Genomic DNA, 57,671 nt, shown 5'->3' on the forward strand with positions numbered 1-57,671 from the left:
AAGTCATACCGCTTGCCTTCACTTTGGCCCAATCGATCGTGCCCTGATACCGGGAGACGTCAATGCCCTGCGTGTTGCCCGAGCTTCTCTTTTGCATGTTTCTCACACCCTTTATGCGGCAAATTGCCGTTTGTATATAGTTAATGCTTGGGGGTCAGGGGTTGCTTGTGTGCGTGTCCTTGATTGTTGGTAAAAGCTGAGTTTGGATGGCTAGGAGACATGTCCCATTTTGCTGTCAAACGGCTTCGTATTCTATGTCGCCTGTCGGTAGACTACTAGGTATCCATTAACTCACTAAGGAAAAAATACCGAGACGGTACGTGACCGTTCCAGATACGGATCGTTCTTCCGATCGCTGTTGTCTCCAAATTTTCTTGATTCATTTTCTTAAAGGTTAGAAATTCGGAGACAAAGGCGACCGCTATCGCTTCTTCAGAATCGATTCCGTCTCCTTCACTACTTGTAGCCAATGGATCAATCAGATTATCGATTCAAATATTTTCTCTCTCTCTTATTACAGGACACATTTGAATGAATGAATGAAAAGTCTTTACTTCGTTTCATCTCTGGTCTGTTCAACATCCTTATCATCTGACTGTACAAAAGATTCTCTGGAATCAGGAGTATACTTGCCGGGAATCCCCCCGTTTCCTCCCTTACCCTTGAGCACTTCAATAGCCTGCCGGATCGCAGGCGGAATCGGGGCGCCCAGTTTGCCTCCATTTTCAATAATGGACAACAACTCATTTGCGATATAAAAAAAGGCAACCGCATCCCTGAACAAATGTCCGTCCCCCAGAACACCGTCCACCAGATGAGCCACCGATACCATTGCAAAAATAAATACCTTTCGCGCAATGCCGAACATCCCGACATTACTCTCCAACTTGCCAGTCATGCCTGCCGCCGCGATGCCTGTTAGGTAATCGAGGATGACGAACACGAGTAGTACGCCGAGCACGCCTGACCAACCTCCGAAGAAGTAGGTTGCTGAGCTGGTTATTAGGGCGAGGAGCCATTTCCATAGGGTGTCCCATCGTTCCATGGTTTCACCTCCTTTGGTTTTTAAATACCAGCTGCTCCAGAGAGCATAATAAAAGCGCACCACTTGGGTACGCTCGTTAAATTCCTTCAGTTTTTTCTAAAATGTAATCCTCAATAGCCTGGCGATAATCAGTATTGGTAATGTCATCAAGCAGGTATACTTGACTTGTCTTTGGGTTGAGTCCTTTATTCAATATTCTTGCTGCTGCAATACGTACCACGACTTCGTTCACCATCACAAAATCCCTCCTGTATTTTCATTGGCTAATAATAAAATTTGGTCTTCCAATTCCTTTATTTTTTGCTGTTCTGGTGTTTCGACAATGGGAAGCTCCTCTAAAACTGGTTGTTTCGTAGCAGGATCGATACTGACAATTCGATGAGTGTGATAATCGATTGTCCCATATTCCAAATCGATGTAATGTAGCCCAGTGATTTCTTTCCTTGGAAGTACATCACCCTGTATTTCACCAGCTCGATAGATAATTTCACCGTCTTGATCGTATATAATTCTAATCCCAATATTCATTATTCGTATGCCCTCCAATAAAACGGACTTGATGTCAATTCAAAATATGGCAACGGTAACTGAAATCCACCGTTTGTGATATAAGTTCTGCCAGCGCTCTTGTCCTCTACTCGGAAACTATCAAATTTAGTGCCTTCGTTTGTCCATCTTAGCCCTCTGAACATAGGGTAGCCGTTTTCTATTCTTTTGGAATTATAACCCAGTATATAATCCCCATCATCATAAAAAGTGATAATGATTTGCGATGGTAAAAAATCCAGAGTGGAAACACTTATATACCCGCAGGTAAATGCAGTTCCATCTGAATAAAGAAACCTTTTATCACCTAAGTTATATCCAAACCCTGAAGCAAACTTCCTCCCCTTATCTGGCCCATCCAACCCGTAATTATCCAATAAGAAATTATCGATTTTAGGCATTGGTCGCCTCCTGCATGACTAAATGGACCTGAGCATTACCGACGGTTGATGTCCAGCCTTCGATATATTCGCTTGGCGAAATAAACATATCAGCGAACGGAATCAAAACTGTATCATATCCAGCTATGGTGTACTTGTTTATCAAATTACAGTTATCACCACTCCAACCGAAACGAATAGTTACTGTTTGTGGTCCGCTGCTTACGTTACAAATAACGATAGACTTGACCAATCTACTAACACCGTTTCCGGCGGCTGGAACAATGGTCGTCGTTCCCGTTCCTAGCCCAACACGGTACTGCGCAAGCCCTAATGAACTGGGGATTCCATCTTTTTCAACACCTGTTATTCTAGCGTTAACAATTGAATTTGCGCACCACATGTGAAGGGTTTCCCCTGGACTGATAACAATATCACTGATCGGGATAACCAAGGTTTGATTTGCTTTAATAGACTTGTTGTTCAATAAAAAATACAAAGGCCCAGTGTTAAGCCTCATATTTACTGTCGTGTCTACTCCGCTAACATTACAAATAATAATGGATTTTATAATGCATGTCTTACCCGTTTTTCCAGTGTAAATAGTTGTCCCAGATGTTGTGGATAGTGCGTCCCCGTATATTTTAATAGGCGTTTCTGCCATCTATAACGCCCCCCATACTCTTCTTTGTGGTGTTTGCAATACCCAAGGTGTCCATGTCGTTGTTGCCCATCTTTGCCTTACGTACACTTTCGCAGTACTTGTGCTTGCAAGCGTAACTCGTTGAATTAAATTGTTCGCACTAATTTTAATTACTTCGACGTAAAAATCAGCTCCGTTTATAGTGGGTAAATTCGGAGATTGTGAACCGTCAGCGTAATACATTCCCGGATCAGTCAAAGTATTTAAATCCACTCTACTTAATTTTGAATACCCGTTATCTTGCGTTAGCGGGTACTTTTGCCACGCTTTATCATCCACGTATTGTTGAGCGGCCAGTCTTGCATCATTAACCGCCTTCTCCGTTGCCGCCAGCGTCTCGGACGTGCCTTCCGTTGCATTGGAAAGCTGCACTATCCCCGGTTCAGTCAATGATGCAGGTGGGATGTCTGCGTTTTGGAGATCCTCCTGCAGCTGTTGAATTTCGTCCCTTGTAGGTACTTTTTTCCACGAACCCCATCCGAAATAGTAGTTGCGTTGAAAAACTTGTAAGTCACTCGGCTCGAAAGTTGTTAGAGTTTGGACGACACCAGCATGTCTTTCTATCTTCAAATGAAAAGCTACACCTGTTGGAGAATTAGCTAAAGTTTCTACTGTGGCATTCTCCGGGCAATAATACTCCCCTTCTGTAATATAACTATTAAGATCAGAGCCAGCAGATATAAGGATTGCTTCACGTGTCGCCACACCAGCATCAATCTTTTCAAAAATCCTGTTAATACTCTCCCGGGTTACGGTCTCGTTCCCCAAGGGAAGAGGCAATTTCAGTCGATCCGTTTCTTTTGGCATTACGCCCACACCTCCAGTTCATTCCACGTCAGGGACCCGGCGTCCAGTTCATCCCAGGTCATCTGTTTGCTGTCCAGATCGTCCCAGATCAGATAGCGATACTCATATTCAACAGCCATGTGGGCCGGTTTTAGTTCATCAATTGCGCGTATGAGATCGTCAATATTGGGCGGGATGCCCATCGTATCCACAAAACTCACCGTAAAACTCCACGCTTTCGGCTGAAATGTTACATCCACTTTTCCCCCGGCATATGCCTCAGCCACATTTGCAACCTGTCTCCCCGAAAATTTCCCGGCACCCCGCAGCTTGGACTCGACCACGGCACGCCGCTGCTCCACAGGTTTGAGACGATCCGTCTCAATGCCGAGCTCCTGCTCCCAGAAATCCAGGCCCCACGTCGCGGTGCGGACAAAGAACTGATCCAATGTTTCATCCAGCGCCTGATACAGCAAATCTATCTCGGTTCCTTTGGACTGCATATCGACCTGCATCACGCGGGAAGTCTCATAGTAGCTCGGCAAATATGAGAACAGCTCCCGCCCTTTCTCACTCGTCAGTCCAACATGTACAGCAGAAGGTGCACTCATGACCCGCATCCTCCTTTCCTTTCACATTGATGCAAACCGCTTCGCTCAAATGCTCAGTTCCCGAGCCGCTTACCTCACGACCCAAGCACTCTTCTGGCCCACCACTTACTTCATTTCCAGCTGAACCGGATACCGTATAGTCAGAACATTCCCGATGTCCCACCTTACCGCTGCCTCCACATCCGCACTTCGCTTTCACCATCTTCACTGCGCTACTCATGCACATCCACCGTCCCCAGCACCGCAACCTGACTCGCGGTCATCTCGATATTCTGGTCGCTAACACCGTTCACGGTAAGCTCCGAATAATCGATAATCGGTGGAATGTCAAGCAGGATCGCTGCAATACGGGTATAGCGCACAAGCGGATCGGCAAAAGCCAACTGTTTCAAATACGCGGTCACCCCGCGTTCGATCAACGCCCGCACATCCGTCAACGTTGCATCACTCGCCAGTGTCAGCTTCACCTGAATGTTCACTGGCACTTCCTCGGCTGGCATCACGGTCACTACCGGGCCAGCCGGGGCAACGCCTTCACCCTGCCCATCCTGCGTTGGGTCTACGTACTTCTGCACCGCCGCTACCAGATCACTACCCGCGGCACGTTTATCAGTATCCAGCAAATACAATCCCACCGTGCCCGGCCCTTGCCATAACGGAATAACACGCGTTGCACCAACACCTGGTACTTCACTGGCCCATTGCACATATTGCGACTTGTTGCCGCTGGTCCCCTGATTGCGGACTTTGGCATAAAAGCGCTCCAGCAGCGCGGTATCCGACTCCACGTCCGCACCGCCCTTGATCACGTCAACGTTCGTGACAGAGGTAACGCCACTCATGGGTGTGGACAGCACGGTCACGGTGCCCGCAGGAACATTGCTTTCTTTTCCGGCAACGAGCGCCCGCACACCAACACTGCCCAGACCATCTTCCCCCAGCTCCACACGACCAACGGTTTCATATTCGAGGGAAGCCTCGCCGGAGATTTCATCGGCCAACGTAGCCACAACCGTACCTGCAGGCACCACTTTCCCCGGCGTACCAGCAAACTTCACTGTACCTTGCGCCGCTACCGCAGCCCGTCTCGTAATGCCATGCTCTCCCGCTCGCAGATCCAACTCTTCCGAACGAAAATTCGGATCTCTGCTCGCCGCTGTACTCGCAAACCCGCGTCGCAGCAGTTCCTGCGCCCACAAAGCCGCCTCAGACAGCATAAATGCAACCGGAGCCTCCGCATCCCACAGAAAAGACCCTTCCGACTTGTCCAGATCCGCGGGCAGACGATCCAGCAACCGCTGCATAATCTGTTCCTCCGTCTGGTCTTCCAAATAACGCGGAATCTCAGCCATCCCGTCAGATCACCTCACTTTCCAAAATAAACATCTCTTCCTGCACACTCGCCACCCGGCACGAGAACATGCACTGCTCCCGATTCCAATCAAACGTAAACTGGTCTACCGAATCCGTGCGAGGATCGGCCAGCAACGTCTCCGTCACCATCCGGGTAATCTCACTTTCCATCACACCCCGGCTGTCACCTTGGCCAACCAACTCATCCAGCTCCGATCCATAGTTTCGGGAGTAAATCACATGTCTGTACCGCGGCGTCTTCACCGCCTTAATGCACCACTGTACCCAGGCTTCATGCGCACCTGCCGCAGCGACTTTGCCACTTGGGGTCAGCACAAAATCCCCTGCATCGTAATCGAATCGCCAGCTCCGTCCAAACCGCACCTCTTCCGAAGCCGCCCCCGACAGATCTTCCTCGTCTCCCCATACCAAACCTGTTTCAGGGAACAAACTAGGCATTCCCACTCACCACCTTACACAGCACCACAATGTCGTTACCGCCATTCACCCGCATCGCCAGTACACGGTCCCCGGCTTTCAATCCTTTACCAAGAGACCACACCGCTTCTTCCACTTCCTCTTCTTGCAAAAGAAACCGTCCCGTGCCCGTCGTTCCGCCGTTTGCCACGTCAGGTATACCGGAGATCGCGCCAGCAGTCTCACGCTCCGGCAGTCCAAGCGTGCCCGGTAACTCGGCCACGAGATAGTCCTGCACTTCGTGCTTAAAATCATCCAGCTTTACACCGGACGAGGTCATCGTACCCAGAACTGCTCCCAGCCCGCTCACGGCCTGACGAGAATGGGTACTCATCGCACCCCGCATGACGTCGGCAAAATGCCCATACGGATCATCTTTATTCAAGGTAATACCTCCTTTTCACCAGCTCAGCCGTCCCCAGCTCTAACGTCATCGTTCCAGGTCCGGCGGACAGATCACGGCTAACCGACATGACGATCAGCTTCAGCCCTTTGAGCAGCACCGCATCTCCGGCACGGATCGTATTCACATCTGGTGCGGATACGGTAAAGGTCTCCTGAATACCCGTCAGACGGCTTTTCGCCAACTTCTTGGCGACCGTCGCTGTTTTCACCTGATCGTCCTCAATCAGCTTTTGCAGCGTGCCCAGTTCGGCTACACCATCCTGCTCAATCGCGAGCACTTTGGAAGGAACCTCTTTGCCATAGCTGGACTCCGAGGCAGCCATCACTTTAACTTTGGTGACCGCACCTTCGAGCGTACGCATCTGAGTCAGATCGATCAGTCGATCCAGCTCGTGCACTTTCGCATTGCTGCCCACCTTAAAAAGTTGCAACCCGCCCGGCGTCATCCGTGGATGATACATATCCCCACCCGACTTCACCGTTTCCTTCAGATCGGCAAACATCATCGAAAAAATCGTCTGCGACCGATAAACCGCTTTGCTCAGCTTTGTTTTGGTATCCGACAGCGTGGCATATGGAATTTTCCATTCCTTGGCGTACGTTTTGAGACGCTGTGTGGCAGTCTGGTCTTTCGGCAGCAGGAACTCGTCCTCTGATTTTTCCAGATAAATCATCCGGTCGTAGACGATCAGGGATAGTCGCTTGGTACCGCTGTTTGAGCTTTCCACTTCCCAGATGACGGCAGGGTGCAGCAAGTGGACCATTGATTTTTCGCCAAAAGGAATCCCGCTGATCCGCACAGCCATACCCGGTGATATCGCAGGCAGACCTGAAGATGCAGACACCGCGAGCCGGATGTTGGCCTGATAGGCAATCTGGTCGAGCGAGTCCTTCAGCGTAATCGTCTCCACCAGCTTGGTGATGTCATATTTGTCGTCGACAATGACCTTGTAGGTCATGGCATCACCAGCTTTTGTCCGGGCTTGATCCGGTTCGGATCACTGCCGATGGTCTTCACATTGAGCTTATAAATCTCGTTCCATTTGGAACTGCTGCCCAGCTCAAGCTTTGCTATTTTGGACAGGGAATCGCCAGATTTGACGGTGTAGGTCTTGCTGCTCGTTTTCAGATCTGTACGGGAACCCGACTTGCTCGCAGATGTTGCGCCGCCAACCTTCTCCACTTTGGAATCCCGCCACGTTCGCAGCGTAATGTCAAAGTAAATATCCCCGCTCTCACCGCCTCGAAAGGTCGTATTGTGGGAGATCAGATACACGGGCACGTTCACCCCCGTGTTGGTAATGATGAAGCGCAGCGGCTTTTTTGAGACCAGAAACGTATTCAGCATATTCATCGCTACACGCGGATCAGGCAAAGGCTCGTACATGCAATAGGACGCATCATATTCTTTGGGAAAAAAAGAAGAGAAGGTGATCTCCTTCACCTTCTCCCCCTGAGCAAAATCAAACTCGCCATATTCCAGCATATTAATCGTTTCGTATCCCTTGGATCGGGAGATCGTCAGTTCTTCCGGTTTCACCGGAAATTGAAACTTCGTTTTCCCGTCGATCAGGGTAAACTCCATTTTGATACCTTCCACGTTATCTTTAAATACAGTCATGACAGGCCTCCTTTCTGCTTAGGCCATAATCGTTTTTCGATTTTCCATCGCACGGCGCACTTCGCCTGCAAATCTCATTCCAACCTGATGTGAGATGGCATCGTAGTCGATAGCATTCTCCCGGACAGTCACCTGCACAGCTCCTTGTGGTACGTTTACGGAGATCTGATTGGTCGTCTCGGTTTTAAAATCCTTCAGGTAACCGGACAGACTGCTCATCTGGTCTTCGGATATTTGTACCGTCATCGTGGATGATTTGCCATTGGCATTCGTTTGAGCTCCGTTACCGAGCGCCATCGCTTGGGACTGCATCACGCTTGTTCCCATTAAACCAGCAGATGTAGACTGGCCGACCTTATTGTTCATATATGCTGCTGGACCCGTCATTGTCAGTGCCGGTGGAATATAGGTAGGTGGCATCTGCGAACCTGTTGCTATTTGCGACGTTGAAGCCACCGTTGCCGCGGATGCGGTCTTCTCCTCCTTCTTCGAGCCAAAACCGAAGAAACTGGATATGCCATCGGTGATGTTTTTCGTTTTCTCAGAGACGTAATCCGCTGCACCCGACAATGCATTACCCACACCCTCGGTAGCGTTGGACATAAACTTCCCAATATCCTTAGCATTATCGCCGATCCAGCCGCCTGCTGCACTGCCAGCCCAACCGCCTACTGCACCACCAACCCATGTTCCTATCCCAGGCAAAAGAACACTACCGATAGCGCTACCAATCGCTGTACCTGCTGTGCCGCCAATCATTGAGCCTACAGCTCGGCCCCGCTCCTCGGGAGGTGCAGTTGCAACATTCGCTACATCAGCGAGCATGCTGATTGGCCCAAGTAATTTCCCGGCCCCCTTAGCAAGCCCTCCGCTCAGTTTGCCGAACATGCCATTGCCTGAGAAGAGCTTGGACATTGATGAAGTAGAGGGTTGATTAGCGCTAAGGCCCAGTCGATTCGGATTCATTTTTTGATCAAAATCAATTCTGAGCTTTTTTGATTCTGCTGGAGAGATGTTGGTGATGATTTTTTTTGTGGGATCGGAAGCTGGTGATGCTACAGTTCCAGTTGCACGTTCTTGATAGGATCTGGAACCGCTCTTGTAAGAACCTTTTTTACTACTTTCAGAAGTTGCAACACTTTTAGCTCTGCCGCCACCTGATTTTTTTGCTTTGCTACCTTTCACTTCACCTCTTGAGAGTCTTCCCACCAAACTTCCACTAGAACAGCAGCAGCATTGGGAGCCAGAGCTTGCAGTTCCGTCTAATTTTGATTTTTCACCTTTAAATAGGTTTCCTACGAACTTTATTCCTTCACTAGTATTCTTAACTGCATCAGCTAAATGATTAAATTTTTCAGCTCCATCAACAATACTCTGAAACCAACCCTTGTCTTCTTCAGTTTTTGCTGTTCCCGCCCCAGAAATATTGGTTGTGATCCCCAGCTTAGCAGTATTCTCCTGCACTTTAATCGCCAAATCCTGATTAGACATAGTGAGCTTCGCCAGTTCTCCATTCGTTGTTGTCAGTGTACTAGGTAGTTCCCCTATGGATAATTCAACCTTCTGCTGAACCATCACAGAAAAATCCCCCGAAGCCCTAACCATCTGGTTCCTGAAGCTATTCAGTTTCACTAGTGCGCGATCCAGTGCCGGACTAAGTTGGTCATCCAATCCAATTTTGGGCGTAATCCTTAGCCTGCTGATTCGCACAGCCGTACTATAAATGCTTTCCAGTCTACGCCCGATTGTTCTAAGCTCATTATTCACTTTAATCAAACTCTGATAGCGAACTCTGCCCAGTCGTTCCGTAGAACGCTGTATCTGATCCAGATATCGGATGGTCGTTCGCATTTCCGCGTTTGATTTGGACAAGCCCACAATCATTTCTGCCATTTCTTTCACCTCCTGTCCAATCTAGTTATCGATTCATTTGCGAGGTGATCGCTGCCATTTCCTCTTCCGAGAAAGCAATCAACAGTGAGCGCTCCCCGCGTGGCAAAGACCAGAATTCTCCGGGCCGGAGATGATGACGAACCCACATGTGATATAAGAACGTAGTCATCCCGCCGGAGTGAATTAGTTTTTTAGGTCTTCAATCTCCACACCGAAACCTGACAGCTCAAGTACCTTGTCGCCAACGGCATCCAGCTCACCCGCGAGTAACATGCGGCGAACCGCTTGTTCCCCACCGGACAGCTTCATGCGTCCAGTAATACGGTTGTCTCCCCAGCCTGACAGTTCGAGTCCACGTACATTCATTTTCACAGTAGCTTCGGAAATCAGCAGCGCGTTAAATGTTTCTGTATCCACCTTTTCCTCAGTACGGCCTTTAACTGTTTTGCGAATGGTACAGCGTTCGCGAATCTGATCCACTTTGGAGGAAGTCAATCCACGCAGAGTCAGCAACAGATCCAAACGTTGAATGCGTACATTCTCTTCCGGCAAACGTTCTGCTGCTTCAAACAACTGATCCAAAATTTGTTCTTCAGACATATTCTCATTCATACTCATAGGGTGCGATCTCCTTCTTCTTTTCATAGTTCATAGTTTTAATTTAAAATAAAAGCAGCCCTTGCAAGGGCTGCTTAATAATAACTCTCCAAACACACATAACTATTCAACAATAATCTGGTTATTGGCATAAACAATGGTACCAAAAGTTCCAGGGGACGGAATCTTTTTAATAACTTCTTGTTCTCCCTTAACCGTATTTCCAATCATCAACTTCCTTGTCGGACCAGTAATCGTATTATTTTGAATAGTAATATTATTCATTACATCCGAAGATAACTTAGTTTGCATCGTGATCGCTGGCAAGAAAGACGATTTGGGAGCTGTTGTCATATCCCAATCAAGAATGGTATTGTTATCAATCCTAATATTATTGCGGCTGAAAAATAATTTGATAGCTTCTAAATAGGAGGAATGAATAGAGTTTCCTTCAATCACCGAGTTAGTTTGAGGAAACAATCCCTCTTTAGAAGGAGTTGTGAAATGAGGATAATAACCAGAATACCTCATGGTATTGTTGTATGCATAAAAGTTTCCTTCTATGAAATTCTCTCCACAATATTCAATGATGCAGTTAGAGATCTTAACGTCAGCGGCAGTCCCCTGTGGATTACGAACAAAAATCCCATTCGTAGCATCTCCTTTTGGGGTCTGGTTTAACTCTCCTGTTCTTCTGATTGAACATTCCGTAATCTCCATGTTACGCACAGAATCTGCAGCCGAACCCGAATCGGAACCATACGTTTGAATTCCACGATAAGCCGTATCCTCAATGATACAATTGGTAATCTTGATATCACTTGAACTTCGTACCGTAATGGCGGATTGCCCCCAAATTTTATACATTTCACAATTCTCGATAAATACCGTAGAAGCATTCTGAACATAAACGGCATTACCCTGAACAACAATATTGGTAATGTTTCTACCTATATTTTCGAAATTGCAGTCTGTGATACTAACATTTTGATGACTTTTGTTTTCAAAATAAATAGCTGTTTCCATGATATCTATAAAGTCACAGTGATGAACACTTACATTCATGGTATTATGCAGTTGAATGGCCCGAACTTGCTTTTCACTCCTGAACTTAAGGTCATTGAGAATGATATTGGAGCCTTCAATTTGCAAAGGAGCTTCAAGCATTAGAATCGCTCCATTCCCAAGAATATTCTTAGGCTTTGTGATTTTAAGTGTGTATTTAAGCAGATACGTGCCAGAAGGAATCATCACATCTACCTCATTACTTTCCATCAGCTTATCAAATGCTTTGGTCCAGTCCCAATGGGAAACAGGCAAACTTTTATCGGGTACCAAATTTTCAAAATCTTTAATGGATAACATATCAATCGTCTCCTTGGTAATAAAGATTTATATTCCCATGATGTAGTATGCACTGCTGAGAAAAGTAGTTTTGGAGCCTATATCATAACAACTAGATATCATATGAAAACAAAAGTTTCTACGGAGATACTTAGATACTTACAGAAGCAGAGTCTGAAAAATCTTAGTTCGCTACAATCGGGTTCAACAATTCAAATCCTTCAAATGTAAAACTTGTTTCCTCCGGTACTTCCTCACCCGCAGTCCAGTTGGCGAGTTGGATTTTGTCCACCATGCAACCTTTCAGCAAGACACTCTCATGACCGTATGATTCTGGATCGTCCACCTTCGAGATAATTTGGAACTTGGTGAAGCCGCGCTGGATCATGTCCGAAGTGACTTTGTAACCCGTCATGGTACCCGTTCCTTTTTTCGCACCATTCTTGTGTACTTTCCAATCGTTGCCGACCAGATTCAGTTCACGCTTCTCGATTTCAACGCTGGCCTCCAGCTTATTAATATTCGTCTGCCACACACCATCGATATGCAGCTGACCATGGGTACCGAGAATGACTCTTGACGCATCCAACATGACAATTCCTCCTTGAGATTAGAAAATATCGTATATACCATCCGTTCAACGAACAGTAATTTCTTTTAAAACACCATTTTCTCCTACACAAACCTTATTGCACGTAAAACGTTCCAAACAACTGCTCCATTACATCCGTCAGCTTCACATTCCATTGCAGGAATACCTGATCCGCCTCTGGCTTGAGAATCGGTGCAGCACCATAATACGCCGGATCGAGAACGACATCGTATCCCTCAGCTTCAATGACATTGCTCTGTGCGAGCAGCGCTAGATAGGCTTTCATCGCACCGATCAGCGCCTGACGTCCTTCTTCCGTATTGTTTACTTTACCGATATACGTATCTTCAGCAGAGCGCTGCAAATCCGTATTAATTGCATCCATCACACGAATGGAACGGATTTTTTTCCAGGCATTATTCTGTCCTGCGGCAGGGGTCACGAGTGTATTCACTCCGCGAAGCGCCTTCACCTGACGTCCATCATGGAAGAAAATAAATACGCCATTCTGTACCGCCTGCTCCTGTTCTGCACGAGTCCAGCGACGCGTCACGTCATCGAACGGAGAAGGAGCGTATGTTGTGGATTCATTCAGACGTTGTCCAGCAATCAGACCCGCGACATAAGCAGACGTTTCCGCCGAGCTGTAGAACGCATCTCCAAGGCGCACACCCGTACCAACATTGATTACACCCTCATGATTCAACGTGAGTGAACGTGCCGCCGCCTTCTGTGCTGCGGTAGCAGAGGTGTCATCCGCCGTTGAACCGCCGAATACAGCCATCACGGGTTTACCCTCATTGCGCACACGTTTCACCCATGCTGCAAAGCTCGCCAGCAAAGGCGCATCCGCCGCATGATCCAATGCCAATACGTCAAATTGCTCACCTTCCAGCGCGCCCTGCACGGCAATATACTCCGCATTGGTCAGTCCATCGTTGCCACTTGCACCACCTTTTAACGCCGCTCCCGCAACGGTTGCAACGGCACCTGTACCCTCGCCAATCGCCTGAGCGTTAATCCAAATGTTGCTTTCATCCGCATTGATCTCTTTTGCCAGCGACGCTGCCGAAATATCCGCAGTCAGCAGTGCATATAGCATCCGGTTGCCTTCAAACAAGCGCACTTCATGCTTCGTATTATCAATTACACCCGGCTGAATGGTGACGTAGAACCCGTTACCCCGGTCACCCGGATACTTGGCGTCCAGTTGCAGAACGGCTGCATCACTGCTGTCTTTCAGCGTAAGTGTGGCTGCTTTCGCCGTTTCTCCGGCTACCCGATAAGCGAGCAGCTTTTTCGGTCCACCTAGCAGGGCGAGCTTTAAGGATGTATAAGCTGTTCCATTATCCAGGGCATGCGCCGAGAAAATACGCTCAATTGCAGCTTCACTGCCGACTTCGACAAAAGTGCCCACCGGACCCCAGTTGGCCTTGATCGGCACAACCACCGTTCCGCGATTACCAACCTGAATGGCCGAAGACGCTGCCGCCTGAAAATTCATATATAAGCCCGGAAGTACCGGACGATTCGTTTGCTCCCAAGTTCCGCCTGCCATTATCCCTTCACCTTCGCTTTCATAAATTGGTTGATGCGTTCCTTCGCTTCCTCAATGGAAAACGTCTCTTGCGCTGCTTCGTACAGCGCACCATACAGCACCTCTGCCTTAACGGCAAAGAGGCCTTCGGCATGATTCATCAGTTCGGCCCGCGTATATTGCGGGGCAGTCTGTTTGCTTTTTTTTACTGTGCTTGCCATGGCCATCTCACCTCATTGTTTGACTACTGAATTCGTTGAACCTGATCTTTGCACTATAATTTTGACCTATGAATTTTTGTCCCTATGAACCTACGAACCTATGAACCTATGATTTTGAAGCTAAAGTATGATATTGAATTCCTCATCTGGAACCCCATCTAGAGTTCCTCTCGACTAGCACTTACTCTATCCCTTTGCTATGGTGAATCTCACGGATTAATGGCACATCCGTACCCGGACGGCGAATACGCTGCTGCAACGTCAGACGAATCTGCCCGTTCAAGTAAGCGTCTGCCTGCAAGTCGGCAGAAACTTCATCCACCGTCACATATCGCGTACCGTCTGTATCCGTCAAAGCAATACGGGGTTGCACAGCCAGTTGTTCAACCAGATGTGTGACCGTTTGACGGACATCTTCTAAATTCGCAGCCAGCACATGCCCAATCCATTGCTTACGAATCTCCAGCGCAGAAGTCCCTGCAGTGGTTGTACTGCATCCCGTCAATCGCCACAGTATAGACTTGGACCTATAACCCCCAGGCCAGGCATCCCCATATATGGACCATTCCTGTCCGAGCTGAGTTCGTGTCCAGCCCTGAAGTGCAGCCATCCACAAATCTGTGGTTTCAGCCTGAATGTATTCCAGCGTTTCTGGAACATACACCCCAAATCGCAGGCTACGCGTAACCAGTCCAGAACTGGCGTCCACACGATCACCATCCGAAGAACCCAGATAAATGCAGGTAAATGCCCCGCCTTCTTCATCCTCCAGCCTGACCTGGTGCAGTCCTTCCATCAGCGCTGCTGACCATACTTCTACTTGTTCAGCACCTCCATCTTCGGGGCGTGCATATGGAGAGATTTTGATGATCCGCCTATACCCCGCCCAAGCAGATTTCGGTACTTCTTCTGCAAAAGCAATCACGGCACAGGGTCCAGCTAACACTTCTCCCGGTGCAGGAATATCCTGTACTCGGCCATTCCATGCCGGAACAAGAGCCTCCAGCTTCTGCTTCAGCGTTCGTCTGATGACGTTACTGGCTTGCCCTGTGCTGTCCGTGTTGTTTAAGTCACTACTCATAGACACATTTATTTCGCCCCCTTCAGCTGCAAGTTTCGATCTGCCCGCATTGTGCAGCGACAATGTGGCAGCAACGAACTCCCCCTTTAACAAATCTGCTAATGGAAAAAGGAAATCATCGTCAGTACGTCTCTGTGCTAACGGTTCTCCACCGGCACCAAAGCTGGACACCATTCACCGCATCAAAAAGACCGGCCCCTTGTGGCCGGTCTGTACATTAGCGTATGTGCTTTCGGTGTGTGTCCTTTGCTATGGATCCGATAATACAATCTTACACCCTTTCATCCCTAGTGCGGATGGTGATTCGTACGACTTCGGTGCGATTAAGGGTGCATCTGGGGTGGAAAAAAGACGACTCCGCGCGTCTCTTAACGGACAACACCTTATATCAGCGTTATTTCAGCGTAACCTTCGGATTCAACGTGATTTCAAATGCACGTCCCCAGATGAAATCGGGATTCGCATATTCCAGTAGTGCACTGGAATACTCCGCATAAGCTGCTTCGCCATTACAAATTTGCTTTATCGCTACGTTCCCTTGGGCAAAAGCGGTTTTGTTCGCCAGTGCCGTGGAGTGGGTCTGCATCAGATCCCTGAGTAAAGTCTGCAAATGAGCATAATCTTCTTCTGAGTTAAACAACACCATATTCTGATCTGCAAGGGTTGCCACATTGGTATAGAGCGCATGCGCTCTGGAATACGTGCGGATATCAGCAATCGCTACTGCTTTGTAGTAGTAATCTTTCAGGAAACGTTTGAACAACAATGACCCCTGTGCATTCATGGCATCTCGTAGCGCATGGGCATGTGTTTCTGTTGTAATCAGAGCATAACGGGATTGTCCCATACCCACAGCCATACCGATTTTGTTCCCCGGCGTATTCCATGCGCTGTAACCCAGAACCCGCCCCGTATACGGACTGTTCAGGAGTGCTTCGGCTACATCGACGTTGGCCGGACCTTTTCCTACAAAATCAATCAACACCGAAGGCAGACCCTTCTCACTATTGCTCGTCAATTGCGCCACAGCCGCTTGCACCTGATCCAGCGCCGTGATGGCAATAATCTCAATGTGCACCGATTCTTTACCCGGTTTGCCTGGATGACGGTTCGTCATGCGATCCAACTCAGACGCCATATCAAACGAAGAACCTTCAAGGGCAGATGGAGCATTCGTTAATTCATTTCCATTTTCCACATCGGAAGTTGTATCCGTTACCACATCAGGCTGTGGATAAGCGGAATCCGCTACAACCACACCACCAACAATATCCACATGACGCACCACATTCTCGTGCACATTCATATATTCATAGGCATTGATAATCGTGGAACCATGCGGGCCAAAATATTTCACTGCATAACGCGTCTTCTTCCCACCACGAAGCAATTGGTTAGCCATGCGTGCCAACAGAGCGTGACCCAGGCCATCCGCATCTGGAAGGATAATCGCCCGATCGGGATTTTGTCCATCCGTCCCACCGAGCCATTCGTTGATCCGTGCTTCCACATAATTGATTTCGTTGATCTGAACGCCTTGCGTATTCGCATCGTCGACGCCTACGGCGAGGAAATCAATATATCCTTTGCGAGCAAGCTTATCCAGAATGTATAGATTCGTTTTGAATTTATGTTGTCTGGTGTTGTAGTACTGTTCTTTATTAAAATACGTCGTTTCCCCATATTCCGTAGACTCTGGAGAAAGGTTGTACCCGTTCACAATATCCTCGAATGCCGTAAAGGACTGGCGTGGCTGCTGCATCAGTGCACGTGACTCGTTGTAGGCATCCAATGCGAGACTATCTGCAAAAGAGGTGGTAGCGAGTCGCATAATGGTATCCATCACAAACACTGGTTTTCGTGGATATTTCCCTTTAATCGCTTTGATCACATCGAGCAAACGGGTAGTGTCCTGGTCGTAATCAGGATATGTTCCGCCTCCATCTTCACGAAGCTGACGACTGCCGATCAGACCACCATAAGCCAGCATATCCGAAGAGATGATGAAGCCATCCACTTTAGCGGCATTTTTCAAAATGAAATCATGAATGTTGGACGGTTTCCCATACGTAGGTGTAGACGTTCCAAGCAATGTGGTGCCTTCTACCGTTTTCTCGGAATCCAGACGATTTTGAATGTCACCCAGGTGCGGTGTAATGATATGGATACCGGCTGCTTTTCCTTGTACAACGACGTCATCCAGATTCGCTGGACGATCATCCAGTGGAACATACAATACTGTTTTCATATCCGAAAACCTCCTGTTAGATATATTCAGTCTTTCTTTAGTACCCGATCAGAGCAAGGGTGCAATCACCGCATCAAAAAACCGGCCCCTGGCCGGCATGTACATTAGCGTATGTGCTTATCGGGATATGTCACTTGCTACTGATCCGATAATACAATCTTACATGTTTAAATCGGTCGCGCTGACGGTTGTCCGTATGGATTACGTCTATTTGTTGTCGCCATCATGGCGGTTATACGTCGGTTTCTTGCAGAGACTTCTGCCAGATAACCCAACAAATCCATTCCTGATGCTGTTTATATGATAATAAGTAGTCTTTCAAACCTTATTTATGATAAAGGATGGATACGATCATGAAAAAAAAGCTATGGTTCTATCTGTGGATCGCTATTACCAGTTATATGGCTGGCCCCATTATGTATGCTTTGACAATGTACACCTTTTATCAGGAAACAGATGTTGTAACTTCCTCACTCATTGGATGGACCGCTGCAACATTCTCTTCCGTTGGTATCCTGTTTATCTTGGTAACAGTCATTCTGCTTCGAGTGCTGCACATCTATTATTTCTGGCTGCAAACCCTGCTATTTGAGTTACTTTTCCTTGTGCTCGTCTATATGACCACCGTTCTTCTTGGGGCTGGCAACACAGGGCTGCCCTCGCTGTCTTTTCCATTTACTCCTGAAGGCATTCCCTTATGGATGTTCTGGGGAAGTATTGCACTTATGAGTTCCTGGGGAATATGGTCAGCGCGTCAGCCCATACGAAAATCACCATACATGCTGGTATCCAGAGTCATTCTGATCCTGTTTATCCTTGAAATTTGGCTCCTTTAAAAAGATAAAAAAAGAGCACGGCCTTCTCAGGCTGTGCTCTCATAAAAGTATTTTGCTCACGCGATAATATAGCGGAAGTTTTCCCAGCTTTCCGGAACTGAATTTCCGTTTCTGGCATGATGGTAGAAGCTGAAAGGAAATTTGAACACATGACCTCCATGCCAATCGCGGGAACGTCTGTCCGTGAGCCAGTATTCCAGTTCATGTGGGAGTGCAACAGAGCGTTCTGCACGAATCAATGGCAGACGATCAACTGGAGATTGCAGCGTTGGAATCTCCAGTTCGGCATCCACATCCCGGCTCAGTCGCAGCGCCTTGACCATCCTGAGAAAAGGCGGAATGCCTTTATGGAACAAAGCAGGGTAATCGAGTTCAAATAATATATTAAGCGCGTGCCCGTAGGTTAGCATGTGGCCGATCAGATCATGATGTGCTTCTGCCTGATAGATGGTACGAAATGCGCCAAGCTCATCCAGAATCAGCCGGGACAATTGTTCCGGGCGTTCTATATCAGGGAATCCGTCTGCCTCACTTAACTTCAAGCTGCGAATTTCTTTCACAGTTGTGTTTACCCAGGATCTACCTGGAATGGTTCGTTCAAAAGAATCAATAAGTTCAACCATCTGATCCATGTCCTGCTCCGTGCCCCAACCATCCAGTTCACGAATGGCTTTCAGACTAAGGGCACCATAGATGGCCTGATGACCCACCCAGTGCAGCTCTCCGATGGTTCGATCCAGCGCTGCTGTAATACGCGCTTCGGCCTCTTCCCTTGGCAAAACATCTCCATTCCGGGAGTTCAAGCCATCATTCAACCCGTGCTGGCGAAGCATGGCTTTCGCTTCAGCCGTAACACTGCCCGCCGCAAGGGCAGTGAGACGATTTTCCCTCACCCAAAAGTAAGCCGCAATAGCTCCCGCCCCATAATGGGCGTGCCACAAATCTCCTGTACGCTCCCGACTGGACACAATAACAGCCAGCCCTTCTTCCAACAAACGTCGATCCAACATGCCACCACCCTTCATCGATGCGAACCCTGATACACACACGACCAGCAACAGTTTTTTTAGCAAAACACTCTTTTTAGAGCGTTTACTTCTATAAGATGATTCAAATGGTGCACATATGACCGTTTTGCCTGCTGTTCCGCGCATTTTAGCCGATTCGAAGTCTCCCAACATCACGAATGGAAACTTCCAGCCGATATATGTTTGCTTTTTGCTCCGAAAAGAACCAGGTTCGCTCCTTTCTCACCACAATAAACAAACCGTTCACATCCCCTATAGGGGCAAAGGTATCGCTAATCGCTCTCCATCGTTTCAATCCCATCTGCTCAAGTTCATCTACCGCAGAAAGCACATCTTCCGTGACAAGTCCCACCTCACACACCTGCAGCAGATCCTTCTCCGAAAAGGGGCGGTCACTCTCGTTATGAACGGAATGATGAGCAATCAGCTCCAGAATGTTACCGACAGGATCTTCGAAATAGAGCGAATTCGAGTTCCAATTCGTTGAATAGGTCTCATCCTCACCTTCATGCCTACTTAGACGGACACGTGCCGCTGCCCACGCTTTGGCCTCCTGAAAACGATTCGCTGGAATCATCCAGGCCAGGTGGTAAAACGGATTCTGGTCTGCTTCACTTCGCATGAATATCATTTTCGTTAAACCAATCTGTAGCGTGAAGGCATGCTCGGACTCTTCAGCCATGTTCAAACCCAGTGTGTTGATATAAAAGTGCTTAATGTCTTCCAATCGTGCTGTATATAATTTGACCTCTTCAAAAATCATGCTGTGTCCCCCTTCACCCGACCGTGCATCTTCTCCCACTCACTCCATGGCACCATGCCAAGTTCCGGCTTCGCTTCATCCGGGAGCATCGATATGAATTCCAGGGAATGACCATCCGGATCGGTAAAATATACGGACACAGCCGGCATCCATCCAAATACATATAACTCGCCAATATCATCATCCAAGAAGTTATGCGTCTTGATCCCTCTATCCTCAAGGTAAGTGACAGCTTGCTTCATGTCCTCCAACGATACCTGAAAAGCAAAATGCTGTCGCTGCACCTCGGAAGGATCCTTTTGCCATAGTCCAAGCATCGCGTTGCCTTCACCGCCAATCCAGTAAAAGGAGTTCCCACGTTCCTTCTGCCCATAAGCGTGCTGCAATCCAATGATCTGCTCATAAAAATGATGGGATCTCTCCAGATCCGTTACGTTCAGATGAGTCTCAAATATGCCTTTAATCATGATGAAAACCTCTTTTCACTCTCTTTATCTATGGTTAGCATCCCATTACATTACTTCACTTTACTTCCTGCCCTTAACTCTCGGATGGTTTCCGTACTGCAGTTAACGTCTCGGCAAGGTGCAAAAATGAACCAATCACGCGTTTGATCCGATCCTCAATGTCCTGACTGCCTTCAAATTCTTCGTATCCGTCAAATGTTGCTTCAAACCTTCTGCGCTGTGCACCACCAATGGAAATCCACTCCTGCGCGTTAATACCGTGCAAATTGCGAATAATTGCCTGCAGCTGCAAAAGCGAGCTTACTCCCACCGCGCCTCCTGCTGAGCTGATGGACAATACCGGTTTACCACTGAAATGAGCCTGACTCAGGTGATCCAATGCATTTTTGAGTACACCGCTGATGCTGCCGTGATACTCTGGCGTAGACAGAATAATGGCATCTGCTGCGAGCATACGTGTGTTCAGGTCAGACAGATTCTGATCTTCATTCTGTTTTTCATCCGGTGCATAGAAGGGGAGCGGTGTCTGATATAAATCGAACAAGCTGGCTTCATGCCCCTGACCGCTGATTACCTCCGCGGCATATTCCCCTAAACGTGTACTGGTTGCATTTTTCCGATTACTGCCTGCCAAAATGATAATATTCATCTATGTCACTCTCCTTTGATTTTATAAAAACATTCCATCTCTTCGATTCAACTTTCTCTACTCTCATCTTACCTTGCTTCTACCTCGGAATCGTCGGCAGATAGACTTAACTTGCAGCACAAAAAAACTCAACCTTTGGGTTGAGTTTCTACGACTTTAGTCTGAGAATATCGAAAGATGGATCAGACAACCCAACCATTTCTTACGGCATGAAGCGCTGCTTGTGTCCGGTCTGCCAGTCCCAATTTGTCCAAAAGATGACTGACATGGGTTTTCACCGTTTTCTCGGTAATGATTAGTTTGATGGCGATCTCTTTATTACTCAATCCTTGTGCGATCAGCCCCAGAACCTCTCGTTCCCGACGGGTGAGCATGTCCGGTCCATGAGAAGTTTCTTTTCCCAGCCCAACCCGTTCTTGCTCTGGAAGTCGAGTAGACGCATGGGGATTTGCACGCTCATGCGCTTCATTCATCGACAGTTCAGACGAAGCCATCACATGCATTAATTGTCCTGCTGCCGCTGGATGAAGTTCTACCTGACCCGCATGCACATTACGAATGGCAACGGCAAGATCCTCTGGCTCAATATCTTTCAGCAAATATCCCTTCACCCCAGCGCGTACGGCTGGTACGACATGATCCTGATCCGAGAAGGACGTAAGTACGATGATACGGATTCCAGGCAAGATCGCACGAAGCCTTCTCGCCGTCTCGATCCCGTCAAGCACGGGCATATGCAGATCCATTAACACCACATCCGGATGCAATTGTTCTGCTTGTTCCAGTGCTTCCTGTCCGTTCGACGCTTCTCCGACGACTTCCATATCTGGCTGTGTGGACAAAAAAACGTGCAACCCGCGCCTCACCATTGCATGATCGTCTGCGAGTAAAATCGTAATCGGCATGTCTTCTTCCCCCTGATTTTATACAGATTCGGACGGAAGTGGAATGACGACCGTTACCGATGTTCCCTTACGGGATGAACTCACAAGTTCAAGTCTGCCGCCCAATGACTGGGCCCGTTCCCTCATGATGGACAGACCAAGTGAACTGGCAGGCAAGGCCTCACGCCTTTTGGCTCCTCCTTTCCCACGATCCGTAACGATTAATACTGCTTCCTGATCGCTTAGCTGGAGGGATATCTCAGCGTAAGGGACTCCCGCATGTTTACGCACATTATTGAGTGCTTCCTGTCCAATACGCCATAAGCCTTCCTCAATACTTTGAGGCAAAGAGCGCATACCCGTCCGATGTACAACGACCTGCAATCCCTGTCCTGTACCATATTCCTGCAATGCACTGAGCAGACCAGACTCCAAACCCGCCGGACGAAGCTGCATAATCAAGGCACGCATTTCCTTCAATGCTTCCTGGGACAAGGAACGTATATCCATCATCGCTTCCGCAGCCGGATGCAGCTGTAGTGATCCGGCTAACATGCTCTCTGCCCCTTTGGCTGTGAGAGACAGGGAGAACAAAATTTGGTTCACCGAATCATGCAAATCCCGAGCCAAACGGTTTCGTTCCTCCAGTCGGGTCAATTCCCGCCGTTTGTATACCAGTCTCAGACTCTCCCACGAGGCTGTAATATGTTCAGCGAGTGCATCGAAAACCTCACGATCTGCCTGAAGGAAGCCATTGGCCGAGCCCAATCCAACCACCAGTACTGCCGTTTCGCCAGGAGAACTTAATGGGATGGGAGCAGCCAAGCCTGAAGCCAAAACAGACTTAGGGAGCCCGGTATTGCAGATAGCAGAAACATCTTGGATTTCCGTTGCCGACAATACCATAGCCCGATGAGAATCAATCACACGATGCATGCGAGTCTGCAACTCTGGAGAGAGTCCAGATATTGTCATCATTTCGGACCTGCCATGAGCATAAGCCGCCTGTACCATAAAACTTCCGTTTTTCTGGGATAACAGTGCGGCAAAAGGCCAATCGTAATGATGCCCAAGCAGCTTTACAACCATCTTGGCCATATCGTCTCCACTGCTGCAATCGTTGACCGTCACGCCCAGCGATCGGCTGAACTCCCCCAGCCTGACATACAGATCCGCTCGCCTTTGCTCTGCGCTATATAATCGCATCCGCTCCATTGCACTACCTATCTGATAAGCTACAGCCTGCAAAAGCGCCAGCTCACTATCACTGAAATGCTCTTTCCCGGGTGCAGCAACATTCAGCAGTCCCAGCATCTTTTCCCCCGAGCGGAGCGGAACCGTTGCATGATGGGTGATGTCATGGGTATCTCCCCATTGATGATCGACGGCATCCTCCAGGCGTTTGCAATTAATAATATTGACGGCATTATCCAATCTCCCGTCCCGGAAGCGATTCACGCACCAGCAAGACCCACAGCGCATCGGCTCCTTGTCATGATGCAGCAGAGCAGGAGGCAAACTGTAATCAGCAATACAGGAGTACTCTCCCTGATTATTAATCAGGAATACCCAGCCCGTAGTCAATCCCGTCAGTTCCAACAATTTACCGAGTACCGTATCCAGCATCAGATTCAGGTCGTTGGATGTGTTGAGCGTTTCCGCGATCGTCTTCAGTGTGTACATCTCCTGCATTCCGGCTTGTTCCGTCATGCGGATTCCTCTCCTTTGACTGATCCTTAGAGTTGTTTTCAATTATTGTATACAATCAGCGAAGGATATAAAAGGATGAACTTCTTGATTCACCTCTAGCCCAGCTTCTGTCGCTCTTTGCGAGATGCAGATAAAGGCTCCATATTAATCAGACCCCGATCCGACAGAGCCAGCGCCATTTTATAGAAAGCACGTGTCCGAATCTTCGTATACGTATCCTTGCTGACAGGCGGGTCAAACACATGGTTATACACTTTATAGTCAAATACATCGTCATCCTTCAGATAACGTTCTCTGACAAGTACGCGTTCCTTCTCGCTCAGTCGAGATACCACAAAATCAATCGTATCGCAGTATGCCTGACGTGCGCGCTGTACATCCACATTATAGATTGCCGTTCTGGCAGTGGAATCTCCGGTCACATTCGTTGCACCATGGAAACGCTCAGCGTAACTCGCCGTCACCATCACCTCTCGTTCCTCAAAAGCAATTGTTTTATAAATCCGGTATTTTTCCAGCGCGGCTTCAACAGCAGTCTGTGTTTTGCGTCGGTCCAATTCGGGCAGCATCAGTTCCATATTCATTCTCCTCCTTTAACATTCGTTATAGAATGAAAGTTTAGTAGCTTCGCATGTTCCACTCCGATGACAGAAAAATCTTACAATCGCTGTTATCCCCAGATTTTTTTGATTATATTTTCTAATGTAAACATCCGATGATAAATGCGAAGCATATGCTTCCGAAGTAGCTTTCTTTCAGAAAGCTTTTAGCTACGCTTCTCCAGCTTTTTTCTGTCCTCTTCGTTTGCGTAACTTAAAGTTCATTCTATACAAGTTAAACTTGCATACATCTCATCTTTGGTATTTTGTATTATTCGGTTCCAGTCGCTTACGGGTACAATAGATAGACGAATTGAAGCTTTTCGATCTACCTATTGCTGATTTGAATCGCTCTTGGGATTAATACAAAATACTCCTTTTATTAGAGTTATCCAGTTCTCTGAAATAGTAACGGCATTTTTCAAGTTTTTTCTGTTGCCTTTTGGAATCAGTTAAAGTCAGGTATGAAGCAGGAATAATCATTTTCCTCATCATCCAACTTGTCTCAACTTTACATTTTGTTCGTATTTTGTTCGTATTTCTATTTGAGGATACCACTTTCTGGGGATCGGCGTAAACCTTCATTTTGGGTCGTTTTAACTATAAAATAAAACCCGCGCTCTCATTTCCTTTACCTTTTGGCATAATTGTTTCATATCCCTTTACCTAATGGTATATATACGATATAGTACAGATAATTAAAGATCCTCGTATAAGTCCGACTTTTTATATTTTAAGATTGAATGCCAGATTTGCACGTTTAACGGAGAGGGTAGAAAAAACCTGGAGAAGCGTAGCGTTCACCTTTATCACCGGATTTTTCCCTTATGAGAAGGGAATCAAAGAAATCTGGGGATAACAGTGATCGAAAGGTTGTTCTGCCATCGGAGTGACTCGTGTGAGACAAGTTCTCTTAATATATAATTTAGGCACTTGTACGAATCAAAGGAGTGGCATGAATTGTGGAGCACGCTTTTGGTCCTTATCTGAAACAACTGCGCGAGCAACAGGGATACAGCATCAATCAGCTCGCCGAAGCAGCAGGAATCAGCAACTCGCAAATTTCACGCATTGAGAATGGAGTTCGCGGAGTTCCCAAGCCTGCTACCATCCGCAAAATCTCCGACGCACTCTCGGTTCCCTACGCGGATATGATGAAACAGGCCGGCTATCTGGAAACCGAAAATACAGCAAGTGAGCTCCATGACGCTCCAGAATGGGCAACTTATAAGGACCGTCGAGACTTCAAAAAGATGCTCGAGGACGAGGATGATCTGATGTTTGACGGCATCCCGCTGGATGATGAGGATAAGAAACGAATTAAGGATGTCCTAACAGGTCTGTTCTGGGAAGCCAAACAGATGAACAAACGCAAAAAAACGAACGATCCGGACAAGCGCCCATGAAGCATTTCAAGCTGAACAAACTAAAGCAGCAGGTGAGATGATATGGATGACATTGTAACAAAGCTGATTCGAAAACACCGGACAAACTGCCCTTTCAGCATTGCCAGAGCCATTGGAATACAGATCCGGTTCACCAATCTGGGCAAGTCTACCAAAGGACTGTATTTCCGAAAGCTCCGTCGCAGATTTATCGTCATTCACAATGATTTACCGCCGGAATGGCAGCGTTTCGTGTGTGCCCATGAACTTGGACATGACCGATTGCACAAAGGCATAAACCGGTTCTTTCTGGAGGAACACTCCTATTTTGCCCCAGGCAAGCTGGAAAGACAGGCCAATCGTTTTGCCATACAGCTTCTAACTTCAGGGGTGATGCCAGAGCCGGATGAATCACTGGAGAAATTTTGTTTGCGTACTGGACTGCCACGTGAAGTGCAGCATTTTTTTTAGCCTTTTTAAGAACATACGTTCCTCAAGAGTGAAGTTCTCTCTTAATCTTCCACTATGAAAATCAGATGTCACTTTCAGGTTACCTATTTTTACACAAATCACGAGATTTCCTAATAGTAGTCTGGTAAAATACAACATGAGTTGTGCAAACGCTCAGGTAGATTATTATTTTTGGGAGGTTACTGATTCATATGAAAATCTGGAAGACTTATGTTTCACTTGTGCTAACGCTCTGTCTGCTGTTTGGCAGTGTGGGCATTGCCGCTGCTGCAACGGATACCACTCCGGGCACTGGTAAGCACATTACTATTCTACATACGAATGACACACACGCACGCGCAGTTGAGTCCTCACCTGCGATGGGTTTCGCCAAAGTTGCTGGAATTGCGGACAAATACCGTAGCGAAAACCCAAATACCCTTCTGCTGGATGCCGGAGATGCAGTGCATGGTACAACCTTTGCTACACTCGTTAACGGTGAGAGCATTGTCAAAGTAATGAATGAAATCGGTTATCAGGCGATTGTACCGGGTAACCACGAATTCAACTACGGTTCCGAGCGCCTCATCGAACTTGCGGATATGATGAACTTCCCCATGCTCAGTGCCAATGTGAAAAAGAAAGACGGAACTCGTCTCTTCGATCCTTACCTCATTAAAGAAGTAGACGGCGTGAAGATCGGTATCATTGCGCTGACTACACCGGAAACGATGTACAAAACGAACCCGAAAAATGTGGAAGGTCTTGATATTACTGACCCAACTGCGGAAGCTAAAGTTCTCGTGAACGAAATTCGCAGCAAAGTAGATGTTGTTGTTGTATTGGGACACCTTGGACAAGACGCGTCCAGCACCGATACTAGCTTCAAAGTTGTAAAAGAAGTTCCTGGCATTGATGTATTCATCGATGGTCATAGCCATACGGTTCTGCAAGATGGACTTGTATCGGATAACGGAACACTCATCGCCAGCGCTGGAGAATATACAAACTTTGTAGGCGTGATCGACCTGTGGGTTGACGGCGGCAAAGTAACGAAAAAACAAGCAACACTGATTGATGAAACTGAAGCAAAAGACATCAAACCGAATGAGAAAGTTGCCGCATTGGTGAACTCCATTCTGAAAGAACAAGAACCCATTTTGAAAGAAGAAGTAGCCAATACAGCGATTCTGCTGGACGGCAAACGTGAACAAGTACGTGCAGGTGAAACGAACCTGGGTGATCTGCTGGCAGATGCCATCCGTGACATCAGCAAAGCCGATATCGCACTCACAAACGGTGGTGGTATTCGTTCTTCCATTGAAAAAGGTATCGTAACTAAGGGTGATATCATTACAGTACTTCCTTTTGGTAATCAGGTTGTAACGCTTGAAGTAAAAGGCTCCGATGTACTCGCAGCCCTTGAAAACGGTGTAGGATCTTATCCAGAACCAAGTGGCGGATTCCCACAAGTATCCGGCATGACATTCAGCATTGATTCTTCCGCTGCAAAAGGTAGCCGCGTACACTCCGTCATGATCGGAGATAAAGTCCTTGATCCAAAAGCAACGTACACATTGGCTACGAATGATTTCACTGCTGTTGGCGGTGACGAGTACACGATGTTTGCAAAATACTCAACGTCCGGCATGTACGGTGCTATGGATGAAGCGTTGATCGAATACATGCAAAAACTGGGCGCTGTAGAAATCAAAACAGACGGTCGAATCAAAGAGGCAAAGGCTCCTGCGGTTGAACCAGAAGCTCCAGTAACGGAAACACCAGCTCCAACTACACCGAAACCAGAGACACCAAAACCAGAAACACCGTCGAAACCGACGCCAAGTAAACCAGCTCCAGCCAAAGTGCATGTTGTAAAATCCGGAGATTCCCTGTATTCCATCTCCAAACAATACGGTACCACTTGGCAAGCTCTGCAAAAGCTGAATAAGATCAAAAATCCACACTGGATTTATCCAGGTCAACAATTGAAACTGCCTGCAGCCTCTTAAGTTCAGAGAAGAGCAGATATTTTTACCAATAAGATTCAAAGAAAGGGTGTCCTTCAAGCCATAACTGGCTGATGGACACCCTTTTTTCTTTTATAAATTACATCACTCAGTAGTTAACCTGCTGAGAAGTACACTCTACTTTTACATGAATATAGCTTTGCTGCAAAAATAAATCCCCAAAGCCACTTTAAGAAATCACTTCATCCCATGCCCACCACCATGGACTATAGAAGATATCTCCAAAATTGCCACTCTCATGCGGTTATTTCACATTCAAACGCTATATTTCTCGTTCCATGATTTGCGTATTTGCACATGCATAGATTCCTGACATGGTTCGCCAGAAGCTCTTATGGACAAACCGACTGTATACAGAATACAATTTTTCAAATTCTAGTTATTTGGTATGACAATACGCAAATAGTGTTGCATACTTATATGACTATAGCCCTCTTTTTAACGCTTTAATCCGTTAAATAACCACAAACATCTCTTACCGCATAATATCCGGACCTATTATACATCGCTCTATTATATAGAGACACGTAGCATGGTTTCATAAGGATTTTTTAAAAAAATTCTGGACTATAGTTGTTCCTTCACCTGACCTACAGCCTCTTGTGCTGTCATACTGATTCGTTTGGATTCACCTTGTGCTGCAAGAACATGCGATCCAAATTCCACCTGTCCCTCTGCCGCACCTCGGCCAATAACAATCTGGACAGGCAACCCGATTAATTCCGAATCCTTGAACTTCACCCCTGGACGTTCATCCCGATCATCGATCAGTACGCTGTATCCAGCATCTACTAGTTGTTGTTCCAGTTCCAGCGTGAGTTCGCGTTGCTGTTCATCCTTCCAGCTCATTGGGATCAGATGTACATGATAAGGTGCAATGGCTGCTGGCCAACGGATGCCATCTTCTCCGGCATATTGTTCAGCAATAGCAGCCATCAGACGAGACACACCGATACCGTAACAACCCATTACAGGTGCGCACTGTCGTCCATTGCGATCCAGGAAGGATGCTCCCATAGCGTCACTGTACTTGGTTCCCAATTTGAAGATATGTCCGACTTCTATTCCTTTTGTAAATACAAGCGATTCTCCACAGGTTGGGCAGCCGTCACCTTCAGCAGCGAAACGGATTCGATCTACTCTGTCCAAAGCAAAATCTTTACCCGGAACTACATTCGAATAGTGTACATCAACTTCATTCGCTCCTGTAATGGCACGTTCCATTGCAGCTACATCCGCATCTACTACAATCGGCAGATCCAGTCCAATAGGACCCAGGAAGCCTACAGTTAAATTCGGATGACTTGCAAGGGCATTTTCATCAGCTAGAATTAGCTCTTCTGCACCCAATACCTGCTTCAGCGCGATATCATTCACTTCATGATCTCCACGAACAAGCGCAGCGACCAGTTGACCATCAGCCTGATAAAGTAATGTTTTGATCATGTGCTTGGCATCCTCACCCACAAAGGCGCTTAACTCATTGATCGTACGTACTCCTGGCGTTTGGATACGAACCAAGGTATCCCCTTCGGCTTTACCATCAGCTTGATCAACCGCTTTTAGGTCAGCAGAAGCTTCCACTTCTCCTGGATTCTTAGCAGAAGATTTAGAAGTCTGATATCCTGCCTTCTCCAGATTTGCGGCATATCCACAATGTTTGCAGGTTACGATCGTATCTTCTCCCACATCGGCAAGTGCCATGAATTCGTGGGTCTCCCCCTGACCACCAATCGTGCCTGCATCGGCTTCCACTCGAATATATTCCAGTCCACAACGCTCCAGAATACGCGAATACGCCGTATTCATGGCCTGATAGGTGCGATCCAACTCTTCCCAATCAGAAGCAAAAGAGTATGCATCCTTCATGATGAACTCCCGTCCCCGCAGCAATCCAAATCTTGGACGACGTTCATCTCTGAATTTGGTTCCAATCTGATAAAGTGTAAACGGCAGCTTCCGATAAGAATTAACCTCGTCACGAGCTAGTGCAGTCACAACCTCTTCATGGGTAGGACCCAGGGCGAATTCTCGTGCATGGCGATCCTTCAGACGCATCAACTCAGGGCCATACTGTGTATATCTTCCGGATTCTTCCCATAGCTCAGCAGGTTGCATGATTGGCAGCAATACTTCCTGACATCCTGCACGGTCCATTTCTTCCCGAACGATTCGTTCGACATTCAGCAAGATACGACGTCCCAAGGGCAGATAACTGTATATCCCTGCTGCGAGTTGGCGAATCATACCCGAGCGCAATAACCAACGATGCCCTGCTGCATCTGCCTCTGCTGGTGCTTCACGTAATGTTGGAACAAGCATTTCACTTTGACGCATCTTGTCACACCCCTTGTTCTTCTAATCGATTTTGTAAATCTGGTTATAAACAGCAAAAAAACACATCCGTCAAGGGACGAATGTGTCGTGGTACCACCCTTATTTAACTGCACTTTGCCGGCTGACCTGACTTCAAATCATCAGGTCATTTGCCATAAACCGGTTCTACGTTTGCAACCGATGCAAAACGTGAACGCGCAGTCCTTCAGGGCATAACGGGCCCATCCGGCGAAGGTTACAGGCCGTTCGGGCCTTCTCCTCCGCAGCTCGCGAGGTAGGAATAACGAAACAGCAACAGAAACCTTGCACTAAGTGGTTTCCTCTCTGTAGAAGCTGGCTGACGTAATTATGTCCTCGTTGATCGCTGTTATCATTTTGATCACCATAGTGTATTTACAAGAAGTTGTCAACCACACTATTGCCAGCTTCACGTTAAAATGAATTGCTGGGCGATGGCTGACATGGCCGTGCGTTCCCTGTAATATAGAGAAATAGAAACCATGTATTAATTGATAAAGGAGTTTGTCCTATGCCATATATTATTTACGATCTTGAATTCACGGTAAGTCGCAATACACGTTACTCTTCTGAAATTATAGATATCGGTGCCGTGAAAGTAACGGAAGGTGAGAACGGCCTGTTCGTGTCGGATACGTTCCACACTTATGTTCGTCCATCCAATAAATCGGTGCTGTCCGCCGATACGATTCAGTTTACGGGTATTACGCAGAAAGACATTGACGCAGCCCCTCTTTTTCCGGAAGCACTGAATCAATTTACTGCCTGGATGGGAAGTGAATCCTATTACATGTGCTCCTGGGGACCGGATGACCGCACCAAACTGATCTCTCATTGTCGCACTCATCAGCTCGATGTAGCCTGGATCACCAACCACAATGATCTTCAGCAGCAATGGTCGCGTACAGTGCGCAAAGAAGGAAAATTCCGTCAGCTTGGCCTCGCTCAGGCTCTTGAACTGTGCGGTATTGAATTCGATGGTACCCAGCACCGCGCTTTGGATGATGCGATTAATACAGCCAAAGTATTCATGCATCAATTTGATCAATTCAAACTGGAAACCAATTGCGCCGCAGATGATGAGGGCATCACATCCAAAGTGGTCTATTCCAGCAGTGTAGAAGATGACGAGAAAGATTCCCCTTTTGGTAACCTTGCACACCTGTTCAAGACCAAAGAGTAATTGCATACAACGCATGTTGAACAAAGCCAGACCAGCCATGATCTGCATTTACGTTCAGTTGTAGATCTCTCTCCAACGTTCCAGACGTTCTTTCATCAAAAGACGGTATTTCTCAGGCTCCAGAATTTCGGCATCGGGTCCATATTGAGACAACCAGGTTAGAAACCCTTGTTCATCACTCAGTATGGCCTCAAATAACAGCGTACCCTCCGGTTCGATCGTCAAGATGGGGCGTGCAAAAAACTGCTCCTGCATCACACGCTCCACGGCGTGCGGCGAGAATCTGATCTTGAATGCAGTCCACTCCGTACTGCCGCTAAGTTCTTGTGGCGTGCGGAAGTGAGATTGTAAAAGGTAATCATCTTTGCGGAACGTGCGTGGCAAAATCCGAACACTGTGCAAACGATTCACTTGAAATATTCTAAGTCTTTCTGACAGGTGACAATATGCCAACAGATCAAATCGGTATTCACGAGGAATAAGACAGTAGGGATCCATTCGCGCAATCCCCTTTTTACCTTGAAACAGATATTCTCCTTCAATAGTGTTCTGGGAAATTCCGGCCTGAAGCAAGGTCACCAGGGAATGATTCAGAAGTTCGGTACTTTCATTTTGCCAAGCAGATGTACCCACTTTGAACAACCCGCTAATTTGCTCAGACCATTCCACTCGCTCTGTTTTGTTCTTCTGACTCGAAGCAACCACTTTCTCATACGCGCTCTCAAAAGCAGGCTTCAGCAACGGACGAATATTCTCCATGACTTCTGCCAGGTGCATAAAGGCTTGAGCTTCTTCATCAGACCAATTCAGCGGATACATGGCAAAATGGCTGATAAACATGTATCCTCTCCCGTGTCCCATATTGGCGATGGGGATATGCATTGCACTGAGGGCCTCCATGTCGCGGTATATCGTCCTTTCCGTTGTTTCGCACCGCTCGGCAAGCTCACGGGCCAGAATACCCGGTTTGGCCTGCACAAGAGTTATAATGCGCATTAATCGGATCAGTCGGTCTGTCATTTTGCCGGACCCTCCACGATGTTGTTTCAATAAATTCGATACAACTCCATCCATTTTTTTATTATTATGTTGTTTAGTACATTCGACTTATTCCTTGACTTCACCTTCAAAAAATTATGTAGAAACATTCCTTTCCGCCCCATCTTCCCTAGTTCTTTATCCCTATTCACCTAACATCGTTTTTCCGCGATTATGAACCATGGAATTAAAAGTAATCCCGTAATGGTGCCGAAGTTTCTCCAATATTTCGGCTTCCTCATAATAATCTAGATCCTGTTTGCGAGCCGCTTCAATTAACAAAGCATCTGCATGACGACGCAGCATATCACTGCCCTCTTGTGTACGGCCTCTTTCATAAGCACGCAAAGCTTGTTTAATCAGAGGAACTGTTTCGTTTAATTTGATTGTCTTCTCTACCTTGGGATCTTCCGGCTGACGCAGCATGCCCAGATGACTTGTATACTGAATATACAACTGTTCTCTGCGCAGCAGCACTCTCTGGCTTTGTTTCAACTTTCGCGTACTCCAATAAGCTGAACATACGGCACTTTTTCCCGATACACGAGGTCCCATGGCGAATTCGAGTAAGATTTGTTTACTCTCTCCCTTGTATACATCTCCAAGTCTTAAAACCCAACCGATATCCGTTTCTTTGGAACGACAGCCGTAGATGCCCTTGAGCTGAATTCCAAATTCCGGTTTGAGCAAAAGTTCCAAGTCTCGCGACACAATTTTGGGTGCTATTTTCCTGAGTCTTTTGGCAGGGGCTCCGTTACGCCACTCCACCATCATATATACGGGGTCGGCTCCCCCTGTCGGTATGGCCTCTCTATTCCACGAATAAGATACTTCAAAGACTGAGTTCACTGGTAGTCTCTCCCCCGATTTATATGTATTATCTTCTAAGTTATCAGGGTAAATGGACACTATATTGTCACGGAACATATGTTCGCAGGAAATTTTTCCATAATATTAGTTTCTCATCCCTAAATCCGCGTAATTACGACAATAAACGACGAAAAAGCTTGGCAGTATGCCAAGCTTTTAGACCACTTTTATATGACAAGTCCTAACTTAAATCGTAGATGGATTGATTCCCATTTTGTGTAAACTTTGTACAGAATCAGGTTCTGTGATTGGCGCATAAGTAATACTGTCGATAATCAATTCACGCCCGATCGGCTCACCATTTACAGTGATCATAATCGTTTTGGTTGTTGCAGCTTGTTTAGTTGTGTACATACGTTTCTACCCCTTCGTATTCACGATCTTCATAAAAATCGGATATATTGTTTTCTCTCATTAAATTACAAATTTCGTTATTATGAATAGCAGGCACCCGGAACTGAAGTAAAAGAATGAGATCAAGACCGTCCGAAGTGCTGCCCTGTCCTTCTATTACCCCGGCGCCCTAGAAATTAAACAGCTGTCCACATGTATTGATTTATTCTCATATAGGGTAATTAAAACTACATCATCTTGAACCCATTGTCCCGGTTTTGACGTATAATGTAAGAGCCGTATTTCAACAAATGACGACGAAATCGGCAAACGATTATGTAACCGAAAGAAGGTGTCATTCATGCCAAAACCCATTCAGGGTTATTTCATTCGGGTGTTATTCACCACATGTGTATTGTTTACTGTTTCTTTGACTTCAACAGTCAGTGCAGCAAATGCCAATATATTCTCCGATATCTATAGTGGATGGGAACGAGTCTCCGAGCTTCCTGGAGAAGTGAACGCCTTGCAGGAAAGCTATAAACAGACGCTGGAGCAGTTAAATCAGACCTCTGCCCAATTGGGACAAGCCCAGGCAAATGTCGAAGCATTCAAGGCCCAGAACGAGTTGCTGCTGGCACAAAACGAAAAACTGACCGACATGGTGAGCAAGCTGCAAAATGATCAGGATGCCAAAACGGCAACTGCCAAACGCATTCAAACGATGATTATCACTGCCGTTTCACTCATATTGGGATACTTTATTCTGATTCGGGTGATGCGCTGGGGAATGCGTCGCCGTTCAGGCCGAGTATAAAAGAACAGGAGCAACCGCATGCACATACACCTGAATAATGCCGAAGCTGGCGGAGCCGGACAAGTGGTCACGTTTTCGTTGATCCAGGACGACCGCCTGCATATTCTCCACCCCCAGCAAATTGTCGCTTTTCGCGGCCCAAGCAGCAGTCGCAATGATAAATTTATGAATATTTCGGGTATCTATCGCAAAAAAAAGCTCATCAAATCCGAAATTACCGGTCCTTGTCAATTTGTGGCCGCCCTGCCTCCTGGATTCACCATGAAAGAAGTTGAACTGAGCGAGAACAGTGATCTGCTGTATGACTTTCGCCACCTTTTTTTCTACTCTGACGGTGTCACGATGCATACCAAAATTCAGAAAATCAAAAACATGCTCATCACTCGGGATGCCGTAAAAATGAAGTTTTCGGGCAAAGGCAAAATTGGATTGCTGACACAAGGTCAGGTCTGCCAGCAGGAACTGCACCCTACTGCGCCACTATACGTGGATGCAGGCAGTATTATCGCCTATCCTGAGAACGCGCAGCTGGAACTTACCGTATACGGGAACAACCTTGCCAGCCAGCATATGAACTACCATTGGAAGATGACAGGACATGGCTCTGTACTCTTTCAGGCTGGCCGTGAAAATCATCGACTGGAACAGGATATGAACGATGAAGGCTTATTTAAGCGAATTCTGAAGGAAGTCATCCCTTTTGGAAATGTGTTAATCAAATAAATTCAGGTGACGTTAGGCTCGGGTATAACTGGGTTCTTATGTAAAGCATGCTCACCGTATCGGAAATGTGATATACTGTACCGGACAATTGAAGAAGAAAATCCATGCCTATGGCATGGGAGAGGTTCGCGAACTCCCTCTATAAGACTCGACCTTCATTAAGGTCAATAAGTCTTGCGTACATTTTAGGTAACAACGTACGTAAAAAACTAAGGACACTAGATCGTGCTTGCTTTTTTGAAGCAGCCTATGAGAAGGTGTGTTTTTTGATGGATGCCAGTTCATGAACTTCTCTGTTCTTCCGACACTCTGTGCCTATGTGCATGGATTGATCTTAAGAAGATGGAGAGGTTTTTTTATGTTGAACGAAGAAAAAGCAGTCGTTGTATTTAGCGGCGGTCAGGACAGTACAACTTGTTTGTTCTGGGCCAAACAGCAATTTGCTGAGGTTGAGGTAGTTACCTTCGATTACGGCCAGCGCCACAAGCTGGAGATTGAATGCGCCGCAGAGATCGCTCGCGATCTGGGTGTACAGCAAACGGTACTGGACATGAGTTTGTTAAACCAACTCGCGCCCAATGCACTCACCCGTACGGATGTGGAGATTACGCATGAAGAAGGCGAACTGCCGAGTACATTCGTCGATGGACGGAATCTGTTATTCCTCAGTTTTGCGGCCATTATGGCGAAGCAAAAAGGGGCTCGTCACCTTGTCACAGGTGTATGCGAAACGGATTTCAGCGGTTACCCGGATTGTCGGGATTCGTTTGTGAAATCGATGAATGTTACGTTGAATCTGTCCATGGACTACCCGTTTGTCATTCACACCCCACTGATGTGGCTGGACAAAGCCCAGACGTGGAAAATGGCGGATGAGCTCGGTGCATTTGATTATGTGCGGGAGCGCACACTGACCTGTTATAACGGGATTATCGGCGATGGCTGCGGAGAATGTCCTGCCTGCAAACTGCGCAAAGCCGGACTGGATCGCTATCTGGAGCAACGCAGTGATTCTGCTACTGTTGGAACTGCGGGAGCGGACGTACGATGAGAGAACCGGGAACATTTCGTATTGTGGAACGGTTGCAGCGGATTGGAGAAGATATCCTCCCTGCACAGCTTCGCTATCATCGCAAACGTGTGCTTGTCAGCAAGGAGTTTACGTTTGACGCTGCGCATCATCTGCATTGTTATGAAGGCAAGTGCAAGAATTTGCACGGGCATACGTATAAAGTTGTTTTTGGCATTAGCGGTTATCCGGGTGAGACCGGGTTGACGGTTGATTTTGGACATATCAAGGATATATGGAAAACACAAATTGAAGGGTATCTGGATCATCAGTATTTGAACGAAACCCTTCCCCTCATGAACACAACAGCTGAAAATATGGTCGTCTGGTTGTTCGAGCAGATGGAACACGCCTTGCAAACCGAACCGTATGCCGCACTGACCGAAGGTGGGCGAACAGAGTTTGTCCGCTTATACGAGACACCGACCAGTTACGCCGAGGCCAGACGGGAGTGGATGATCGATGAGTAGTGTGGAACTTAGCAAAGAGACTCGTATTCCTGTGATGGAGATCTTTGGCCCTACAGTTCAAGGTGAAGGCATGGTTATTGGGCAGAAAACGATGTTCGTCCGCACCGCGGGCTGCGATTATCGCTGTTCCTGGTGTGACTCGGCCTTTACTTGGGACGGCAGTGGCAAGGATCTTATCCGGATGATTACGCCGGAGGACGTGTGGGAGGAATTGCGCCGCGTTGGCGGCTCACGCTTCTCCCATGTGACCATCTCAGGCGGCAACCCCGCCCTGCTCGCTTCGTTGGGCGGATTGGTTAAGCTGCTTCGGGAGAACGGCATCCGCACCGCGGTAGAAACGCAGGGCTCCCGTTGGCAGCCTTGGCTAGCGGACATTGACGAAGTCACCGTCTCGCCCAAGCCTCCCAGCTCAGGCATGAACACCGACTGGGCTGTGCTCGATGATCTGATCCACCAACTGGCTGCTCGTCCGGTGGAACGAAGCCACAGTCTGAAAATCGTAATTTTCGATGAAACAGACTTGGACTTTGCCCGCCATGTGCATGCACGGTATCCGGGCACGGATTTATTTTTGCAGACCGGGAACCCGGATGTCACTTCTGCTGATACCCCAGATCTGGCGTCTTCGCTGCTTGCTTGCTATGAGTGGCTGATTGATCAAGTTAGTGCTTCCGATGATCTGAACGACGTTCGTGTGCTGCCACAGCTGCATACCCTTGTGTGGGGCAACAAACGCGGCGTCTGATGGGCTATTTGGATGGAATAATGGGCGGCATGATGTAATTTTGGGAACAACCAGAGGCTAAGATGGCCTATCATATATACCGGTAAGCTTCGTGCATCGCCGGAAATAAGGAGCGTTTACGAATCCATGAGACAACCTGATGAAATGCAAGATTTAACGTTGCTGGGTAACCAGGGCGTAAAATATACGTTTGAATATGATCCGGGAATTCTGGAGAATTTCGATAACAAACACCCGTACCGGGATTATTTTGTCAAATTCAACTGCCCGGAGTTCACCAGCCTGTGCCCCATCACGGGTCAGCCGGACTTTGCAACGATCTATATCAGCTACATTCCCGATGTGAAAATGGTGGAGAGCAAGTCACTTAAGCTGTACCTGTTCAGCTTCCGCAACCATGGTGATTTCCACGAGGATTGTGTGAACATCATCATGAACGACCTGATTAAACTGCTGGATCCACGTTTCATTGAAGTGTGGGGTAAATTCACGCCGCGCGGCGGCATTTCCATCGATCCGTACACCAACTACGGTAAACCGGGGACGAAGTATGAGCAAATGGCCGAGCACCGCATGATGAACCATGATATGTATCCAGAGACGATAGATAATCGTTAATTTTGGCAGATACATTTTATAAAATAAAATCATAGAGCAAACAAAAGCCGAACTCTTCTATCTGAAGAAGTTCGGCTTTTGTTCGTTTTGTATGCTATGGAACGTGAGCGTTTGCAATATTCGTATGGATAGGACTAGCATTCAAGGGTTATGATCTTCCTTCAGTTCTTTCACTTTTTTGATGTAATGTTTCAGCATAAGTACACCAATAGACTGAACAACCACAAAAAATCCGATAGCAAAGTACAGAGACGTCGATGCAACATATATAGTCAAAAAAGTCATGACTGCCATAAATAGAATGGTCATAGCCAAATTACGTTTGGCAAGAACATATGGTGATAGCGATTTCATATTGATCAGTCCTTTATAATTTCTGAAGTACCACATTATATACACCAATATCGATCAACTCGTCGTACGTTCTTTCATCCCCAGTATCAATAATCTGTGCTGTCCTACCGTTAATATTTGCAGTGACGATATACCTTTCTGATCTAAGACCAAGCAAGCCTTGCGAATATACTTCAACTTGCGTCAAATGTTTTTTAGCATCCATTTGGCCAACAATTGAATCTACTATTACACCAGACGCGGAATATAACAATGTTCTAAATAAAGCTGTCACCTTACCTTTGGTTGCAAAAATATCTATAATCGATGCAATGGTAGATACAACTGTCCCTGCTGAAATATTCAATCGATAAACTTTCGTATCAACAAGTGACTGCTTCTGATATATTGAACCATACTGATTCCAAGCTGTATTATATTTTGTCCTCACAAAATTGTATCCTGGGGATGCATTTAAAGCAAATTCTGTCATTGAATCAATTGTATTCCCATCTTCATTAGAATCTGATCTTAATCGCTCTTCCAAAGGAATTTCTTGCTCAGGTATCTCTTTAACCAGGTCACTTGCTTTTTGTTCTATTACATCACCATTTGCCATTGTAGTTACTACTTTATCTTCAGCTTTATTATAAGTTGCTTCAGAAAAAAACTTATTATCAACATAATGCTCTACAGTACGAATATTACCTTCTTCAGTAATTTTCAGTTCAACATCCAGACCCGTTTCTTTTTCTTCATAAGATGTACTATACTCTACCCTATTACCATTTTCAGAAACATTATATCGAATTTCATCATCCTGAAAACTCATAATTTTTTCAGCATAAACATTTGCAGAAAATGACGATAACGTGGATAACAACATGACAGAAGAAACAGCAACCGCTATTTTTTTCATAAAACCTCCTATTTACCTCTTGTATTTTTCGTCGGAATGCCAATACAGAATATCCGATCGCAAATACGATGTTACACGAAATAAACCCTATATTAAACAAATAAACCATAAAAGGTACTATATAACTATAAATAATTATTAATTAGAAATTGTAACACCGCCTTATAAGACCTTTGCCTCTGTAAAAATTCATATAAGAATTTTTCACATTTTTATAATTATAAATTAAGATCCTGCAGCATTTTCTTTCTATAATTTAAGTACTTCAGAAATTCAGTAACTTTTGTGTAGTCCCCTACTTTTCCAATCCACATTTCATAAGTTTTCGTGAAATCTATTAATCTTTAGTAGAGTTCTAATAGTAGATTTTTTAAAGAATATAAATAGTTTACATTATAAAGAGAACGTTAATTTCACCTGTTCCCCTTGTCGACCTTTCAAATCTGTCCTATTATGTAACAATATGCTTAGGCACATCACATCATCAGGCGCTGATCCCTCGTGACCGCGACCAAAGGAGAACTGTTCATGTCCATGCAAAAATCATTATCCAAAGACGCCGCTGCGCGTTCGAAAGCTCCACCCGGATTGGATGCTCAAGGTACCGTTTACCGGATCTTAATTGCCATTAGTCTGGTTCATTTGTTCAACGATTCGATCCAATCTGTCATTCCAGCTATTTTTCCAATTCTGAAAGACTCCATGCATCTTACATATACGCAGATCGGATGGATTTCGTTCGCTATTAACTTTACTGCGTCCATCATGCAGCCGGTTGTAGGCTATTTTGCTGATAAAAAACCGACGCCCTCCATTCTGCCCATCGGTATGGGCTTTACGTTTACCGGTATGCTATTGCTTGCCTTCGCCGACAGTTATACGGCTGTCCTGATCTCTGTCATCTTTGTTGGGCTCGGTTCGGCGGCGTTCCATCCGGAGGGTTCACGGGTATCCCATATGGCCGCAGGGCCTCGTCGGGGTCTGGCTCAGTCAATCTTCCAGGTGGGAGGTAACGCCGGTCAATCTCTGGCTCCATTGCTCACCAGATGGATTTTCATTCCATTTGGGTTGTTCGGTGCTATTGGATTCACAGGCATTGCAGCTGCGGGAATCGCGGTTCAAATCTATATCGCTCGCTGGTATGGACGCATGCTGCAATCGGGAGGGTATTTGCGTAGACAGGCGGCAGCCCGTCGTGCTCCCAATCCGGCATTACGTAAAAAGATTGCTGCTGCCATAACCATTTTGATTCTGCTCGTCTTTGTCCGTTCGTGGTATGTCGCTTCGATCGGGAGCTTCTATGCGTTTAACCTGAAGGATACATTCAACTTGTCCACAGAGGACGCACAGATCTATATCTTCTTGTTCCTGGCGGCTGGGGCTCTTGGTACGTTCTTCGGTGGTCCACTGGCGGATCGCTTCGGTAAACGCAACATGATCTTTCTGTCAATGGCTGGAGCCGCTCCACTGGCGCTGCTGCTGCCTTACGCGAATCTGTTCTGGACAGCCGTGCTGCTGACCATTATTGGTTTCATCATGTTATCCAGCTTCTCGGTGACCGTTGTGTATGCACAGATGCTGATTCCGGGCAAAATCGGAACCGTCTCCGGCCTGATTACTGGCCTGGCATTTGGTATGGGCGGTCTGGGCGCTCTCGTGCTGGGGAACTGGATCGACGTGTTCGGCGTATCTCCAGTCATGCAAATGTGCAGCTTCCTGCCACTGATCGGAATCTTCACCTTCCTGCTTCCATCTGATAAGTTGCTGAACCGTTGGGCGGAAGAGAACGGTAGCGAAGAATAACAGATCCTATATAATCTAAGCTCCAATATACAATGAAACAAAAGTACGCTGTTAAGACAGCCTAATGAAAAGTAACGTCAGATGGTTAACCAAGCTGGAATTAACGCCAGCATATGCAAATGGGATGAAGCCTGTACCTTTAGGGCTTCATCCCATTTTTGTTTTGTTAGCGTAGGATCAGAGCCAAGTATCTGTCATCCCATTGCCAATTTTGGTGATGGACATCATTGTGAAAGGCGCTGAAGTATTAGCCGTTTTTTGTACAACATTTTTCCTGCTTCGGCAACATCACGAATCGTATTTTTGTTGCTCACCGAACCGAATACCATACCCGCAATCGGAATGAGCTGGAACAGCTTTTTCCATCCAAACGATTCACTGTAAGAATTAAAAACCTCCCGCCAGCCCTGCATTTGAGAGATAACCTCAACCTGCTTGTCCGGATTATCGTAATCGGCGAGTTCATCAATTATTGCTTTTTTGCCCACAATATCAGCAGAGGAGAATTGCAGACATTTGACGATAAATATGCGCTCTTGAGGTTCGTCAGGATCATATCCATAGCATAACGCCATCTCCTGCAGCACCTTCAGGGAAAGCCCCATTACCATCGGTATATCCGCCGCAATCGTTACAATGCCACCGATACCTGTTGCGGCCCCTTGTGCAGCAGCAAACCTCGTTCGACTGTCCGTAATGTCATCAGCAGTGCGATCCAATACTTCAAGCGGTAAACCTTCCACACTGTGGATTTTCGTCGTATCTTTTGCCTCTCCATCCTGTTCATCGTAAGAGCTATCGGCCTTCATGGAATAACCGGATTTGGTCGCTTCCTCTCGGAGCAGCTCAGCTACCTTCTTTTTCTGAACGAGAAATTTCCCACCATTCTGCACATATTGACCGACTTCGTTCAGCGAGTCTCCAATCTTCTGTTTCAGCGCTTTGGGCATAACTTTATCCAGCATGGCAAATGGCAAACGTCCAATTTTGTCCCAAATAAACAAGTCCTTCTGCCCTTTTTCCCATTTTAAAATCTGTTCCAGCTCCCGGTCCAATGTCTCGCGTGAATCCATATATGGCCTCCTAATATTATGTGTATAGTGAATTGTATACTCCTCATACGCAGAGGTTAGAGGATGGTTGCTTCTATGTAAGTCTGTGGTATTCATCTTCATGCCTTCATACACAATGTTTGCATAAATAAGAACCCTTAATCAGCGTCATTCGCTAACTAAGGGCTCTTTTGATCCAGAACTTCAATTATTATTTAGCTTCAGCCGCAGCCTTCCCATCTGGAACAGGGACTCCAAAGTCAGGCGTGCCATCTTCATTCCAGCGAATTACCTGCGCGCGGGCGTGACGGTTTGGATCATAGAGAGGATCTCCCTCGATGTCCTTGTAGTTTCGTGCGTGATAGATCAGAATATCTGTTTTGCCGTCCGGTGATACCGTAAAGCTGTTGTGACCCGGACCATATTGACCATTCGCTTCACACGTCTGGAATACCGGCTTAGGTGATTTTACCCAGCTCGCTGGATCAAGCAAGTCGGCATCTTCATCTGCGGTGAGCAAACCCATACAATAATTATAGTCGGTCGCACTCGCTGAGTAGCCAATGAAAATCCGCCCATTGCGATGTAGCACTGCTGCCCCTTCGTTTACCTTGAAGCCGATGATCTCCCAATCATATTCCGGTGTAGAAATCATGACCTGCTCACCACGGAGAGTCCACGGATTTTCCATTTCGGCAATGTACAGGTTGGAGTTTCCCGGAATGTCCGGGGCCTTTTGCGCCCATACCAAATAACGGGTACCTTTGTGTTCAAACGTCGTTGCATCCAAGGCAAACGTCTCCCAACGCGTCCGAATCTGTCCCTTCTCTACCCACGCGCCTTCGAGCGGGTTGGCCGAGTCATTTTCCAGCACATACATGCGGTGGTCGAAAAGGCCCTCATTGGTTTCGCTGGTATGGGCTGCAGCGTAATGTATGTACCATTTTCCATCGATAAAATGAATTTCAGGTGCCCAAATGTTGGCACTCATCGGTCCTGTATCATGTTTGTGCCACGCCGTTACCGGCTCGGCATCTCTCAACTCTTCCAGGGTTTGTGCACGCCGAATCTCAATCCGGTCAAAGGCTGGCACCGAAGCTGAGAAATAATAGTACCCGTCTGTGTGACGGTACACCCACGGATCAGCTCGCTGCTCCAGGATGGGATTGGTAAATGTAATGGAATCAGTCATGGGAATGCTCCCCTTTCAAATGTGTGTGTATGGCTCGGAGTGAAGATTTGAAAACAGCTGATGGATAAAGTGCAAAAACTATTTTGCTGGTGCACCGCGGACGCTTCGGGGGTGGCAGGGCCTTGTCGCTCTCTTGTCCTCCGATTTCTTTTTCCCCACCGCTCTTGGCGGTTGAAATCGGATGCCAAAGTCGCTCCTTCGGCTCCTTCCTCCCCCTACACTGCTTGTGCACCTTAAAAGCAATAGCTTCGCTTCCACGCTCGCTGAACTAAATCCAACTCCGAGCCATCGGTGTGGCTCTGTATCTATGGGGTCGCGCTTCGCTCGGGCGACTCTCCCCACTAAATGCATGGCTGGCCTTTTTTCTCGGGCCAGCTCTTGGTGCACCGCGGACGCTCCGGGGGTGGCAGGGCCTTGTCGCTCTCTTGTCCTCCGATTTCTTTTTCCCACCGCTCTTGGCGGTTGAAATCGGATGCCAAAGTCGCTCCTTCGGCTCCTTCCTCCCCCTTCGCTGCTTGTGCACCTTAAAAGCAACAGCTTCGCTCTAACCACGCTCGCTGGAATCAAATCTAACTCCGAGCCATCAGTGTGGCTCTGTATCTATGGGGTCGCCCGCTTCGCTCAGGCGACTCTCCCTACTAAATGTAAGGCTGGCCGTACTTTCTCGGCCAGCTCCAATTCCAAACTTCGAGCCATATCTGCGGCTCTCTATTTCTCCGCTGCGCTAATCTGCTTGCCCCAGACGGCAATTCCGCGGTCGCTCAGGCCGGTAACTACAAGGGCTGGCTGGCTTCGCTCCCAGTCCCAGGATGGGAGCAACTTCAGCTCCTCTGTGGAAGCTCCGCCCCACGGGCTTTCTTTCCACTCCAGCGTCAGTGTTTGTTTGCCGTCAAACGTCCATTTGCCTGAACCGTTTTCGCTTTTCAATTTGCCGTTGGCTTGCAAGGTGTAAGGTACTGCCTGCACCTGTCCGTCCACCGACGGGTCAACAGCTAGGCCTTCCCACTCCCCGGCGATCATCGACTTCGGAATGTCCTGTGCGTACTCACCTGCATAACGTTCCGGTGACACAACAGGCCAGCCGTCCTTGGTCCACAGCATTTTACGTACATGCAGATACGGCCAGTTTTTATCCGTCTCGCCTCTCGCATGATGCACGATATAATAATTGTTGCCATCCTTAAGGACGGAGTTATGTCCAGGTGCAACCCAGCCCTCACCTTTGGTGAAGCGATAGCCACCCAGAATTTTGGTTCCGACTTCGTATTGAGGCAGATGCTCTGTATCCAGCATGTTCATGCCCTTTACATCCGTGTAGGGGCCTGTAATCGAATTAGCACGGGCTACACGCACGTTATAATCTTCGAATAAAGAATCATACGAGACGAATAAATAATACTTTTTGAACTCCGGGTTATACACAATATATGGCCCCTCCACCGCACCTTCTTCCGTAGCACGATCACGGGCGGCAATGCGTGTACCATACCCCTCTTCCTTGAACTTTCCGGTTTCCGGATCGAGAGGTGCAATGTATATCCCGTCAAAAAAGGAACCGTAGACCATCCACGAATTGCCTTCGGCATCCAATACCGGATTGGCATCGATGGCATTTAACTTATCCTTTTCGTTCTCAGATGTTTTAACAACCAACCCTTCATCTGTCCAAGGACCCTCTGGGGACGAGGATGTCTGCAAACCAATAGCCGAACGCGTACTACCAAAAGATGAAGCCGAATAATACATCCGGTAGGTGTCACCAACCTGAATCACATCCGGTGCCCACAGATTTACTGCCCCAGTCCAATCGAGGGCTTCCTTCGGAATACCCGGCAAAGCCTGACCTACCCATGACCAGTTGATCAGATCATCCGATTTGCGTACCATGACGCCGGGTTTCGCTTCTCCTGCTACACGAACATCGGTCGAATAAACGTAATATCCCTGATCTGTTTTGATAATGGCCGGATCATGCGCATTGTTCACCGTCCAACGGGATTCGTCGTCCAGAATGGAGGTGTCATACAATTGGGTATCTTGGGGAGCCTCAGGAAAGACCGGCGGGGACACCGCTTCCCCTGCTCCTTCTCCAGAACAGCCTGTAGCCCCAACCAACAACAGCAGCAACATCGAAGCAACAACTCCTTTTCCTGAATTCGTCCACCCGCGGAATGTTCTCCGCAGATTCATCCTTTCACTCCAGAGATTGCTACCGATTCAATAATCTGTTTCTGGAAGATCAGGAAGATGATCAATACCGGCAACAGCGCAACAATGGACGCTGCCATAATCAGCGGGTAATCCGTCTGGATCGCATACGTGGCATTGAAGTTTGCTATAACGAGCTGCAAGGTCTGTTTTTCAGGTGAATTCAGATAAATAATTGGTGCTAGATAATCGTTCCAGATGCCCATGAACCAGAGAATCAGTTGAGCTGCAATCGCTGGTTTAATGAGCGGAAACGTAATGCTCGAGTACAGTCGGAAATAGGAGCTGCCATCAATTTTCGCTGCTTCAATAATGGCATCAGGCACACTAAGCAGGTATTGACGAAGGAAGAAGATCATGACGACGTTACCAAATAATCCTGGAACAATAAGCGGCAGCAGTGTGTCCACCCAGCCCAGCTTCGAGAACATGATGAATTGCGGAATCATGACTGTCGGATACGGAATCATCATCGATGCGAGCAAAGCTAGAAACAGTTTGTTTTTATGCGGAAATCTCAATTTGGCAAAAGCAAAGGCAGCGATACTTGACGTAAACGTCCCGACAACGGTAACACTGACCGCCACGATCAAGCTGTTTTTGACCCCGCTGAGTAACGGACCTGCTTCCCAAATTTCCTTATACTTTCCGAATTGGAACACTTCAGGTATCCACACGGGCGGAAGCGCGAACACATCCTGCTTCTCCTTCACGGAAGTGGACAACATCCAGATCAGTGGTGCAATCATCGCAATAGCACCAAGCGCCAAAACGATAAAAATGATAGAGTTTGTTAATTTCCTCTTTTGACTGTAAGACATCTCCGGTTCACTCCTTTCCTAGACCATTAATCCCCATCATAGGCTGATTTTTCGTTCATTTTGAATTGCACCAAGGTAATGACAAAAATGAAAATACCAAGAATCATGGCCATCGCAGAGGCATAACCCATTTGCAGGTTACTGAATGCTTTCTGCCAGATGTAGAAGACAATGGATGCGGAAGAATATTCAGGACCACCCGTCGGGGTCATAATGTTCATTTCAGTGAAGATTTGGGAACCACCAATGATATTCGTAACAACGAGGAAAAAGGTAACCGGCTTCACCATTGGCCAGGTGATGTTGCGGAAGATCTGGAACCCGTTTGCTCCATCCAACTCAGCCGCTTCGTAATATGTACGTGATACACTTTGCAGTGCAGCCAGATACAATAACATCGTATAACCTAGACCTTTCCACACCGTCATAATAATCAGGGCCGGTTTAACTGTGTCTTTGTTTGCGAGCCAGTTAGGGCCTTCAATACCGAATAGATCAAGGAATTGGTTCACTAATCCGTAATCCCCGTTGTACGCCCAGTTCCACATGATGGACACCGCTGCGAGGGAAGAAATGACCGGAATATAATAGATTACACGGAACGTCGTTGTGCCGGGGATTTTACGATTCAGACCCATCGCCAGCAGCAATGCGAGCAACAAACCAATCGGGATACCCAGCATCAGATAAAAGGTGTTGAACATCGCTTTGTAAAACAAATCATCCGTGAGCAAATCCTTAAAATTGGCTAAACCGATAAAGTTCATCTGTCCCAAGCCATCCCAATCCGTAAACGAACCGTACAAGGAATAAAGGAAAGGGAACAGAACAAAGATCAGCAAACCAAGAACCGGAGGCAAAATAAACAAATATCCGTACAGCCTCTCTTTGCGATACAAACTAGATTTTGTAATCACTGCGCTCACCCCTGTTTCTAATATCAGCATGTTGCATGAATCGATGTATGCCTGCCTGCTTGCTTGATCAATTCATGCAACATGCCCGTATGGAATCCAAAATGATGCCAGCAGCGTAATAGCAGGCTGCTGGCACCGGCTTTTTTTGAAAACGGAATCTACTACTCTATCCATTTGGCGTAGGCTGATTCTCTCTAGAACCTATGTTTCAATCTTTCCAGCCAAATTTTTTCAGCATTTTATAAAATACTTATTTCTGAGATTTCTTCTCTTGTTCTACTGCTTTGTCTAACAGCTTTTGCATTTTCGGCTGCTGCTGTTTCACATAGTCTGCGGCTGTAATTTTGCCATCCAATACCGGCTGAATGTCAGTGAAGAACAGGTCATACCATTCCGCATTGTACGTGTAGTTCCCTGGAAGAGAACGGCCATAATCTTCTACGATATCAATGAATTCCTGTTTATTGGCTGGTTTCGTTGAAGTATCTTTGGCCCATTCGTCAGCCATGTCGAGAAGATTCGGAATTTGCACTTTGGCATCAACCAACTGCTGCATGCCTTCTTTGGAAGCTGTGAGGTAATTCACCAACTCTGCGGCTTCTTCTGGATGTTTCGTTTTGGCCGATACTCCGATACCCAGTGAACCGATCCACGTTGCGGATTTACCCGTAGAGCCCGCAGGGAAAGGCAGCAAATCATATTCGAAAGGCAGTTTCTCGAATGTACTCATATCCCATGGACCTACTGGGAAGAAAGCCATTTCTCCTTTCATCCAGCGTTGGTACGTATCCAATGTTTGCGCTTCCTCAATAGAAGGCGTGATTTTGTATTTATTTTGCATGTCCGCAAAGAACTGCAGTGCTTCCGCGAATTTCGGATCATCAATGGTTACCTTTGTTTTGCTATCATCCAACCAGTCTGCACCATTGCTCCATACGAAGGACTGCAGCGCCCATTGTACGTTGAAGCCTGTACCAAATACGTCCGGTTTACCGTCTCCATTCGTATCCTTGGTCGCTTGTTGGTTGACCTTGATGAATTCTTCCCATGTGTAAGGCTTGTCCTTATCAGGGAATGGGATGCCCTCTTTTTCAAATAATGTCTTGTTATAACCGAGTGCAAACGGACCCAGATCTTTCGGCATTCCGTAGATATCGCCCTGACCTGCCATTTTGCCATCATAGCGATACAAGTCCAAACCATATTTCCAGATGTTATTCAGATCTACATCAGCATTATTTTCAACGTAAGGTGTCAGATTCATCAACACATTGCTGTTCACATAGGCTTTTATATCGCCAGGGTTAAAATAGAACACGTCCGGCAAGCTGTTGCCTGTAATGGCAGCTCTCAATTTGGTTGCATATTGATCCGCAGCTGTTACGATAATTTTGACTTTGACACCCGGATGCTCTTCTTCAAATTTCTTAACAACGGCTTGATATGCCTTCTGTTCATCCGTGCCGCCCCGGAACATAAATGTCAATTCCTTGTCCCCGCTTGATCCGCTGCTTCCTCCGCAACCTGCAAACACAAGTGCACTTACCAGCATTAGAAGCATAAGTGTGACTAAACTCTTTTTCTTTACCATCTGAACCCCTCCTGATCTGGATTTGTAACCGTATTCAATTAGGTGAAATAAGATTTCTGTTGTTAAATTTATCAAATCCAGATCACTTTAGTCAATACTTTATTAAAACATTTTATATTTATTTAAAACAAATCAGTACGTTGGCCATCCGCTGGAATCCCACAGCAAGTCGTTGATTAGCAATTTCGGATTGCCGTTATCGTCAGCATCGTAGGCGTGGCGCGCAATCACATTACCGTTATACACATCCTGACCGCCCGGTCCTTTCCACTTGGCATTCCCCGAATCCAATATGGTTCCGCCGCCATTCAACATGTTCACACCGTTTTTGTCCACATACGGACCTGTAATACTCGTTGAACGTCCATAGACCATTTTGTACGTGCTATTCACGCCCTGGCAGCAGGAATCAATCGAGGCAAACAAGTAATAATAACCGTTACGGTATACAATACTTGGTGCTTCGATGGCCCCGCCATTATTCGGACGCGCCGCAATGGAGGAGATGCTTCCGGTCGGTTTCATCGTGGTTTTGTCGAGCTTTACAATCTTCAGACCGCTCCAGAAAGAACCGAAAGCGAGCCACGGGTTGCCTGAAGCATCGATGACCAGATTCGGATCAATAGCGTTATAATCGTTGGCGGTTGTGGTTTGAAGCACTAACCCCTCATCCTTCCACTGGCCTGCTCCAATGCTGGTTGCAGACGCAAGCCCGATCGCCGATCTGTTGGAGCCAAAGGTAGAGATAGAGTAATAAAGCCACACTTTTCCGTTATACTGCTCAACGTCAGGTGCCCATACATCCAGACCACTCTGTCCCGGAACGGCAGAGGCCCACCAGGATGGCTTGCTCAGAAAAATCTGCGGAACGCGGTACCATGAGGACCCGTTATCCGATTTCAGTACCTGAATGCCCGCACCGGTTGAAAAGGTATACCATGAGCTGCCTTCTTTGATGATGGATGGATCGTGGACGGCAATATCTCCGGTCAGATTCCAAAATGCCGCGAATGCCCTGGACTGGCCCACCAATAGCAAAACAAGTACAAGCAGTGCAGGTAATGCCCAACGTTTCTTCCTGAACCCTGTCATTCCTTTGAACTTTTCCAATTCGAATTCCACCTCTCCTGATCAAATAGTTAATTTGGTTCATGAAGTATTAAATCAATTTAGGTATACTAGGATTATAAAAGCGGTTACATTACATTTCAATGGTATATTTCAAATATATATGAAATGATTTAAGTTATTTTTTAAAGTAAATATTCAACATTTTATGAATAATACGCTCATTTATGCTATGTATACAAGGGATTCGGCTTTCTTTTCTCGCCCTTCCCTTCCATCCGGTAATCATTTATAATTATCTAAAACAAACCATATAAATGTGCATAAGCCTGGATCAGAAGGGCTTTGTTCAGAACGTGGAAAGGAAAACCACCTATGATTTATATTAAAGATCTGATGTCTGGCGTTAATATTTTCAAGGCACTCAGTTCGGAAATCCGAATCCAGATTATTGAGTTGCTTGCCAAGAACCAGAGTCTTAACCTCAATGATCTCGCAACCAAACTGGGGCTCAGCAATGGCGCCATTACAATGCATATTAAGAAATTGGAAGAAAGCGGCCTGATTGAGATCAATACTGCGGTTGGCAAACATGGGATCCAGAAGATTTGTTATCTCAATGAGGAAAAACTAATGGTAGACCTGCGTTCACAGGAGATTTTTAACCGATACGAGGTTGAAATTCAGGTAGGTCATTATAGCGATTATCAGGCAGCTCCTACATGTGGTCTCGCTACCCGAGACAGCATCGTCGGTGAATTCGATGATCCGCGTTACTTTGCTGATCCGCTCCGTATTGATGCGGAGATGATTTGGCTGGCCGAAGGTTATCTGGAATATCGCATTCCCAACTACCTTAAGCCTAACCAGACGTTCAGCGAAATCCAGTTGTCCATGGAATTGGGTTCAGAAGCACCAGGTTTTTGCGATAACTACCCATCGGATATTTATTTCTACGTCAACAGCATCGAGATTGGCTGTTGGACGAGTCCAGGAGATTTTGGCAATACCCGAGGTACGTTCAATCCAGACTGGTGGCCACCGCATCTGAATCAATACGGGATGCTGAAGCTGATCCGCATCACCCAAGAGGGCAGCTATATTGATGGATGCCGCATCTCCGATGTTACTCTGGACCAGATTGGCCTGGATTACAAAAGCGATATCCACTTTCGAATCGCTGTAACGGACGGACCAGTGAACAAACGGGGATTGACGATCTTTGGTAAAAATTTCGGCAATTACGGCCAGAACCTGCTTGCGCGTGTACTCTATAATGTGCAAGAGGAATAGATCAACGAATAGACATTGTCATCATAAAACAAAGCATTAAAACAGCCGTCAGTTGAGAAACTGACGGCTATATTCATTTCTTTCACCCAATCTCGCCAAGATGTTCTTCAGGAAGGGTGCTTACCTTGAGGTAAGTACATGTACTAAAAGTGCGTACTTACATCTCGGCAACACTCCCTTTATACTCAAGAAACATTATAGCTTAGGGAGGAAGAATTCATTTTGAAAACACTTGTCATCGTAGCACATCCCAACATGGAAACGTCGGTCATCAACAAACGGTGGATAGAGAAACTCCAACAATATCCGGAAAAATATACGATACATGAACTATATAAAGTTTACCCTGATGGACGTATTGATGTGCAGCAAGAACAGCAGCTCATTGAAAGTCATGACCATCTTGTTTTGCAATTTCCGTTCTATTGGTTCAGCAGCCCACCTCTTCTTAAACAATGGCTGGATGAAGTTTTTACTTATGGCTGGGCTTACGGCTCCAAGGGCGACAAATTACAGCAACGCAAAGTCGCCTTGGCCGTATCTGCCGGAATCAAAGAGGCGGATTACACGGAAGAGGGCAAATATCGCTATACCCTTGGACAACTGTTATCTCCTTTTGAGACGACCTTCCTTTACTGCGATGCGGATTATCGACCATTCTTTGCCTTCTATGGGGCAGAACACGAGCCTGCGGCAAATGAATTGGAACAAAGCGCACAAAACTATTTACGTTTCATGGATAACCTATAATACTCACTCCAAGCAGATCAAAAAAGCAGTATCTCCGATTCAGGAAGATACTGCTTTTTTTGATTTTTTAATCTCACAACCTGATCATTAGCCTTGCATTAACCCCGGGGCAGACACCATATTGGCTTCTCCCCAATCACACATCATATCTAACAGTGGCATTATTGATTGTCCTCGTTCCGACAATGAATATTCAACTTTGGGTGGAATTTGGGGATATTCTTTGCGTAGAATCAGATCATGTTCCTCCAGCTCCTTAAGCATGACGCTCAATGTTTTGTGGGAAATGGTACCAATGCTTCGCTTCAATTCATTATGTCGCATCACCTTGTTTTCAGACAGCCAATACAGAATAACCATTTTATATTTACCGTTTACCAGGGACAGCGTATATCCAAAGCCGGTATCTTTTAGCGCCACGCCAGTTGGAACACAGGTTTCTCTCACACTCACCCCTCCTTCTTTCGTTCATCACACCACAGCGGATTATTATAGAGATTGCCTGTACGTTTTGGGAGACATGCCATACGCCTTTGTGAACTGCCGGGTAAAATAATTGCTATCGTTAAACCCGCATTCATTAGAAAATTGGCTTTAAACTAATTCAAATAGGCGTTGCTCAACAATTCGCCCTCCATGGTTCATGTTGGGATGAATGTCTATATCATGCTACTCCATGGCCGAAAAATCAAGGTTTGCTGATCCTTGGATCGATATAATTCCTCATGTACTGAAGCAAATGAACCTCTCAAAAAAAAAGCCCTTCCATAGTTTTACACCTGTTATTCTCACCGAGTTCCTCTTCTTTCATGTGACTTTCTTCCTGTTTGCTCTGAAACTTAGAAAAGATTCATTGATTTATTGGAGAAGTTCTCCTAATATTTTTAGTAGGAACACCCAGCGGCTCGGCATCATGGTAATACTTCACTGTCTTTATGAGAGCGCTATCGCTGCAGCTCTAAAGAAAAACGGGAGGTTGCAGATATGAAATGGAATCACTTCAAGTCCAAGCTTCTGCTTAAGTACACACTATCCTATATCTCCATTTTCCTTATACCTCTTGTTATATTAACTATTATTATTTATCACAATGCTGTGGACACGCTCCGTTCAGAGATCGAACAGACTAATGTCAATCAGTTGACCCAAGCGAAAACGGTCATTGATGACCGCATGAAGGAATTACAGGATATCGCATTTCGTATCGCCTATGATGAGCAACTAACCCGTTATTGGACACACCATCCCTACTATAGTCGGGAATCAATTGCTGCCTTGGTCAAATACAAAGCCACCAGTTCCATTATAGATGAGCTATTTCTGTTCTTCCGCGGAGATGATAGCATCTACTCGTCTCAGGGCTCTGAGAACCTGGATGTATTCACGGGCCGCTACAAATTTAATACATGGAACAAAACGGATATGATCCGGGATTTGAATAACGTTCAATTTCCCACGATACGACCAGCCGAACAAGTCGTTCAAGGAACCAAAGTACCCAATTCCATGCTGGCCTACCTTGTACCGATTGCACCTAACAATACGCCCGCCCACGGGACTGTCATGTACCTGATTCACGAGTCCAATCTGACGGGATTGATTGATTCCATTCTCAGCGACTACCACGGGATGACTTATATTTTCGATAATTATGGGCAGGTGCTGGCCGCCAATTATAAGGGAGAAACGATTACCGAACAGGAAGTCAAAGCTCTGTTTGAACTTGAGCCGGGAACACACAGCCTCTCCTTAAATCAAGAACCACATTCGGTTGTATCCGTCAAATCAGACGCGGGCTGGACTTATGTAACCGCTATGCCAAGCAATCAATTTTTTAGCCGAATTGTCCATATTCGTACCTTTGTTGTTCTTGTTTTCTCCTTCATGGTGGTGATGGGCACCTTCCTCGCCATTTTGTTGGCCCGAAGACAATACCATCCGATTTCAGACTTGATGGAGTTCATTCGTTTAAAAAATAATCCTGAACCTTCCACAACCAGCAACGAGTTGGAATGGATCAAGAAAACGCTGCATGATTACAGCCAGCGCGTGGACCTTCAGGAGCCCTACGCTCGTAATCATATTCTGCTTATGTTACTGAAGCATGGTCATACCGGAGAGCTCCCTTCTGAGTTTACGGATAATCTCGGCATACGCTTTAACCGATCCCATTATTTTGTTATGACCTTGGGATTGGAAATGCACGATCTTCCCCGCGGAGATTATCCCGAACAGCGTACTGTTATGCAGCTGATCAACGATATGGAACTGCCGGAGTTGTCTGCTTATGCTTACGGCGTGGAGCTTCCACAGCCAGACCAAGTGGCCCTCATCGTCGGATTTGATGCCGAGGTCGGGCATGAATCCAGCTTGAATGCTCGTATGGAGTCTATTGTTGAATCACTACAATTGATGGTGGCAGAACACGTCGGACTCGCTCCCGCGATCGGGATCGGTAACAGCTATAGTTCTCCATTGCAGCTGAACCAATCCTACATCGAGGCATCAACCGCGCTGGAAGCATCCATGCTGCACGGACAGGGCAGCACTACCTTTTTTAACGCCCTTTCCGGTTCCGGTGCACAGGATTCTTCCTTCTGGGTACCTAAGGATGTGCTGCTGAAGCTGGTTCAAAGCTTAAAACAGGGCAGTTACGATGTGGCAGTTCAGATGGTATCAACTGCGTTGAATACCCTGAAATCCGAAATGCCGTCTGTACCATTGCTGCGCTGCATCTGCTTCGATATTCTGAATACGATGCTCAAAACGGCCTCGGAACTTGGCATTCATCACGTGGTTAATCAACTTCCAAGGATCACTTCCTACGACTCGTTAGAGGATTTGGAGAAAAAATTGACAGGACTTGCCGCCGAGATCTGTGCTCATGTCGAGGCGAAGAGCGAGACGGAAGAAAGCTCCCTGATGGATGAAATCGTTGCTTATATTGATGCCAATTACTCCGATTATGATCTTAGCCTGGGTACGATTTCATCGAAATTCACGATCTCTTCATCGTATTTCAGCCGTTCCTTCAAAGAGAAGATCGGCATGAACTTTACCCAATATATCTGGCAGAAACGGATGGATGAGGTTATCCGACTGCTGCTGCATACGACTGACCCGTTAAAAGATATCATCACTCGCGTCGGTTATCTGGACACACCGAACTTCATCCGTAAATTCAAGAAAGAGACAGGTTACACACCTGGACAGTACCGCAAAATGCACCGTCCCAACGACTCCGCCGATTCCCCGGAAGATGACGACGAAGAATGTCTTGGATAATGGATGGATTCGTAAAATAAATAAAAACCTCCCCGAACCTTTTGGTTCGGGGAGGTTTTGTATGTTTTTGGCTCATATAGGCAAGCCGATCCTTGCAACCGACTCTCTTCTTCTATTTCCCTACCGGAACATCTTGAAGCCCTTGATGTATTGCACCCAGCAGACGATGGGTCGAATCACAGCCGTATTCCCAGAACATAATACCGGCCAGGCCCTGATCCTTCACGTAATCGCATTTGCACTGAATCGATTCTTCATCATCATAAGATATTAGGCTCGACCCATTAAACAGAAACGGTGCACAGGCTTCCTCATCCCAATAACGGATATAACCATTCTTGTTGATGTACTTCGCTTCCAGTTCGGCAAATGCCGGACCGTAGCCGCCTGTGCTACCGGCCATTTGGTGAAGGCCGCGGTTTCGGTCAGGAACCTCAGTCCAGATCCGGGAGTAGAACGCAGCGCCGATAACGATCTTCTCCTTCGGAACGCCGGCACGGATGAACAGGTTCACGGAAGCATTTGTACTAATTCGGAACAGATCTCCGGTTGGCGTATACAGATTCGTATGATGTCCGGTCAGAACCTGAAAACCGCCGCGCATATCATAGGTCATCAGCTGCACAAAGTCCAGGTACTGCTGCACCTCAGCCATCTCTGTACCGTCTACGTAGTATTGATCTGCCCCTGCCGCAATGGTGAGCAGATAATGACGGCCATCCTCGGAGCCCTTGGCATCCAGCGTTTCCCGGATCGCCTTGAGAAGTAAGGTGAAATTCCGTTTGTCATCAGGACTGGATGCGATACCTGCTTCACCGTAACAAGGATACTCCCAGTCCAGATCGATCCCGTCAAAAGGGTATTCCTCCAGCACTCTAACCGCTGATGCAGCCATGCTGTCCCTCCCCGCCTGGGTAGAGGCGGCTTCAGAGAAACCGCCAGCGCTCCATCCGCCTACGGACAGCAGCACCGTTAGATTCGGATGCTTCCGCTTAATATTACGGATAACCTCTCCGTTTTTTAAATGCTCGGTGGTGATTTCATCATTCTTGACATGTCCAAAGGCTACATTCAGATGGGTCAACTTCAACAGATCCTCATCCGTCATGTCGGGAAGAACAGAATCGACGACATAACCAGCAGCAATATATTTCGTCATCCTCTTCACTCCGATCCATTCAATGATTGAGATATCGCAGCAGCAATCTGCAGAGATTCCTTGCCTGTACCAATCTTGTACCCGGAGGCCGAGTATCGGATTTGATCCTGATTATCCAGCACGAACAGATGCGGATAGCCCGCTTCGTGAGCGGCAGGTTTCGAAATGAAACCAGACAAGGATGCATAGCTGGAATCCCGCACAAAAATCGTACGTATCGGCAGCTTCGGATAAGCCCCAGAGTCAAAGGAGGCGTTCCATTCTGTATCTCCGATCACCAGCACGATTGGCACGCCCAGCTTATCCAACGGCTCAGCCAGCTCACACAGCTCACGAATCAGATGTTTGGTCGGTTCCCGTTCTGGTTCAATCCACGCAGCAATGGCCCCCTCTGATCCCAAAAGATCCTTCAGTACCACCTCTGAACCATCCAGACGAGTCAGCTCATTGCCGGTTGCCAGTTTGCCCAGCACAGGGATGTCTACCACTGTCTCGCGATAAGTCAGTACTACCTCCGTGGTGTCTCCAGCGCGAACGTTGCAGTAGATGAAGCGGACTCTTACCGTTCCATCTTTCAGACGGATACCGGTCGTTAAGCGATAAGCTCCCGGTTCAACCTCAAATGGATCACTATAGATATCGGTATGGCCATATGGATAAATCAGCGTTTTGTACACGCCATCCTCCAGACGGGCCAACGAGAAATTCTCCGCATAGGATGCTGACGGCGCATCCTCCCGAGCCTCTGAATCCTTGAGAAGTTGCAGCATTCCCCAGCTTGAGCTCTCCTGATTTCGAGAAGAAGTTAGACTGAACAC

Annotated in this window: 62 protein-coding genes and 1 pseudogene (2 of these 63 running past the window's edge); 15 read left to right on the plus strand and 48 right to left on the minus strand. The window is 46.8% G+C overall.

Annotated elements, in window-relative coordinates; translation table 11 throughout:
- The 24 genes from gpAD87_RS20070 to gpAD87_RS20165 all read right to left on the minus strand — a co-directional run.
- Positions 1-97, minus strand: the beginning of a protein-coding gene (locus gpAD87_RS20070; RefSeq protein ID WP_064640153.1) for a glycoside hydrolase family 25 protein. 851 nt of this gene lie to the left of the window's left edge; only the first 97 of its 948 coding nucleotides appear in the window; it begins with the start codon at positions 95-97; the stop codon falls past the left edge of the window.
- Positions 98-275: 178 nt separating this feature from the next.
- Complete coding sequence (locus tag gpAD87_RS32240) at positions 276-470, minus strand: hypothetical protein (protein ID WP_197521448.1); 195 nt, start codon at positions 468-470, stop codon at positions 276-278.
- Between the two features lie 80 nt (positions 471-550).
- A complete protein-coding gene (locus tag gpAD87_RS20075; RefSeq protein WP_064640154.1) occupies positions 551-1,045 on the minus strand; it encodes a phage holin family protein in 495 nt (164 codons plus the stop codon).
- A gap of 76 nt (positions 1,046-1,121) precedes the next feature.
- A complete protein-coding gene (locus gpAD87_RS32245) occupies positions 1,122-1,280 on the minus strand; it encodes a hypothetical protein (protein ID WP_197521449.1) in 159 nt (52 codons plus the stop codon).
- The gene (locus gpAD87_RS20080) at positions 1,280-1,573 is read right to left on the minus strand and encodes a hypothetical protein (RefSeq protein ID WP_064640156.1); all 294 of its coding nucleotides are present in this window, start codon (positions 1,571-1,573) and stop codon (positions 1,280-1,282) included. Before gpAD87_RS20080 ends, gpAD87_RS32245 begins: the two co-directional genes overlap by 1 nt.
- Positions 1,573-1,992, minus strand: coding sequence for a hypothetical protein (locus gpAD87_RS20085; RefSeq protein ID WP_064640158.1), 420 nt, complete (start codon positions 1,990-1,992; stop codon positions 1,573-1,575). Before gpAD87_RS20085 ends, gpAD87_RS20080 begins: the two co-directional genes overlap by 1 nt.
- Positions 1,985-2,635 (minus strand): hypothetical protein, encoded by a 651-nt coding sequence (locus tag gpAD87_RS20090; RefSeq protein ID WP_064640159.1) that lies wholly within the window; start codon positions 2,633-2,635, stop codon positions 1,985-1,987. Before gpAD87_RS20090 ends, gpAD87_RS20085 begins: the two co-directional genes overlap by 8 nt.
- Entirely contained in the window at positions 2,636-3,481 is an 846-nt protein-coding gene (locus tag gpAD87_RS20095) for a tail fiber protein (protein WP_064640161.1), read from the minus strand.
- Positions 3,481-4,071: a YmfQ family protein gene (locus gpAD87_RS20100; RefSeq protein WP_064640163.1), complete on the minus strand. Its 591-nt coding sequence runs from the start codon at positions 4,069-4,071 to the stop codon at positions 3,481-3,483. Before gpAD87_RS20100 ends, gpAD87_RS20095 begins: the two co-directional genes overlap by 1 nt.
- Complete coding sequence (locus tag gpAD87_RS31900; protein WP_157258496.1) at positions 4,031-4,291, minus strand: hypothetical protein; 261 nt, start codon at positions 4,289-4,291, stop codon at positions 4,031-4,033. The genes gpAD87_RS20100 and gpAD87_RS31900 overlap by 41 nt, the downstream gene beginning before the upstream one ends.
- Complete coding sequence (locus tag gpAD87_RS20105; protein ID WP_064640164.1) at positions 4,284-5,423, minus strand: baseplate J/gp47 family protein; 1,140 nt, start codon at positions 5,421-5,423, stop codon at positions 4,284-4,286. Before gpAD87_RS20105 ends, gpAD87_RS31900 begins: the two co-directional genes overlap by 8 nt.
- 4 nt (positions 5,424-5,427) lie before the next feature.
- On the minus strand, positions 5,428-5,883 hold the full coding sequence (locus tag gpAD87_RS20110; RefSeq protein WP_064640166.1) for a DUF2634 domain-containing protein: 456 nt from the start codon (positions 5,881-5,883) through the stop codon (positions 5,428-5,430).
- Positions 5,876-6,286, minus strand: a complete 411-nt coding sequence (locus tag gpAD87_RS20115; protein ID WP_064640167.1) for a hypothetical protein — start codon at positions 6,284-6,286, stop codon at positions 5,876-5,878. The genes gpAD87_RS20110 and gpAD87_RS20115 overlap by 8 nt, the downstream gene beginning before the upstream one ends.
- Positions 6,279-7,265, minus strand: a complete 987-nt coding sequence (locus gpAD87_RS20120; RefSeq protein WP_064640169.1) for an XkdQ/YqbQ family protein — start codon at positions 7,263-7,265, stop codon at positions 6,279-6,281. Before gpAD87_RS20120 ends, gpAD87_RS20115 begins: the two co-directional genes overlap by 8 nt.
- Positions 7,262-7,891: a LysM peptidoglycan-binding domain-containing protein gene (locus gpAD87_RS20125; RefSeq protein WP_064641062.1), complete on the minus strand. Its 630-nt coding sequence runs from the start codon at positions 7,889-7,891 to the stop codon at positions 7,262-7,264. Before gpAD87_RS20125 ends, gpAD87_RS20120 begins: the two co-directional genes overlap by 4 nt.
- Before the next feature lie 54 nt (positions 7,892-7,945).
- A complete protein-coding gene (locus gpAD87_RS20130; RefSeq protein ID WP_064640171.1) occupies positions 7,946-9,820 on the minus strand; it encodes a hypothetical protein in 1,875 nt (624 codons plus the stop codon).
- A gap of 25 nt (positions 9,821-9,845) precedes the next feature.
- A complete protein-coding gene (locus tag gpAD87_RS32635) occupies positions 9,846-9,989 on the minus strand; it encodes a hypothetical protein (RefSeq protein ID WP_162842432.1) in 144 nt (47 codons plus the stop codon).
- A 14-nt stretch (positions 9,990-10,003) separates the two neighbouring features.
- On the minus strand, positions 10,004-10,438 hold the full coding sequence (locus tag gpAD87_RS20135) for a phage tail assembly chaperone (protein ID WP_053783415.1): 435 nt from the start codon (positions 10,436-10,438) through the stop codon (positions 10,004-10,006).
- Positions 10,439-10,540: 102 nt separating this feature from the next.
- Entirely contained in the window at positions 10,541-11,782 is a 1,242-nt protein-coding gene (locus gpAD87_RS20140) for a right-handed parallel beta-helix repeat-containing protein (RefSeq protein WP_064640172.1), read from the minus strand.
- Between the two features lie 163 nt (positions 11,783-11,945).
- Positions 11,946-12,353, minus strand: coding sequence for a phage tail tube protein (locus gpAD87_RS20145; RefSeq protein ID WP_064640174.1), 408 nt, complete (start codon positions 12,351-12,353; stop codon positions 11,946-11,948).
- Positions 12,354-12,447: 94 nt separating this feature from the next.
- Positions 12,448-13,911 carry a phage tail sheath family protein gene (locus tag gpAD87_RS20150; RefSeq protein WP_064640176.1) on the minus strand — a complete coding sequence of 488 codons (1,464 nt, stop codon included), beginning with the start codon at positions 13,909-13,911 and terminating at the stop codon, positions 12,448-12,450.
- The gene (locus tag gpAD87_RS20155) at positions 13,911-14,111 is read right to left on the minus strand and encodes a hypothetical protein (RefSeq protein ID WP_197521450.1); all 201 of its coding nucleotides are present in this window, start codon (positions 14,109-14,111) and stop codon (positions 13,911-13,913) included. Before gpAD87_RS20155 ends, gpAD87_RS20150 begins: the two co-directional genes overlap by 1 nt.
- A gap of 181 nt (positions 14,112-14,292) precedes the next feature.
- Positions 14,293-15,192 carry a hypothetical protein gene (locus gpAD87_RS20160; protein ID WP_231952678.1) on the minus strand — a complete coding sequence of 300 codons (900 nt, stop codon included), beginning with the start codon at positions 15,190-15,192 and terminating at the stop codon, positions 14,293-14,295.
- Positions 15,193-15,586: 394 nt separating this feature from the next.
- Positions 15,587-17,440 carry a DUF4127 family protein gene (locus gpAD87_RS20165; protein ID WP_064640180.1) on the minus strand — a complete coding sequence of 618 codons (1,854 nt, stop codon included), beginning with the start codon at positions 17,438-17,440 and terminating at the stop codon, positions 15,587-15,589.
- 353 nt (positions 17,441-17,793) lie between these two features.
- Between gpAD87_RS20165 and gpAD87_RS20170 the strand changes: the two genes are divergently transcribed.
- On the plus strand, positions 17,794-18,276 hold the full coding sequence (locus tag gpAD87_RS20170) for a hypothetical protein (protein ID WP_064640182.1): 483 nt from the start codon (positions 17,794-17,796) through the stop codon (positions 18,274-18,276).
- 56 nt (positions 18,277-18,332) lie between these two features.
- Here gpAD87_RS20170 and gpAD87_RS20175 read toward each other — a convergent pair whose 3' ends face one another.
- From gpAD87_RS20175 to gpAD87_RS20205, 7 genes are all read right to left on the minus strand, one after another.
- Positions 18,333-19,457 (minus strand): hypothetical protein, encoded by a 1,125-nt coding sequence (locus gpAD87_RS20175; RefSeq protein ID WP_231952680.1) that lies wholly within the window; start codon positions 19,455-19,457, stop codon positions 18,333-18,335.
- On the minus strand, positions 19,432-20,067 hold the full coding sequence (locus gpAD87_RS20180) for a VOC family protein (protein WP_064640184.1): 636 nt from the start codon (positions 20,065-20,067) through the stop codon (positions 19,432-19,434). Before gpAD87_RS20180 ends, gpAD87_RS20175 begins: the two co-directional genes overlap by 26 nt.
- The gene (locus gpAD87_RS20185) at positions 20,064-20,534 is read right to left on the minus strand and encodes a VOC family protein (RefSeq protein WP_064640185.1); all 471 of its coding nucleotides are present in this window, start codon (positions 20,532-20,534) and stop codon (positions 20,064-20,066) included. Before gpAD87_RS20185 ends, gpAD87_RS20180 begins: the two co-directional genes overlap by 4 nt.
- A gap of 73 nt (positions 20,535-20,607) precedes the next feature.
- Entirely contained in the window at positions 20,608-21,183 is a 576-nt protein-coding gene (locus gpAD87_RS20190; protein WP_064640187.1) for an NADPH-dependent FMN reductase, read from the minus strand.
- Between the two features lie 182 nt (positions 21,184-21,365).
- Positions 21,366-22,088, minus strand: coding sequence for a response regulator (locus gpAD87_RS20195; RefSeq protein ID WP_064640188.1), 723 nt, complete (start codon positions 22,086-22,088; stop codon positions 21,366-21,368).
- A gap of 18 nt (positions 22,089-22,106) precedes the next feature.
- Entirely contained in the window at positions 22,107-23,777 is a 1,671-nt protein-coding gene (locus tag gpAD87_RS20200) for a GAF domain-containing sensor histidine kinase (RefSeq protein ID WP_064640190.1), read from the minus strand.
- Between the two features lie 95 nt (positions 23,778-23,872).
- On the minus strand, positions 23,873-24,355 hold the full coding sequence (locus gpAD87_RS20205) for an ArpU family phage packaging/lysis transcriptional regulator (RefSeq protein WP_064640192.1): 483 nt from the start codon (positions 24,353-24,355) through the stop codon (positions 23,873-23,875).
- 980 nt (positions 24,356-25,335) lie between these two features.
- Between gpAD87_RS20205 and gpAD87_RS20210 the strand changes: the two genes are divergently transcribed.
- The 3 genes from gpAD87_RS20210 to gpAD87_RS20220 all read left to right on the plus strand — a co-directional run bounded on the left by gpAD87_RS20210 (position 25,336) and on the right by gpAD87_RS20220 (position 28,223).
- Positions 25,336-25,782 carry a helix-turn-helix domain-containing protein gene (locus gpAD87_RS20210; RefSeq protein WP_064640194.1) on the plus strand — a complete coding sequence of 149 codons (447 nt, stop codon included), beginning with the start codon at positions 25,336-25,338 and terminating at the stop codon, positions 25,780-25,782.
- A 42-nt stretch (positions 25,783-25,824) separates the two neighbouring features.
- Complete coding sequence (locus gpAD87_RS20215; protein WP_062323893.1) at positions 25,825-26,232, plus strand: ImmA/IrrE family metallo-endopeptidase; 408 nt, start codon at positions 25,825-25,827, stop codon at positions 26,230-26,232.
- 191 nt (positions 26,233-26,423) lie between these two features.
- Positions 26,424-28,223 carry a 5'-nucleotidase C-terminal domain-containing protein gene (locus gpAD87_RS20220; protein ID WP_064640196.1) on the plus strand — a complete coding sequence of 600 codons (1,800 nt, stop codon included), beginning with the start codon at positions 26,424-26,426 and terminating at the stop codon, positions 28,221-28,223.
- 585 nt (positions 28,224-28,808) lie between these two features.
- Here gpAD87_RS20220 and gpAD87_RS20225 read toward each other — a convergent pair.
- Positions 28,809-30,578: a proline--tRNA ligase gene (locus tag gpAD87_RS20225; RefSeq protein ID WP_064640198.1), complete on the minus strand. Its 1,770-nt coding sequence runs from the start codon at positions 30,576-30,578 to the stop codon at positions 28,809-28,811.
- Positions 30,579-31,107: 529 nt separating this feature from the next.
- Here gpAD87_RS20225 and gpAD87_RS20230 point away from each other — a divergent pair.
- The gene (locus gpAD87_RS20230) at positions 31,108-31,779 is read left to right on the plus strand and encodes a 3'-5' exonuclease (protein WP_064640200.1); all 672 of its coding nucleotides are present in this window, start codon (positions 31,108-31,110) and stop codon (positions 31,777-31,779) included.
- Between the two features lie 54 nt (positions 31,780-31,833).
- On the opposite strand, the gene gpAD87_RS20235 is transcribed toward gpAD87_RS20230, so the two are convergent.
- From gpAD87_RS20235 to gpAD87_RS32250, 3 genes are all read right to left on the minus strand, one after another.
- Positions 31,834-32,829: a helix-turn-helix transcriptional regulator gene (locus tag gpAD87_RS20235; RefSeq protein WP_231952682.1), complete on the minus strand. Its 996-nt coding sequence runs from the start codon at positions 32,827-32,829 to the stop codon at positions 31,834-31,836.
- 132 nt (positions 32,830-32,961) lie between these two features.
- Complete coding sequence (locus gpAD87_RS20240) at positions 32,962-33,666, minus strand: hypothetical protein (RefSeq protein WP_139295681.1); 705 nt, start codon at positions 33,664-33,666, stop codon at positions 32,962-32,964.
- Between the two features lie 207 nt (positions 33,667-33,873).
- Positions 33,874-34,041, minus strand: a complete 168-nt coding sequence (locus gpAD87_RS32250; protein WP_177031176.1) for a hypothetical protein — start codon at positions 34,039-34,041, stop codon at positions 33,874-33,876.
- Positions 34,042-34,381: 340 nt separating this feature from the next.
- Between gpAD87_RS32250 and gpAD87_RS20245 the strand changes: the two genes are divergently transcribed.
- From gpAD87_RS20245 to queF, 6 genes are all read left to right on the plus strand, one after another.
- Positions 34,382-34,837 carry a hypothetical protein gene (locus gpAD87_RS20245; protein ID WP_024632428.1) on the plus strand — a complete coding sequence of 152 codons (456 nt, stop codon included), beginning with the start codon at positions 34,382-34,384 and terminating at the stop codon, positions 34,835-34,837.
- An 18-nt stretch (positions 34,838-34,855) separates the two neighbouring features.
- Positions 34,856-35,560, plus strand: coding sequence for an AIM24 family protein (locus tag gpAD87_RS20250; protein ID WP_063564567.1), 705 nt, complete (start codon positions 34,856-34,858; stop codon positions 35,558-35,560).
- Positions 35,561-35,921: 361 nt separating this feature from the next.
- Complete coding sequence (gene queC / locus gpAD87_RS20255) at positions 35,922-36,611, plus strand: 7-cyano-7-deazaguanine synthase QueC (protein ID WP_064641068.1); 690 nt, start codon at positions 35,922-35,924, stop codon at positions 36,609-36,611.
- Positions 36,608-37,099 carry a 6-carboxytetrahydropterin synthase QueD gene (gene queD / locus gpAD87_RS20260; protein WP_064640203.1) on the plus strand — a complete coding sequence of 164 codons (492 nt, stop codon included), beginning with the start codon at positions 36,608-36,610 and terminating at the stop codon, positions 37,097-37,099. The genes queC and queD overlap by 4 nt, the downstream gene beginning before the upstream one ends.
- Entirely contained in the window at positions 37,092-37,844 is a 753-nt protein-coding gene (queE, locus tag gpAD87_RS20265; protein ID WP_064640205.1) for a 7-carboxy-7-deazaguanine synthase QueE, read from the plus strand. The genes queD and queE overlap by 8 nt, the downstream gene beginning before the upstream one ends.
- A 126-nt stretch (positions 37,845-37,970) precedes the next feature.
- Positions 37,971-38,462, plus strand: a complete 492-nt coding sequence (queF, locus tag gpAD87_RS20270; protein ID WP_064640207.1) for a preQ(1) synthase — start codon at positions 37,971-37,973, stop codon at positions 38,460-38,462.
- Between the two features lie 141 nt (positions 38,463-38,603).
- Here queF and gpAD87_RS20275 read toward each other — a convergent pair whose 3' ends face one another.
- Together gpAD87_RS20275 and gpAD87_RS20280 are read right to left on the minus strand one after the other, a co-directional pair.
- A complete protein-coding gene (locus gpAD87_RS20275; RefSeq protein WP_111620545.1) occupies positions 38,604-38,816 on the minus strand; it encodes a hypothetical protein in 213 nt (70 codons plus the stop codon).
- A 13-nt stretch (positions 38,817-38,829) separates the two neighbouring features.
- Positions 38,830-39,714, minus strand: coding sequence for a hypothetical protein (locus gpAD87_RS20280; RefSeq protein WP_064640210.1), 885 nt, complete (start codon positions 39,712-39,714; stop codon positions 38,830-38,832).
- Between the two features lie 534 nt (positions 39,715-40,248).
- On the opposite strand from gpAD87_RS20280, the gene gpAD87_RS20285 reads away from it, so the two are divergent.
- On the plus strand, positions 40,249-41,517 hold the full coding sequence (locus gpAD87_RS20285; RefSeq protein ID WP_064641070.1) for an MFS transporter: 1,269 nt from the start codon (positions 40,249-40,251) through the stop codon (positions 41,515-41,517).
- Between the two features lie 224 nt (positions 41,518-41,741).
- On the opposite strand, the gene gpAD87_RS20290 is transcribed toward gpAD87_RS20285, so the two are convergent.
- The 7 genes from gpAD87_RS20290 to gpAD87_RS20320 form a co-directional block, all read right to left on the minus strand.
- Positions 41,742-42,590, minus strand: coding sequence for an EcsC family protein (locus gpAD87_RS20290; protein WP_064640212.1), 849 nt, complete (start codon positions 42,588-42,590; stop codon positions 41,742-41,744).
- Positions 42,591-42,780: 190 nt separating this feature from the next.
- Positions 42,781-43,761: a glycoside hydrolase family 43 protein gene (locus gpAD87_RS20295; protein ID WP_064640214.1), complete on the minus strand. Its 981-nt coding sequence runs from the start codon at positions 43,759-43,761 to the stop codon at positions 42,781-42,783.
- Between the two features lie 708 nt (positions 43,762-44,469).
- On the minus strand, positions 44,470-45,891 hold the full coding sequence (locus gpAD87_RS20300) for an arabinan endo-1,5-alpha-L-arabinosidase (RefSeq protein WP_064641072.1): 1,422 nt from the start codon (positions 45,889-45,891) through the stop codon (positions 44,470-44,472).
- 56 nt (positions 45,892-45,947) lie between these two features.
- Positions 45,948-46,790 carry a carbohydrate ABC transporter permease gene (locus tag gpAD87_RS20305; protein WP_063564576.1) on the minus strand — a complete coding sequence of 281 codons (843 nt, stop codon included), beginning with the start codon at positions 46,788-46,790 and terminating at the stop codon, positions 45,948-45,950.
- 26 nt (positions 46,791-46,816) lie between these two features.
- Positions 46,817-47,707, minus strand: coding sequence for a carbohydrate ABC transporter permease (locus gpAD87_RS20310; protein ID WP_062324023.1), 891 nt, complete (start codon positions 47,705-47,707; stop codon positions 46,817-46,819).
- A gap of 250 nt (positions 47,708-47,957) precedes the next feature.
- On the minus strand, positions 47,958-49,298 hold the full coding sequence (locus gpAD87_RS20315; RefSeq protein WP_063564577.1) for an ABC transporter substrate-binding protein: 1,341 nt from the start codon (positions 49,296-49,298) through the stop codon (positions 47,958-47,960).
- Positions 49,299-49,430: 132 nt separating this feature from the next.
- Positions 49,431-50,390 (minus strand): glycoside hydrolase family 43 protein, encoded by a 960-nt coding sequence (locus gpAD87_RS20320; protein ID WP_157258543.1) that lies wholly within the window; start codon positions 50,388-50,390, stop codon positions 49,431-49,433.
- Between the two features lie 351 nt (positions 50,391-50,741).
- On the opposite strand from gpAD87_RS20320, the gene gpAD87_RS20325 reads away from it, so the two are divergent.
- Both gpAD87_RS20325 and gpAD87_RS20330 read left to right on the plus strand, forming a co-directional pair.
- Positions 50,742-51,659 (plus strand): ArsR/SmtB family transcription factor, encoded by a 918-nt coding sequence (locus gpAD87_RS20325; RefSeq protein ID WP_064640215.1) that lies wholly within the window; start codon positions 50,742-50,744, stop codon positions 51,657-51,659.
- Between the two features lie 222 nt (positions 51,660-51,881).
- Positions 51,882-52,409, plus strand: coding sequence for an NAD(P)H-dependent oxidoreductase (locus gpAD87_RS20330; RefSeq protein ID WP_064640217.1), 528 nt, complete (start codon positions 51,882-51,884; stop codon positions 52,407-52,409).
- 87 nt (positions 52,410-52,496) lie between these two features.
- Here the strand turns inward: gpAD87_RS20330 and gpAD87_RS20335 are convergent, their stop codons facing one another.
- Positions 52,497-52,856 (minus strand): winged helix-turn-helix transcriptional regulator, encoded by a 360-nt coding sequence (locus tag gpAD87_RS20335; RefSeq protein ID WP_063564580.1) that lies wholly within the window; start codon positions 52,854-52,856, stop codon positions 52,497-52,499.
- Positions 52,857-52,898: 42 nt separating this feature from the next.
- A pseudogene (locus tag gpAD87_RS31545) lies at positions 52,899-53,003 on the minus strand (helix-turn-helix domain-containing protein); the annotation flags it as partial.
- A 390-nt stretch (positions 53,004-53,393) separates the two neighbouring features.
- On the opposite strand from gpAD87_RS31545, the gene gpAD87_RS20345 reads away from it, so the two are divergent.
- Positions 53,394-55,694, plus strand: coding sequence for a helix-turn-helix domain-containing protein (locus gpAD87_RS20345; RefSeq protein WP_064640221.1), 2,301 nt, complete (start codon positions 53,394-53,396; stop codon positions 55,692-55,694).
- A 112-nt stretch (positions 55,695-55,806) separates the two neighbouring features.
- Here the strand turns inward: gpAD87_RS20345 and gpAD87_RS20350 are convergent, their stop codons facing one another.
- Complete coding sequence (locus tag gpAD87_RS20350; protein WP_064640223.1) at positions 55,807-56,853, minus strand: glycoside hydrolase family 18 protein; 1,047 nt, start codon at positions 56,851-56,853, stop codon at positions 55,807-55,809.
- Between the two features lie 5 nt (positions 56,854-56,858).
- Positions 56,859-57,671, minus strand: the 3' portion of a protein-coding gene (locus gpAD87_RS20355) for a transglutaminase domain-containing protein (protein WP_064640225.1). The gene runs 1,821 nt beyond the window's last position; the window shows 813 of its 2,634 coding nt (coding positions 1,822-2,634); its start codon lies beyond the right edge, outside the window; it ends in the stop codon at positions 56,859-56,861.

Origin of the sequence: Paenibacillus sp. AD87 (assembly GCF_001659845.1) — a bacterium.
Taxonomy (GTDB): domain Bacteria; phylum Bacillota; class Bacilli; order Paenibacillales; family Paenibacillaceae; genus Paenibacillus; species Paenibacillus marchantiae.

Coding starts and splice junctions, on each gene's coding strand:
- gpAD87_RS20075 (WP_064640154.1), bottom strand. CDS start 1,045: ATGGAACGATGGGACACCCTATGGAAATGGCTCCTCGCCCTAATAACC.
- gpAD87_RS32245 (WP_197521449.1), bottom strand. CDS start 1,280: ATGGTGAACGAAGTCGTGGTACGTATTGCAGCAGCAAGAATATTGAAT.
- gpAD87_RS20080 (WP_064640156.1), bottom strand. CDS start 1,573: ATGAATATTGGGATTAGAATTATATACGATCAAGACGGTGAAATTATC.
- gpAD87_RS20085 (WP_064640158.1), bottom strand. CDS start 1,992: ATGCCTAAAATCGATAATTTCTTATTGGATAATTACGGGTTGGATGGG.
- gpAD87_RS20090 (WP_064640159.1), bottom strand. CDS start 2,635: ATGGCAGAAACGCCTATTAAAATATACGGGGACGCACTATCCACAACA.
- gpAD87_RS20095 (WP_064640161.1), bottom strand. CDS start 3,481: ATGCCAAAAGAAACGGATCGACTGAAATTGCCTCTTCCCTTGGGGAAC.
- gpAD87_RS20100 (WP_064640163.1), bottom strand. CDS start 4,071: ATGAGTGCACCTTCTGCTGTACATGTTGGACTGACGAGTGAGAAAGGG.
- gpAD87_RS31900 (WP_157258496.1), bottom strand. CDS start 4,291: ATGAGTAGCGCAGTGAAGATGGTGAAAGCGAAGTGCGGATGTGGAGGC.
- gpAD87_RS20105 (WP_064640164.1), bottom strand. CDS start 5,423: ATGGCTGAGATTCCGCGTTATTTGGAAGACCAGACGGAGGAACAGATT.
- gpAD87_RS20110 (WP_064640166.1), bottom strand. CDS start 5,883: ATGCCTAGTTTGTTCCCTGAAACAGGTTTGGTATGGGGAGACGAGGAA.
- gpAD87_RS20120 (WP_064640169.1), bottom strand. CDS start 7,265: ATGACCTACAAGGTCATTGTCGACGACAAATATGACATCACCAAGCTG.
- gpAD87_RS20125 (WP_064641062.1), bottom strand. CDS start 7,891: ATGGAGTTTACCCTGATCGACGGGAAAACGAAGTTTCAATTTCCGGTG.
- gpAD87_RS20130 (WP_064640171.1), bottom strand. CDS start 9,820: ATGGCAGAAATGATTGTGGGCTTGTCCAAATCAAACGCGGAAATGCGA.
- gpAD87_RS32635 (WP_162842432.1), bottom strand. CDS start 9,989: ATGACTACGTTCTTATATCACATGTGGGTTCGTCATCATCTCCGGCCC.
- gpAD87_RS20135 (WP_053783415.1), bottom strand. CDS start 10,438: ATGAGTATGAATGAGAATATGTCTGAAGAACAAATTTTGGATCAGTTG.
- gpAD87_RS20140 (WP_064640172.1), bottom strand. CDS start 11,782: ATGTTATCCATTAAAGATTTTGAAAATTTGGTACCCGATAAAAGTTTG.
- gpAD87_RS20145 (WP_064640174.1), bottom strand. CDS start 12,353: ATGTTGGATGCGTCAAGAGTCATTCTCGGTACCCATGGTCAGCTGCAT.
- gpAD87_RS20150 (WP_064640176.1), bottom strand. CDS start 13,911: ATGGCAGGCGGAACTTGGGAGCAAACGAATCGTCCGGTACTTCCGGGC.
- gpAD87_RS20155 (WP_197521450.1), bottom strand. CDS start 14,111: ATGGCAAGCACAGTAAAAAAAAGCAAACAGACTGCCCCGCAATATACG.
- gpAD87_RS20160 (WP_231952678.1), bottom strand. CDS start 15,192: ATGAGTAGTGACTTAAACAACACGGACAGCACAGGGCAAGCCAGTAAC.
- gpAD87_RS20165 (WP_064640180.1), bottom strand. CDS start 17,440: ATGAAAACAGTATTGTATGTTCCACTGGATGATCGTCCAGCGAATCTG.
- gpAD87_RS20170 (WP_064640182.1), top strand. CDS start 17,794: ATGAAAAAAAAGCTATGGTTCTATCTGTGGATCGCTATTACCAGTTAT.
- gpAD87_RS20175 (WP_231952680.1), bottom strand. CDS start 19,457: ATGTTGGGAGACTTCGAATCGGCTAAAATGCGCGGAACAGCAGGCAAA.
- gpAD87_RS20180 (WP_064640184.1), bottom strand. CDS start 20,067: ATGATTTTTGAAGAGGTCAAATTATATACAGCACGATTGGAAGACATT.
- gpAD87_RS20185 (WP_064640185.1), bottom strand. CDS start 20,534: ATGATTAAAGGCATATTTGAGACTCATCTGAACGTAACGGATCTGGAG.
- gpAD87_RS20190 (WP_064640187.1), bottom strand. CDS start 21,183: ATGAATATTATCATTTTGGCAGGCAGTAATCGGAAAAATGCAACCAGT.
- gpAD87_RS20195 (WP_064640188.1), bottom strand. CDS start 22,088: ATGCCGATTACGATTTTACTCGCAGACGATCATGCAATGGTGAGGCGC.
- gpAD87_RS20200 (WP_064640190.1), bottom strand. CDS start 23,777: ATGACGGAACAAGCCGGAATGCAGGAGATGTACACACTGAAGACGATC.
- gpAD87_RS20205 (WP_064640192.1), bottom strand. CDS start 24,355: ATGGAACTGATGCTGCCCGAATTGGACCGACGCAAAACACAGACTGCT.
- gpAD87_RS20215 (WP_062323893.1), top strand. CDS start 25,825: ATGGATGACATTGTAACAAAGCTGATTCGAAAACACCGGACAAACTGC.
- gpAD87_RS20220 (WP_064640196.1), top strand. CDS start 26,424: ATGAAAATCTGGAAGACTTATGTTTCACTTGTGCTAACGCTCTGTCTG.
- gpAD87_RS20225 (WP_064640198.1), bottom strand. CDS start 30,578: ATGCGTCAAAGTGAAATGCTTGTTCCAACATTACGTGAAGCACCAGCA.
- gpAD87_RS20230 (WP_064640200.1), top strand. CDS start 31,108: ATGCCATATATTATTTACGATCTTGAATTCACGGTAAGTCGCAATACA.
- gpAD87_RS32250 (WP_177031176.1), bottom strand. CDS start 34,041: ATGTACACAACTAAACAAGCTGCAACAACCAAAACGATTATGATCACT.
- gpAD87_RS20245 (WP_024632428.1), top strand. CDS start 34,382: ATGCCAAAACCCATTCAGGGTTATTTCATTCGGGTGTTATTCACCACA.
- gpAD87_RS20250 (WP_063564567.1), top strand. CDS start 34,856: ATGCACATACACCTGAATAATGCCGAAGCTGGCGGAGCCGGACAAGTG.
- queD (WP_064640203.1), top strand. CDS start 36,608: ATGAGAGAACCGGGAACATTTCGTATTGTGGAACGGTTGCAGCGGATT.
- queE (WP_064640205.1), top strand. CDS start 37,092: ATGAGTAGTGTGGAACTTAGCAAAGAGACTCGTATTCCTGTGATGGAG.
- queF (WP_064640207.1), top strand. CDS start 37,971: ATGAGACAACCTGATGAAATGCAAGATTTAACGTTGCTGGGTAACCAG.
- gpAD87_RS20275 (WP_111620545.1), bottom strand. CDS start 38,816: ATGAAATCGCTATCACCATATGTTCTTGCCAAACGTAATTTGGCTATG.
- gpAD87_RS20280 (WP_064640210.1), bottom strand. CDS start 39,714: ATGAAAAAAATAGCGGTTGCTGTTTCTTCTGTCATGTTGTTATCCACG.
- gpAD87_RS20285 (WP_064641070.1), top strand. CDS start 40,249: ATGCAAAAATCATTATCCAAAGACGCCGCTGCGCGTTCGAAAGCTCCA.
- gpAD87_RS20290 (WP_064640212.1), bottom strand. CDS start 42,590: ATGGATTCACGCGAGACATTGGACCGGGAGCTGGAACAGATTTTAAAA.
- gpAD87_RS20295 (WP_064640214.1), bottom strand. CDS start 43,761: ATGACTGATTCCATTACATTTACCAATCCCATCCTGGAGCAGCGAGCT.
- gpAD87_RS20300 (WP_064641072.1), bottom strand. CDS start 45,891: ATGTTGCTGCTGTTGTTGGTTGGGGCTACAGGCTGTTCTGGAGAAGGA.
- gpAD87_RS20305 (WP_063564576.1), bottom strand. CDS start 46,790: ATGTCTTACAGTCAAAAGAGGAAATTAACAAACTCTATCATTTTTATC.
- gpAD87_RS20315 (WP_063564577.1), bottom strand. CDS start 49,298: ATGGTAAAGAAAAAGAGTTTAGTCACACTTATGCTTCTAATGCTGGTA.
- gpAD87_RS20320 (WP_157258543.1), bottom strand. CDS start 50,390: ATGACAGGGTTCAGGAAGAAACGTTGGGCATTACCTGCACTGCTTGTA.
- gpAD87_RS20325 (WP_064640215.1), top strand. CDS start 50,742: ATGATTTATATTAAAGATCTGATGTCTGGCGTTAATATTTTCAAGGCA.
- gpAD87_RS20345 (WP_064640221.1), top strand. CDS start 53,394: ATGAAATGGAATCACTTCAAGTCCAAGCTTCTGCTTAAGTACACACTA.
- gpAD87_RS20350 (WP_064640223.1), bottom strand. CDS start 56,853: ATGACGAAATATATTGCTGCTGGTTATGTCGTCGATTCTGTTCTTCCC.